Origin of the sequence: Micromonospora sp. NPDC005806 (genome assembly GCF_042871425.1) — a bacterium.
Taxonomy (GTDB): Bacteria; Actinomycetota; Actinomycetes; order Mycobacteriales; family Micromonosporaceae; genus Micromonospora.
On record NZ_JBIAIL010000026.1, the window covers coordinates 1 to 56,298 of the forward strand.

The following is a 56,298-nucleotide window of genomic DNA, read 5'->3' on the forward strand; positions in this document are numbered from 1 at the left end:
CGCCGATGGTACTGCACTCGGGAGGGTGTGGGAGAGTAGGACACCGCCGGACAAACTTTCCAGTCAGGGTCACCCTTCGGGGTGACCCTGACTGCATTTGTGGCCCCGAGTTCCGGCGCCGTATCCCGGACCGCGGAAACGCCGCCGGCGAGCGAACGGCGTCCCGCGGAATCGGAAACGGGTCAGCGGCTCTGCATGCCGTCGCGCATCTGGCGGAGCAGGGCGGCGGACTCGTCGACCGTACGGCCGGGGAACATCGCCATCACCACGCTGCCGTGGTCGGCCCAACCGCAGACCGCGAAGTCGCCGCCGTCACCGCTGGTCGTACCGCACTTCATCACGCCGCCCAGGCGCCCAGCCCGCACCTCGCGCAGGGCGGTCACCTTGCCGGTCTCGTCGGCCATCAGCCCGAACAGGCTGTCCAGGTCCCGCTCGGGTTGCCAGAGCAGGGTCGTCCCACCGAACACGAGCACGGCCCGCTTCGCGTCCCGCGGGTCGCTGTAGACCGTGCCGAAGCTCCGGTCCAGGTCGATGTCCGCGGCGAAGCCGTCGCGAAGGTAGTCGGCGGTGCTCCGGGCCCGCTCCGAGTCGTCCCGGGTGAGACCGGCGACCTCCTGCGGCGTGGTCAGCTTGGTGTCCTTCTGCTCCAGCACCCGCCAACCGCCCACGCCGAGCGCACCCAGGCCGGCCAGGCCGACGACCAGCGCGGCGGTGAGCGCGATCCGCCGCCGGCGGGAGGCGGGACGCCGCTCGTCGGGCTCCTGCGCCGGGTCACGGCGGCTCAGCTGGATCGGCTCGTCGGTCAGATCGACGGGCTCGGGCCCGTCGTCGACCGGACGCTCGGTGAGATGCGCGTCGGACATGTCCGCCACCGTACGCGAACAGGAGGTGGCGCACGTCAGGTCTCCGAAAGCGCTCCGTAGACTTTCAGGGTGACCGAGAGACTGGATGCCCCGCGCCCCGACGCCCCGACCCTTGCCGGCCAGTACCAGCCCGGCGAGGTAGAGCAGCGACGGTACGAGCAGTGGGTAGCCGCCGGCCACTTCCGGGCGTCGGCGGAGAGCGACAAGCCCCCCTTCACCATCGTCATCCCGCCGCCGAACGTCACCGGCTCGCTGCACATGGGCCACGCGTTCGAGCACACCCTGATGGACGCGCTGAGCCGGCGTAAGCGGATGCAGGGCTACGAGGCGCTCTGGCTGCCCGGCATGGACCACGCCGGCATCGCCACCCAGAACCTGGTGGAGCGGCAGCTCGCCACCGAGGGCCTGTCCCGGCACGACCTGGGCCGGGAGAAGTTCGTCGAGCGGGTCTGGCAGTGGAAGGCCGAGTCCGGTGGCGCGATCCTGGGCCAGATGCGGCGCCTCGGCGACGCGGTCGACTGGGACCGGGAGCGCTTCACCATGGACGAGGGCCTGTCCCGGGCCGTCCAGACCATGTTCAAGAAGCTCTTCGACGACGGGCTCATCTACCGGGCGAACCGGATCATCAACTGGTGCCCGCGCTGCCTCACCGCCCTGTCGGACATCGAGGTGGAGCACACCGACGACGACGGTGAGCTGATCTCGATCCGCTACAGCGACGAGGTCGTGGTGGCCACCACCCGGGCCGAGACCATGCTCGGTGACACCGCGGTCGCGGTGCACCCGGACGACGAGCGGTACCAGCACCTCATCGGCACCGAGGTGGCGTTGCCGCTCACCGACCGGCGGATCCCGATCGTCGCCGACGCCCACGTCGACCCGAGCTTCGGCACCGGCATGGTCAAGGTGACCCCGGCGCACGACCCGAACGACTTCGAGATCGGCCAGCGGCACGACCTGCCGGCGCTGACGATCATGGACGAGCGGGGCATCATCACCGCACCCGGCCCGTTCGAGGGCCTGGACCGGTACGAAGCCCGCCCGGCGATCGTCGCGGCGCTGCGCGAGCAGGGCCTGATCGTCGCCGAGAAGCGGCCGTACGTGCACGCGGTCGGGCACTGCTCGCGGTGCAAGACGACCGTCGAGCCGCGGCTGTCGCTGCAGTGGTTCGTCAACACCGCCCCGCTGGCCCAGGCCGCCGGTGACGCGGTCCGCGACGGCCGGGTGAAGATCGAGCCGGCCGAGCTGGCCAAGCGCTACTTCGCCTGGGTCGACAACATGCACGACTGGTGCATCTCCCGGCAGCTCTGGTGGGGTCACCGGATCCCGGTCTGGTACGGCCCGGCCGGCGAGATCGTCTGCGTCGGCCCGGACGAGCAGCCGCCGACCGGCGAGGGCTGGCGGCAGGACGAGGACGTCCTGGACACCTGGTTCTCCAGCGGCCTGTGGCCGTTCTCCACCCTGGGCTGGCCCGAGCAGACCCCGGACCTGGCGAAGTTCTACCCGACCAGCGTGCTGGTCACCGGGTACGACATCCTCTTCTTCTGGGTCGCCCGGATGATGATGTTCGGCCTGTACGCGATGGACGGCGTGCAGCCGTTCGACGTGGTGGCCCTGCACGGTATGGTCCGGGACGAGCACGGCAAGAAGATGTCGAAGTCGTTCGGCAACGTGGTCGACCCGCTGGACTGGATCGACCGGTTCGGTGCCGACGCCACCCGGTTCACCCTGGCCCGCGGCGCCAACCCCGGCCAGGACGTGCCGGTCAGCGAGGAGTGGTGCCAGGGCTCGCGGAACTTCTGCAACAAGCTCTGGAACGCGACCCGGTTCGCGCTGATGAACGGCGCGCACACCGAGGGGCCGCTGCCCGAGGCCGGCGCGCTGTCGACGGTCGACCGGTGGATCCTCTCCCGCCTCGCGCACGTCACCGCCGAGGTGGACGAGCAGTTCGAGGCGTACGAGTTCGCCAAGGTCTGCGACCTGCTCTACCACTTCGCCTGGGATGACGTCTGCGACTGGTACGTCGAGCTGAGCAAGCCGGTGCTCGCCGAGGGCGGCGCGGCGGCCGACGCCACCCGCCGGGTGCTCGGGCACGTGCTGGACGAGCTGCTGCGGCTGCTGCACCCGGTCATCCCGTTCGTCACTGAGGAGCTGTGGACCGCGCTGACCGGCGGGGAGACGGTGCTGAAGGCCGCCTGGCCGGCGGCCGACCGTACCCTCGTCGATGACGCCGCGGAGGGCGAGGTCGGCATGCTGCAGCGGGTGGTGACCGAGATCCGCCGGTTCCGCTCGGACCAGGGGCTGCGCCCGACGCAGCGGGTGTCGGCCCGGCTCGACGGTCTGGCGGGTGCGGGCATCGCCACGCACGAGCCGCTGATCAGGTCGCTGGTCCGCCTCGACGCGCCCGGTGCCGACTTCCAGGCCAGCGCCACCCTCGCCATGCCGGGCGAGGTGAGCGTCGCGCTGGACACCCGGGGTTCGATCGACGTGGCCGCCGAACGGGCCAGGCTCACCAAGGACCGGGCGGCCGCCGAGAAGGAGGCCGCGCAGGCGCGGGCAAAGCTGGACAACCCGGCGTTCGTCGGCAAGGCGCCCGAGCCGGTGGTCGCCAAGATCCGGGAGCGGCTCGCGGTGGCCGAGGCGGATCTGGTCCGGATCGACGCCGCGCTGGAGGCGCTTCCCTCGTGACCGACCGTACCGAATTCGCCGAGGTGGAAGCCGCGCTCGCCGCGCGCGGCTTCACCCGCATGCGCTTCGAGCTGGAGAAGATCGAGAGTCTGCTCGACCTGCTCGGCAGCCCGCAGCGGGCGTACCCGTCGATCCATCTGACCGGCACGAACGGGAAGACCTCGACGGCCCGGATGATCGACTCGCTGCTGCGGGCGTTCGGGCTGCACACCGGCCGCTACACCAGCCCGCACCTGGAGACCGTCCGGGAGCGGATTAGCCTGGACGGGGAAGCGGTCAGCGAGGAGCGCTTCGTCGCCACGTACCGGGAGGTGGCGCCGCTGGCCGAGCTGGTGGACCACCGCTTCGACGAGCCGCTGACGTACTTCGACATGACCACGGCGCTGGCGTTCGCCACGTTCGCCGACGCGCCGGTCGACGTCGCGGTGGTGGAGGTGGGCCTCGGCGGTGCCGAGGACGCCACCAACGTGATCCAGGCCGGGGTGGCGGTGCTGACCCCGATCGGCCTGGACCACACCGAGTGGCTCGGCGACACCATCGAGGACATCGCCCTGCACAAGGCGGGCATCATCCACAAGGGCGCCACCGTGATCGCGGCGGCGCAGGAGGAGGAGGCGGCCCGGCCGATCCTGGCGCGGTGCGCCGAGGTCGGCGCGACCATCGCCCGGGAGGGCTCCGAGTTCGGCGTGCTGCGCCGGGCGGTCGCGGTCGGCGGCCAGGTGCTCACCATCCAGGGCCTCGGCGGGGTGTACGAGGAGATCTTCATCCCGCTGCACGGTGCCCACCAGGCGCAGAACGCGGCCGTGGCGCTCGCCGCGGTGGAGGCGTTCCTCGGGGCGGGGGCGCGCCGGCAGCTCGACATCGAGGCGGTCCGGGAGGGCTTCGCCTCGGCCAGCTCGCCGGGGCGGCTGGAGAAGGTGCGTACCGCGCCGACGATCCTGCTGGACGGCGCGCACAACCCGCACGGGATGGCCGCCACGGTCACCGCGCTCCAGGAGGAGTTCGCGTTCAGCAAGCTGGTCGGCGTGCTCGCCGTGCTCGGCGACAAGGACGCGGCCAGCCTGCTGGAGCTGCTCGAGCCGGTGCTCGACTCGATCGTGGTCACCGAGAACAGCTCGCCCCGGGCCATGCCGGCCGACGAGCTGGCCGCGCTGGCCCGCGAGGTCTTCGGGCCGGAGCGGGTGCAGGTCGCCGCGGAGATGCCGGACGCCATCGAGGCGGCGGTCGCCGAGGCGGAGTCCGACGTACCGGGCGAGCTGGCCGGGGTCGGCGTGCTGATCACCGGGTCGGTGGTGACCGTGGCCGACGCCCGCCGGCTGCTCAAGCGATGACCGGGCCGGTGGAGGAGCGGCCGGGCGAGGACCGGCCGGCGGGGGAGCCGTCGGCCGGGGAGCGGCGTTCCGGGCTGCGCAACCCGGACAAGGCCGTCCGCGGGCTGGGCGCGGGGACGCTGGCGCTGGAGGCGCTCGTGCTGCTGCTGGCCATCCAGCCGATCCGGGTGGTCGGCGGACAGCTCAGCGGGGCCGCCATCGCGGCGATCGTGACGCTGGCGGTCGCCTGCGTGCTGCTCGCCGGCCAGATGAAGCGGTCGTGGGCCTGGCCCGCGGGCACCGTCCTGCAGGGCCTGCTGCTGCTCTCCGGGCTGCTGCACTGGTCGCTGCTCGTGCTGGGCGTCATGTTCGCCCTGGTGTGGGCGTACGCGCTGCACGTGCGGCGGGTCATCCTCGGCTGAGCGGTCCCCGCCGCCGGCCGGCGGCGGGGATCAGGCGTCGGCCAGGGTGCGCCACTGGGTGAGGGCCACGCCGTGCCCGTCCGGGTCACGGAAGGCCGCCGCCCACACCTCCAGCTTCGTGCCCCGGTTCACCACCCGCGGGGCGTACGTGAACCGCACGCCGGAGTCACGCAGCCGCTCGTACGCGGCCTGGATGTCGTCGACCTCCAGGTTGACGTGGACCAGCCGGCGGCTGATCGGGGCGGCCCCGGTGACCTGGCGCAGCACCAGTCGGGTCGGCCCGGAGGCGAGGACCGCGTTGCCGGCGCCCCGGTCGAACTCGTCGAAGCCGAGGTCCCGGTAGAAGTCGAGGGACCGGTCCAGATCGGTGACGAGCAGGGTGATCCCGACGCCGCTGATCGGGGGTGCCACCTCGGCCGGCTCGTCGCCGGCCGGCCCGAAGATGGCCTCGTCCAGCTCCTCGGCGGTGGGCGGCTGCTCGGGGGCCGGCTCGTCCAGCGCCACGTCGATCGGGTCGACCGGCACGGTGTCGAACCGTTCGTCGGCGGGCGGGCGCGGCGCCGGGGTGGCCCGGCGGGGCAGCGGCCCGCCGGTCATCGGCTCGACCACCTCGCCCTCGAGGACCTTCGGGCCGCCGGGGCGCTGGTGCACCACGACCGGCTCGCGCTCCTCGGTGAGCACGACGTCGTCGAGGAGCGGGTCCGGCGCGGGCGGGAAGTCGTCGCGGAAGTCGTCCTCCGGGGCGCGGTCGGCCCACGGCGGGGCCTCCTGCACGATCAGCACCTCCTCGACCGGGTCGGGGCCGCCGTACTCGGGTGGGAGGTCGGCGATGGTGGCGGCGGTCTCCCCGTGGGTGGGCACCTCGTCCCAGAGGACGCGGACGTGCCGCTGGTCGTCGAGGGCGACCCGGACGGGCAGGGCCTGGCCCAGCGACGGCCACTTGGCGACCGGGACCCGGGGCTCGATGATCTTCTTGGACCGGGGGGGCAGCCCGGGCGCGTCGATCACCAGTTGCAGCTCGCAGCGGCCGAACGCGTACTGCGTGGGCGGCTCGGAGGCGCTGTGCACATGACCCAGGCCGATCACCCAGGTGCGCCCGCCGCCGCGTACGGTGGCCAGGGCGATCGCCAGGACCAGCAGCGCGACGCCGAGCGCCACGATCGCCCAGCTCGTCATGCCCAGCCCGAACAGCGTGATGAACGTCGCCACGGTGCCCAGCACCGCGCCGATCAGCTTGCGGATCGGCGCGATGGGTCGGTTCCCGCCATTCGCCACAGTGGACCTCCCAGGGTTCCAGGGCCAGGCTAGGCCGGGGCGGCGACCGAGGGAAAGAGCAGCCGCCGTCCCGGCGCCGGGACCGGGTCGCTAGGCTGACCGTACCCAGCCCGAGCCGCATCCGCGCACAGGAGGAACCCAGCGTGTCCAGCAGCAGCCCGGACGAGCGCACGCTCGTACTGATCAAGCCCGACGCGGTCCGCCGCGGTCTGGTGGGCGAGATCCTCGCCCGTTTCGAGCGCAAGGGCCTGCGGATCGACGCGATGGTGTCCCGGACCATGGACGGCGACTTCGCCGACCAGCACTACGCCGAGCACGTGGACAAGCCGTTCTACCCGCCGCTGAAGGCGTTCATGACCGGCGGTCCGCTGGTGGCGCTGGTGCTCTCCGGTGACGAGGTGATCGAGGTGGTGCGCGGGATGCTCGGCAGCACCGACGGCCGCAAGGCCACCGCCGGCACCATCCGGGGCGACTTCTCCCTCTCCAACCGGGAGAACCTCGTGCACGCTTCCGACTCGGTGGACAGCGCCAAGCGCGAGATCGCGCTCTGGTTTCCCGAGCTGAGCTGACCTCGCCGTTGACGGCCCCGGTCCCCGGCCTGGGACCGGGGCCGTCGCGCGTGCTCAGCCGCTGACGCGGATCAGCTTGTCGGGATTGCCGACGAGGTAGACGCCGGTGATCCGGCCGTCGGCGGCGGCGACGGCGAGGGTGTAGTGGACTCCGGTCGGCAAGCGCAGCAGCAGCGCCGGCGCGCCGTTCAGCTCGACCGGGGTCGCCGTGACGCCGGGCCGACGCGGGCCGTAGACGCCGGCGAAGAACCGGGCGATCCGGTCCGCGCCGTGCACCGGGTTGCGGGCCGCGCTGACCCGACCGCCGCCGTCGGCCCAGGCCGTGGCGTCGGCCGCGACCAGGTCGGTCAGCCGGGCCAGGTCGCCGTCGCGGGCGGCGGCCAGGAAGGCGTCGAGCAGGCGGCGCTGCTCGGCCGGCCCGGCGGTGAAGCGCCGCCGGTCGTCGGCGAGCCGGGCCGCCGCCCGGTGGTGCAGCTGCCGGCAGTCCGCCGCCGACCGGTCCAGCAGGTCGCCGATCTCGGCGTACGGCAGGGCGAAGGCGGTGTGCAGCACGTACACCGCGCGCTCCGGCGGGGTGAGCCGTTCCAGCAGTTGCAGCAGCGCGGTGGAGAGCGTCTCGCGTTGCTCGACGGTGTCCAGCGGCCCGAACGGCGACGGGTCGGTCGGCACCGGTTCGGGCAGCCACGGCCCGACGTACTTCTCCCGGGTGGCCTGCCGGGCGCGCAGCCGGTCCAGCGACAGCCGGGTCACCACCCGGGACAGGTACCGGCGGGGCTCGGAGACCGCCGCCCGGTCGACGTTCAGCCACCGCAGGTACGCCTCCTGGAGCACGTCCTCGGCGTCGTGCAGGCTGCCCAGCAGCCGGTACGCCAGCCCAAGCAGCATCGGCCGGTGCGCGATGAGCGCACCGGCCGCCTGCGTCGCCCCAGCAGAGGTCACACCTCGGCCGGCGGCTGCGCCTGACTGGTCACCGCGATCCGGTTCCACACGTTGATTGTGGCGATCGCGACGACCAGATCGGCCAGTTCCTTCTCCGACCAGACCTTCGCCGCGGCGTCCCAGACCTCGTCCGGCACGCCGTGCTCGCCGAGCCGGGTGACCGCGTCGGTCAGCGCCAGCGCGGTCCGCTCCCGCTCGTCGAAGAACGGCGCCTCCCGCCACGCGGCGACGGCGAAGAGCCGTCGGCTGGACTCGCCCGCGGCGAGTGCGTCGCGGCTGTGCATGTCCACGCAGTACGCGCAGCCGTTGAGCATCGACGCCCGCAGCTTCACCAGCTCCAGCACGGTGTGGTCGACGTTCGCCTGGACATACTTCTCCAGCCCGAACACCGCCTGGTACGCCTCCGGTGCCACCGCCGCCATGTTGACCCGACTCATCCCGGCCTCCCTCGTGTCGTCCGTACGCCCATACGACGGGCCGGCCCGCCCCGGGTGTGACGGACGGCGGCTGTGACGGTCGTCATGCCCGGTGACGGGCGGGGCGGGTCACATGGTGTCGAGGGAGGCCTTGCGGCGGGACTCCGCTTCGAAGATCTTCAGCAGGGCGCCCGCCAGCAGCGCGTACCCGAGTCCGACGGCGGCCTCGGCGGCGAGTGCCGGCGCGGCCGCCGCGAAGCCCTCGCCGGCCACCAGTTGCCGGGCGGCCCCGGCCGCGTGGGTGATGGGCAGCGCCTCGCCCACCGCGCGCATCCAGCCGGGCAGCCCGGCGGCGGGCACGTTCACCCCGGTGAGCAGGAGCAGCAGCGCCACCGAGACGTTGGAGACCACCCAGACGTCCCGGAACCGCAGCCCCAGCGCGCCGAGGGTGAGACCGAAGAAGCCGCAGGCCAGCGACGCCACCGCTAGGGTCAGCAGCAGCGCGGGCAGGGCCCGCGCGGGCATCCGCAGACCGAGCAGGAGCGAGCCCACGGTCAGCGTGCTCGCCGCGATGAGCAGGCCGTTCCCGGCGTACGGGAGGACCCGGCCGAGGAAGACCGCGGTGCGGCTGCGCGGGGAGAGCAGCACGTGCCCGAGGGTGCCAAAGCGTCGCTCGTTGGCGACCGCCATGGTGCCGCCGAAGACGCAGGAGAGCGAGGCGGCGAGCACCGCGTTGCCGACGATGTAGAAGCGGTCGTCGGCGACCCCGAGCTGCCGCCCCAGGTACGCGAAGAAGAGCAACTGGAAGATCGGCCCGACCAGCAGCGAGCCGATGAACATCGCCGGGGTGGTCCAGTTGAACAGGGCCCGGTAGGCGATCACGCCGCCGGTGCCGATCAGCCGGAAGAGTGCCATTCGTCGTCCCCCTTAGGCCAGCGCGAGGGTCGCCGCGGCGCGGGCCCGTCGCTCGACGTACGTCATCATCAGGGCGCCGGCGACCAGGCAGCCGAGGCTGATCGCCAAGCAGATGCCGAGGGACGGCCACACCGGGCCGCCGCTGGCCGCCTCGTGCACCGCCCGGGCGCCCCAGGTGGTGGGCAGCACGGCGGCGATCGGGCCGGTCCAGCCGGGCAGCACGGTGAGCGGCACCAGCATCCCGGAGACCAGCCAGATCGGGTACTCCAGCGTGTTGGTCAGCGCGTTGGCGTTGCGCATCAGCACGAACGTGGCGGCGAGCAGCAGGCCGAACATGCCCAGGCCGAGCACGCAGCCGGGGACCGCGACCAGGAAGAGCAGCGGGTGCGCGAAGTCCAGCGGCACGCCGTAGAGCAGCCGGCCCCAGAGCAGGGTGGCGAGCATGGCGTACGTGCCGGTGACCGCGGTGGCCAGGGTGATCGGCAGGATCATCAGCGCCGGCGGGCGGGGCGCCAACATGATCATCTCCAGGGTGCCCTGCCAGCGCTGGTTCTGGATGGCGCCGCCGGAGCCGAAGAGCACCGATGACCACACGCCCATCAGGCCGGCGCCGACCGCGGCCTCCAGCAGCCGGCCCGGCTCGCCACCGGCCCGGAACAGGTAGACCGCCAGGGTGGCCTGCACCACGGGCACGATCAGCGCGGTGGCGATCTCGAACGGGGAGCGGGTGAGCTGCTTGGTGTGCAGCAACAGGCCCACCCCGATCATGCGCAGCAGCCTCATCCGGCCACCGCCTCGAGCGGGCGGGATGGCGCGGTGACCCGGTTGACGATCGTCACGTACGCGTCCTCCAGGGTGGGCTGCCGGGCGCTGACCCGGCCCAGCCGGACCCCGTCCAGCTCGCGCAGCACGTCCGCCTGCACGTCCACCCCCGCGTCGGACTGCACGGTCAGCACCTGCGCCGCGCCGGTGACGGTCACGCTCGCCTCGCGCACTCCGGGCAGGGTGTGGATCCGGGCGAGCTGGGCGTCCGTCACCCCGTACGCCTCGACCTCCAGCACCTGCCGCCCGTCGGCGTGGTGCCGCAGCTCGGCCGGGGTGCCGAGGGCCTGGATGCTGCCGTTGGCGATCACCGCGATCCGGTCGCAGAGCTCGTCCGCCTCGGCCATGTAGTGGGTGGTGAGCAGCACGGTGGTGCCGGTGGCGGCCAGGTCGGCGACGGTCTGCCGCAGCTCCCGGGCGGCCACCGGGTCCACCCCGATGGACGGCTCGTCGAGGAAGAGCACCCGCGGCCGGTGCAGCAGGCCCCGGGCGATGTGCAGCCGCTGCCGCATGCCCCGGGAGTAGCCCTCCACCCGCTCGTGTTCCCGGCCGTCGAGCCGGACCAGCTCCAGCAGTTCGGCGATGCGCCGCTTCTGCTCCCGCCCGGGCACGCCGTACAGCTCGGCGAAGTAGCGCAGGTTGTCCAGGGCGGAGAGCCGGTCGTACAGGCCCCGGTCACCGCCGAAGACGTACCCGATCCGCCGGCGCACCTCCCGGGTCTCGGCGACCACGTCGTGGCCGCACACCCGGGCGGTGCCGGCGGTCGGGATCAGCAGGGTGTTCAGCAGCTTGATGGTGGTGGTCTTGCCGGCGCCGTTCGGTCCGAGCAGGCCGAACAGCTCCCCGTTGCCGACCGTCAGGTCGACGCTGCGGACTGCCTCCACCTCCCGGCGCTGGGGTCTCAACCATCCCGTCCGGCTGCGGTAGGTGCGGCGCAGCCCGGCCGCCTCGATCGCGTACTCGCTCATGGCGGCGAATCTAGGGACGGCGGACGGGCCGGGGAAACGAATTCGGCCCCGGCCGAATCCTCAGGCGGAGGCGGTCGCCTGATCCGTTCCGATCAGGGTGACCAGGGCCAGGCCGGCCGGTTCCAGGCCGTACAGGACCCGCCGGCCCACCCGGCGGCGGTGCACCACCCCGGCGGCGAGCAGCGCGGCGAGGTGCTCGGAGACGGTGCTCGGGGCGAGCCCCAGGGTGGCGGCCAGCCCGGCGGTGGTGGCCGGCCGGGCCAACGCCCGCAACACCTGCGCCCGGCGCCGGCCCACCAGGACCGCCAACCGGTCGGTCCCGGGCGCGCCCGCCGTCGGGGTGGGCTCGCCCTCGGCCAGCACGACCGCCCCGCGGGCCTGGTAGGAAACCGCGACGATCTCCGGATGGTCGCTGGAACAGGCCAGCGCGCCCCGGGAGAAGATCAGCGGGATCAGCAGCAGTCGCTTGTCCACCGCCCGGAAGCTCTGCTCCAAGGGCTTCACCAGGGTGAGCACCGGCTCTTCCCAGCGCACCCGCTCGTGCAGGTCGGCCAGGAGCGCGTCCGGGCCGTCGGCGGCGAGTGCCCGGGCCCGGTGCAGCACCTCCTCGTCCAGCGCCGCCCGCATGACCGGCCACCAGGGCGCGATGGCCGCGTCCCAGTACGCCTGGATGCCGTCGGCGAGCCGGTCCAGCGCGGCCGGCCGTTCGGTGACGAACGGGCGCAGCCAGTCCGGCAGGTCGTCGGGGTCGTGGTAGCGGGGAATCTGCTCGGCGATCACCTCGGCCGGGGTCGCGCGCAGCACGGCCAGCTCCTCGGCCAGGGTGGGGGCCGGCGACGGCGGGACCGGGGTGAGGAAATCCGGTGTCCGGTCGTCGGCGGTGAGCAGCCGGGCCGGCGCCGTCTCCGGCACCTCGGCCAGCACCCGGCGGGCGTGCCGAGCCCAGCCGGTGTACGGCCAGGGCGCCTCCCCAGGGTGGCGCTTCAGCACGTAGAGGCTGGTCATCACCTCCCAGAGCGGGCTGGTGGCGATCCGGGTACGGGCCAGCGTCGGCTCGTCCAACTCGATCCGGATCACCCGGGCAGCCTAGCCGTGGTCACCGGGTCGACCCGGGCCGATACTCGGCGGCGGGGCACCGGGCCGGTCGAGTACCCTGGATCGCACACAGGCGACGACCCGGCCATCACCGGCGAGCCTCCGGAAGAACAGCCGGGTGACCGGCCCAGTAGAACCGGACGGGACCGGCCCGTCACAGCCGGCCAACGAGCGGGCGGTCGCACCTTGACCGCCAAGCGGGGTGGTACCGCGGGCCTGGTCCCGGCGCGCCGGTCACGGCGTACCGGAAAAGGGCTCGTCCTCGCAGACCCACACGGACACGTGAGCTGCTGAGGAGAGCGACCCCCGATGGCCTATCCGTTGCACGACCCGACCGCCGCCGGCGTCCCGGCGAGCCCGGACCTGCCCGCGGTCGAGCGCCGGGTGCTGGAGCACTGGACGGCCGACAAGACCTTCGAGGCCTCCGTCGAAGCCCGTCCGGCCGGGGAGGACGGGAAGAACGAGTACGTCTTCTACGACGGCCCGCCGTTCGCCAACGGCCTGCCGCACTACGGCCACCTCTTCACCGGGTACGTCAAGGACGTGGTGCCGCGCTACCAGACCATGCGCGGCAAGCACGTCGAGCGACGGTTCGGCTGGGACTGCCACGGCCTGCCGGCCGAGGTGGTGGCCGAGAAGCAGCTCGGCATCACCAGCAAGGCGGAGATCCTCGACCTCGGCGTGGCCCGGTTCAACGAGGCCTGCCGCACCTCGGTGCTGGAGTTCACCCAGGACTGGGAGCGGTACGTCACCCGGCAGGCCCGCTGGGTCGACTTCGCCAACGACTACAAGACCCTCGACCTGGACTACATGGAAAGCGTCATGTGGGCCTTCAAGACCCTGCACGACAAGGGTCTGGTCTACGAGGGCTTCCGGGTGCTGGCGTACTGCTGGCGCTGCGAGACCCCGCTGTCCAACACCGAGACCCGGATGGACGACGTCTACAAGGACCGGCACGACCCGACCCTGTCGGTCTGGTTCGAGCTGACCCCGGACGAGAGCGCGTCGGAGCTGGTCCGCGGCCCGGTCAAGCTCGGCGTCTGGACCACCACGCCGTGGACCCTGCCGTCGAACCTGGCGCTCGCGGTCGGCCCGGACATCGAGTACGCGGTGCTGGAGCGCGAGGGCGCCCGCTACCTGGTGGGCGCCGCGCGGCTCGGCGCCTACGCCAAAGAGCTGGAGGGGTACGAGCAGGTCGGCACGGTGCACGGCCGGGACCTGGTCGGTCGCCGCTACACGCCGCTCTACGACTTCCTGGTCGAGCAGGCCGGACCGAACGCGTACCAGGTGCTCGGCGCGGACTTCGTCACCACCGAGGACGGCACCGGGATCGTCCACCTGGCCCCAGCCTTCGGTGAGGACGACCAGAACACCTGCAACGCGGCCGGCATCCCGACCGTGGTGACCGTGGACGACCACACCCGGTTCACCGCGCTCGTCCCGCCGTACCAGGGCGAGCAGGTCTTCGACGTGAACAAGCCGGTGATCCGGGAGCTGAAGGAGCGGGGGGTGGTGCTCAAGCAGGACACCTACACCCACTCCTACCCGCACTGCTGGCGCTGCGACACCCCGCTGGTCTACAAGGCGGTGTCGTCCTGGTTCGTGGCGGTGACCCGGTTCAAGGACCGGATGGTCGAGCTCAACCAGCAGATCAACTGGACACCGGGGCACATCAAGGACGGCTCGTTCGGCAAGTGGCTGGCCAACGCCCGCGACTGGTCGATCAGCCGGAACCGGTTCTGGGGTTCGCCGATCCCGGCGTGGAAGTCCGACGACCCGAACTACCCGCGCGTGGACGTGTACGGCTCGCTGGCCGACCTCGAGCGGGACTTCGGCGTGCGCCTGACCGACCTGCACCGGCCGGCGGTGGACGAGCTGGTGCGCCCCAACCCGGACGACCCGACCGGCAAGTCGATGATGCGCCGGGTGCCGGAGGTGCTGGACTGCTGGTTCGAGTCCGGCTCGATGCCGTTCGCCCAGGTGCACTACCCGTTCGAGAACCGCGAGTGGTTCGAGCACCACTACCCGGGCGACTTCATCGTCGAGTACATCGGACAGACCCGCGGCTGGTTCTACACCATGCACGTGCTGGCCACCGCGCTGTTCGACCGGCCGGCGTTCCGCAACTGCCTCAGCCACGGCATCCTGCTCGGCTCCGACGGACGCAAGATGTCCAAGAGCCTGCGCAACTACCCGGACGTCTATCACGTCTTCGACTCGTACGGGTCGGATGCGATGCGCTGGATGCTGATGTCCTCGCCGGTGCTACGCGGCGGCGACATGGCGGTCACCGAGACGCTCATCCGGGACGCGGTGCGTCAGGTGCTGCTGCCGCTCTGGAACGTCTGGTACTTCTTCTCGCTCTACGCCAACGCGGACGGCTACACCGCGAAGCGGCGGGTGGACTCCACCCACCTGCTCGACCGGTACGTGCTGGCGAAGACGAACGAGCTGGTCTCGACGGTCCAGGCGCAGCTGGACGCGTACGACATCTCCGGCGCCTGCGCCACCGTCCGGTCCTACCTGGACGCGCTGACCAACTGGTACGTGCGCCGCTCGCGGGACCGGTTCTGGTCCGGGGACGCCGACGCGTTCGACACGCTCTGGACGGTGCTGGAGACGCTCTGCCGGGTGGTGGCGCCGCTGGCGCCGCTGACCGCGGAGGAGCTCTGGCGCGGCCTCACCGGCGAGCGGTCGGTGCACCTGACCGACTGGCCGTCGGCGGACGAGTTCCCGGCCGACCACGAGCTGGTCTCCGCGATGGACAACGTGCGGGCGGTCGCCTCGGCGGCGCTGTCGCTGCGCAAGGCCAAGGGGCTGCGGGTCCGGCTGCCGCTGGCGAAGCTGACCGTGGCCTCGCCGGTCGCCGCCCAGCTGCGGCCCTTCGCCGACCTGGTCGCCGACGAGGTCAACGTGAAGGAGGTCGGCTTCACCGACGAGGTGTCCGCGTACTGCCAGCAGGTGCTGACCGTGGTGCCCAGGGCGCTCGGTCCGCGGGTCGGCAAGGCGGTCCAGCAGGTGATCAAGGCGGTGAAGGCGGGGGACTGGCAGCTGGTCGACGGCGCCCCGGTCGCCGCCGGGGTCACCCTCGCCGAGGGCGAGTACGAGCTGCGCCTGGTCGCCGCCGACGCCGAGCACTCCGCGCCGCTGCCCGGCGGCGAGGGGGTGGTCGTGCTGGACACCGAGGTCACCCCGGAGCTGGCCGCCGAGGGGCTGGCCCGGGACGTGGTCCGGGTGGTGCAGCAGGCCCGCCGGGACGCCGACCTGGACGTCTCGGACCGGATCGTGGTGGCGCTCTCGGCCTCGGAGGAGGTGCGCGCGGCGGTGGCCGGGTACACCGACTTCGTGGCCCGGGAGGTGCTGGCCGACACGATCGACTTCGCCGAGGGGGTCGAGGGCTTCGCCGGCGAGGTCGGCGAGGGCGAGCGGGTGACGGTGGCCGTCCGGCGGGTATGAGGTCCTGATACCGGTGGTCCGGCGGCGGGTGTCGCCGCCGGGCCACCAGGCGGGCGGCCGACCACCCCGTCGGGTCGGTGTGGGCCCGTCCGCTACCGTGACAGCGCCTGTTCACGTACGACCGCCGGAGGACCCGTGCCGCTGCTCTACACCATCGGCAAGCTCGCCGTGGCACCCACGATGCGGTTGGCCTTCCGTCCGACCGTGGAGGGGTTGGAGCACATCCCGGCGACGGGCGGGGCGATCTTCGCGGGCAACCACCTCTCCGTCGCCGACGAGCTGCTCCTCGGCACGGTGGTCCCGCGGCACCTGGCGTTCTGGGCCAAGTCGGAGTACTTCACGGGCACCGGGGTGAAGGGCGCGTTCTCCAAGTTCGTGCTCACCGGGCTGGGCGCGATCCCGGTCGCGCGGGCCGGCGGACGGGCGGCGCTGTCCGCGTTCGACGCCGCCATTCCGGTGCTCAAGGCCGGTGACCTGGTTGCCGTCTACCCCGAGGGGACCCGCTCGCCGGACGGGCGGCTCTACCGGGGGCGGACCGGGGCGGCCCGGCTCGCGGTGGCCGCCGGCGTGCCGATCATCCCGGTCGGCGTGACCGGCACCGACAAGGCGCAGCCCATCGGGACGCGGGTGCCCCGGCCCGGCAAGGCCAAGATCAGCATCCGGTTCGGCAAGCCGCTGGACGTCACCGGCCGGTCCGACGACCGCACCTCGCTGCGCGAGATCACCGACGAGCTGATGGCTGAGATCCAGAAGCTCACCGGCCAGGAATATGTCCCCCGGTACGCCCCCAAGCGCGCCGAGCCCACCGCCGACCCCACCGCCTGATCCGCGTCCTTGATCAACAGGATCAGGGCGGGTCGCTGCCGCGCCGCTTCTCCTGGGCCACCACCGCGTCCAGGTCGCTGAGGCGTTCCAGCTGTTTCATGGTCCGAGCCATCCGGGCGTTGGCCGGGATCCGGGGGCGGTTGGCGGACAGGAACGCCCAGTAGCCGGCCGTGAACGGGCACGCCTTCTCGCCGAGCCGCTTCCTCGGGTCGTACCGGCAGCCGCCGCAGTAGTCGCTCATCCGGTTGAGGTACGCACCCCCGGACACGTACGGCTTGGTGGTCATCCGGCCCAGGTCGGCGTACTGGCTCATGCTGACCACGTTGCCGGTCATCACCCACTCGTAGCCGTCCACGAACCGGGTGTGGAACCACTCCACCAGCTCCGCCGGGCGCCAGCCGCGTTGCAGGGCGTAGTTGCCGAGCACCATCAGCCGGGGGATGTGGTGCACCCAGGCCCGGTCCCGGACGCCGGCGAGCACGTCCGACAAGCAGTGCGCGTCGACCGCGTCCGCGTCCAGGTCGTTCCACCAGTCCGGCAGGGACCGCCGGGCGGCCAGCTCGTTGCTGCCGCGCCAGCTCGGTTCGAAGTACCAGTAGGTGTGCCAGATGTAGTCCCGCCAGCCCAGCACCTGCCGGACGAAGCCTTCCACGCTGGCCAGCGGCGCACCCTCCTGCCGGTACGCCTGCTCGGCGCCCCGGATCGCCTCCGCCGGGTCGAGCAGGCCCAGGTTGAACGCGGCGGAGAGCATGCTGTGTGCCAGCCACGGGTCGCCGGTGAGCATCGCGTCCTCGTACGGGCCGAACGCGGCGAGCCGGTGCCGGAGGAAGTGCCGCAGTCGGGCCTTCGCCTCCTTGGCGGTGGCGGGGAAGCGGCGCGGGCCGTCCCGGCCGGCGAACCGGATCCCCTCCCGCTCCCAGCGGTCCAGGTCGGCCCGGACCTCCGCGTCGATGTCGTCCTCCTTCGGCATCGGCGGGGCGGGCACGTCGAGCTTCCCGGTCTTCGGCGGCGGCTCGCGGTTCTCGGTGTCGAAGCTCCACCGGCCGCCCACCGGGTCGCGGCCCTGCATGAGCACCCCGTGGTGCTCCCGGGCGAACCGGTAGAACGCCTCCATCCGCAGGGCGCCCCGGCGTCCGTCGGCCCAGTCGGCGAAGTCCTCCAGGCTGGTCACGAATCCCCGCGCCGGCAGCACGGTGACCCGGTCCAGGTCGCGGAGGAACGCCCGGGCCCGGCGCGACGTCGGGTGGCAGACCTCCAGCGGCTCGCGGACCTTCTTCAGCGCCTGCCGGTACGTCTCGGCGCGCAGGAAGATCGCCTGGTCGCCCAGCTCGGCGGCGCGGTGCCGCAGTGCGGAGAGGACCAGGTGGGCCTTCTGCCGGTGGTAGACGCGGCGTCGGAAGACCGCCTTCGACTCGATCAGCAGGACCGGTTGTCTCCGGTCGTCGAGGAAGTGCGGCCCCAGTTGGTCGGCGAAAAGCCAACGCCGCGACATGTCCCGATTGTGGCCCGACCGTCCGATGTGTGCCGGTAGGAACTGCCGCCTTTATGTGTTCGATACATTGCGAAGCGTTACGGCTCAGGATTGCTTCGGGGTCACCACCTGCTGGCGCAGGGTGTCCAGCAGGCGGCCGCTGTCGTCCAGGGAGAGCCGGGTGAAGATGCCGGTGGTCAGGCTGCCGTGGTCGACCGAGGTGCAGACCACCACGCCGTCGCCGTCCGCCCGGCCCACCGCGCAGCGCTCGTACCGGCCCCGGACCCGGGTCTCCACCGGTACGGCGGCGTCCAGCGCGTACTGCTCCGTGAGGCGGGCGATCTCGGCGTCGGCGTCCGCCTCCGGGGTCAGCCGGAACCCGGTGCCGCCGAAGAGGGTCACCCGCTTGCCGTCGTCCGTGCTGTAGATCCCGGCGAAGGTGTCCTCGGCGAGCAGGTGCGCCTGGGCCATCTCGGTCTTCAGCTTCTCGGCGGTGGCCTGGCTGCGCTCGTCCTCCCGCAGCCGCAGCCCGTGCATCCGGTCGGGCAGGGCCGCGCTGGCCGGGTACTGGGCGGAGAGCGGCTGGGCCCACCACAGCGGCAGGCCGCAGCAGCAGGCGACGGTGAGCAGCAGCACCCACGGCCAGCGGCGCCGGCGGCGTACCGGGACGGCCACGTACCCCTTGGGCGGCCGCCAGCCGGGCGGCGCGGTGACCGGCGGCGGGGCGCTCTCGCGGCGGCGCTGCCGGGGCGGGCGGGCCGGCGCGGGCGGTGCCGGCGGGGGCGGCGGGACCGGGCCGGGCCGGGTCGGGGACACCGGCGCCGGCGGCGGCGACACCGGGCGGGCAATCGGCGGCGGTGGGCCGACCGGCGGCACCGGGTAGGGCAGCGTGTGCGGCGGCACCGGGTAGTCGAGCGTCGGCGGGAGCGCCGGGAAGTCGGTCGAGTGCAGGTTCCAGCCGGTGGTGTCCACGCCCTCCCAGGGGTCGACCGGGATCTGGTGCTCCGGCACGTCGGGCGGCGGCACGGGGGTGGGCTCGGCGGACTCGCCCCAGGAGCGCTTGCGCGGCGGCGGGGGCGGAACCGGTGCGGACCCGCTCCACCGGGGCGCGGGCGGTTCCGGTCGGGTCTCCACCCGGGTGGGGTCGGGGCGGCCGGGGACCGGGGCGGAGTCGGCGGCGCCGGATGCCGGCACGGCGGCCGTCCCCCGGGCAGGGCTCACCGGCGCGGCCGGGGTGGCGTCGGTGTCCGCGGTGGCGCCGGCCGACGTGGACGGGGGCGCCGGCTCGGTGTCCGGCTGCGTCGGTTCCTCGGCCTCCGGTGCGGGCGCGGTCGGGGTGTCCGCCTCCGGCGGAGCCTCCGCGTCCGGCGTGGTCACGGTCGGGATGTCCGCCTCCGGCGGAGCCTCCGCGTCCGGCGCGGTCACGGTCGGGATGTCCGGCGATGCCGGCTGCGGGTCCGGTGTGGGGGGAATCCCGGCGTCCGATGCGGCGGTGGAGGGTGCCGGGACGTGGCCTGGGGATGGCACGGGCGGGTCATTGACCTCCGGGTCCCGGTCCTGGCCGGTCGCCGGCGTGCCCCCGTCGGCCGGCCGGTCCCCCGCCGGCTGCGGCTGCGACATCGCGGCATTCTCCTCTCGCGCCCGTTGCGAGGTTAGTACCGCCGTGCCACCGCCGACGAATCCGCCGGCTGCACCCGACCGCGGCGCTATCTGCTCAGTGGCGTGCTGGGCTGGGTCGTCAGCCCGGCGTTCGGGCTGATCGGCATCGGCGTCATGATCGTGTACTACGCACTGACCAGCGAGGGCGTACGGCGGGGTTGGCCGCGCCGCCGGCAGCCGGCCTGACCGGGCGCGGCGGCTGGTCAACCGTGCGGTGCGGCGTGGTGACCGGCGGAGCACCGCGTACCCTTGGGCATCATGAGTGCCCCGTCCACGACGCCGCGCCCGGTCGCGGCCAATTCCGTCTGGCCCCAGCTGGAGCCGCTGCTGCCCCAGGTGACCAAGCCCATCCAGTACGTCGGTGGCGAGCTGGGCGCGGTGGTCAAGGACTGGGACGCGGCGACCGTCCGGTGGGCGTTGATGTACCCCGACGCGTACGAGGTCGGCCTGCCCAACCAGGGCGTGCAGATCTTGTACGAGGTGCTCAACGAGCTGCCCGACGTGCTCGCCGAGCGGACGTACGCGGTCTGGCCGGACCTGGAGAAGCTGATGCGCGCCCAGGGCGTGCCGCAGTTCACCGTCGACGCGCACCGCCCGGTGCGCGACTTCGACGTGTTCGGCATCTCGTTCTCGACCGAGCTGGGCTACACCAACCTGCTCAGCGCGATCGACCTGGCCGGCATCCCGCTGCTCGCCGCCGACCGTACCGACGCCGACCCGGTGATCGTGGCCGGCGGGCACGCCGCGTTCAACCCGGAGCCGATCGCCGACTTCGTCGACGCCGCCGTGCTCGGCGACGGCGAGGAGGCGGTGCTGGAGATCACCACGATCGTCCGGGACTGGAAGGCCGAGGGGTGCCCGGGCGGGCGCGACGAGCTGCTGCTGCGGCTGGCCCGCACCGAGAGCGTGTATGTGCCGCGCTTCTACGACGTGGACTACCTGCCGGACGGCCGGATCCAGCGGGTGGTGCCGAACCGCCCCGACGTGCCGTTCCGGGTGCACAAGCGGACGACCATGGACCTCGACGCCTGGCCGTACCCGAAGAAGCCCCTCGTGCCGCTGGCCGAGACGGTCCACGAGCGGTACGCGGTGGAGATCTTCCGCGGCTGCACCCGCGGCTGCCGCTTCTGCCAGGCTGGCATGATCACCCGCCCGGTGCGGGAGCGCTCGATCACCACCGTCGGTCAGATGGTGCAGCAGGGTCTGGAGTTCTCCGGCTTCCACGAGGTGGGCCTGCTGTCGCTGTCGTCGGCCGACCACTCGGAGATCGGCGACATGTGCTCCGGCCTCGCCGAGCAGTACGAGGGCACCAACGTGTCGCTCTCGCTGCCGTCGACCCGGGTGGACGCGTTCAACATCGACCTCGCCCAGGAGCTGTCCCGCAACGGCCGGCGGACCGGTCTGACCTTCGCCCCCGAGGGCGGGTCGGAGCGGATCCGCAAGGTGATCAACAAGATGGTGTCGAAGGAAGACCTCATCCGCACCGTGGTCACCGCGTACACCAACGGCTGGCGGCAGGTGAAGCTGTACTTCATGTGCGGCCTGCCCACCGAGACCGACGAGGACGTCCTCGAGATCGCGGACATGGCGCACGAGGTCATCAAGGCCGGCCGGGCGGCGACCGGCTCCAAGGACATCCGCTGCACGGTCTCCATCGGCGGGTTCGTGCCGAAGCCGCACACTCCGTTCCAGTGGGCCTCCATGGCCCGGCCGGAGGTCATCGACGCGCGACTCAAGCTGCTCAAGCAAGCGATCAACGCGGACCGTTCGCTCGGCCGGGCGATCGGCTTCCGGTACCACGACGGTGAGCCGTCGCTGATCGAGGGCCTGCTCTCCCGGGGCGACCGCCGGGTCGGCGCGGTGATCCGCAAGGTGTGGGAGAACGGCGGCCGGTTCGACGGCTGGAGCGAGCACTTCTCGTACCAGCGCTGGGTGGACGCCGCCGCCGAGGTGCTGCCGACCTTCGGCGTGGACCTCGACTGGTACACCACCCGGGAGCGCGAGGAACTGGAGGTCCTGCCCTGGGACCACCTCGACTCGGGCCTGGACAAGGACTGGCTCTGGCAGGACTGGCAGGACTCCCTGTCCGAGTACGAGCAGGACGACTGCCGGTGGACCCCCTGCTTCGACTGCGGTGTCTGCCCGGCCATGGACACCGAGATCCAGATCGGCCCGACCGGAAAGAAGCTGCTGCCGTTGACTCCGGTCAACGGGCTGAAGCTGCCGACCGGCGCCCAGCGGTAACGCCGTCGACGCGTCCGGAGCGCGGGAACCCCACTGGGTTCCCGCGCTCCGTCGTTTCCGGGACCGGTCGTCCCGGCGGCATCCCATGACGCGGGGTGGGGGTGCCTCGACTGGCCGTCACTCGATACGCTGCGTCCGTATTGGACCGACCGGCGGGTCGGCCAGCGGGGAGGCAGCAGCATGGGTGACATCAAGCCGCCGGACACCGGCGATCTGCACGTCAGCGTCGAGGACCTGGACGCCGCAGCGGACTACGTCGAGCGCCTGAAGCAGTACGTCGACGACACCATCAGCTACGAGATGGAGCGCATCAAGGAGCGGATGAAGGGCGACAGCAACAACGCGCAGACCGTCCCGAACGGCACCCCCTTCGGTGCGTACGAGGACGCGCGCATGCAGTGGCAGGCGCTGACCAGGTCGACGGCCAACATGGAGGCGCACCTCAAGTCCCTCTCCCAGAAGCTCGCCGGGCTCAAGCAGGGCACCGAGGACATCGCCAAGGCGTTCCGCGACACGGAGGCGCGCAACGCCGCCAACGGCAAGCAGATCGAGCGGATGCTGGAGTCCGCCGCGCCGCCGCCGGCGGCGGGCGACCAGCCGCCCACCTACCCGTACTCGGCCTGAGGGGGAGAGGGTCATGGCAGGAGGAACGTGGGAGCGGTGTGTCCGTGAGGTGACGCTCTCGGCGGACCCGGAGACGGTCGGCTCGGTCGGCGTCGGCTGGAACAACCTCTCCACCGGCCTGGGGCACCTGCGGGATTCGCTGGTCGGGCGGTCGTTCGTCGGCCCGATCGCGCCCGGCAAGGAGCGCCCGCACGTCGGCGGGCTCACCGACATGCTCGCCGGCTGGAAGGGCAGCGGGGGCGACGCCTACCGGGAGCACCTGGGCGACATCGGCAAGGACGTCGAGGAGCTGATTACCCACGCGACCAACGTCAGCGGCGCGCTGTCGCGGATCGAGGGCGACATCCGCAAGTCGGTCGCCAGCATCCCGATCCCGCTGATGGACGACTTCGGGTGGAACGAGTGGAGCCTGCCCAACGGCACCGAGCTCGACGACGCCCGCGACGGCGAGAGCGCGTCCGGCTTCCTGGCCGCGCTGCGCAAGGACTACCAGAGCAACCCCGCGTCGTACGCCGACGGGGCGTTCCGCGACAAGGCCGACGACCTCGAAGCGACCATGAAGGTCGACGGCAACGCCGACGACCACAAGCGGGGTGGCTGGTGGGACACCAAGTCCCATCTGGACAACTGGTACCGGGACAACCAGGCGGCGGCCAACTCCGCCATGTCGCCGCTGCCCACCGCGGTGGAGACCGAGCGGCCCAAGCTGGTCGTGCCAGGCCCGGACGGCAAGGATCTGCGGGACGGCTACCGGCCGGACGACCGGACTCCGCCGTCCGGGTTCCCGGGTGGCGGCGGCGGTGGTGGCGGCGGTCCCTCCCTCGGCAGCACGGGCATCGGCGGTGGCGGCGGTTCGTTCGGCGGCGGCCACTCGTCCATCGCGCCGCCCTCCACCGGCGGCAACTTCGGCAGCGGTGGCGCCGGTTCCTACCCGCCGCCGGCAGCCGGCGCCCCCGGCAGCGGTGGGCACGACTACGGCACCGGCCTGGCCGGCGCCGGCACCCCCACCATCGGCAGCGGCTACAGCGGCGGCCCTGGCCTCGGCGGCTCGCCCGGCCTCGGCGGCGGTGGCGGCCTCAGTGGCGGAATCGGCGGTGGCGTCGGGTCGGCCGGCGGCATCGGCGGTGGCGGTCTCGGCGCGGCCGGCGGCATCGGCGTGGGCGGCATCCCCGGCATGGTCGGTGGTGGCAACGGCAAGGTGCCCCCGATGACCAGCGCGGCCAGCGCGCTGCGTAACGCGACCGGCGCCGGGCAGGGTGGTCTGCGCGGGGCCGGGATGATGGGCGGCGGCATGATGGGCGGTCACGGCGGCGCCGGGCACGGCGGCACCGGCACCGAGCACTCGTCGTGGTTGACTGAGGATGACGATCCGTGGGGCACCGGTGACGCCGCGTCTCCGGGCATCCTGCGATGAGGACGGACGGATGAGGTTGAACGTCGGCATGCTCCGACCGGTCGCGGCCGGTCTGGTGGCCGGGCTCATGGTGCTGGGGGCCGCCCAACCGGCGGCCGCCGCGCCTCGGCGGACCGAGCAGTGGTACCTGGGCGAACTCCGGATCGACCAGGTGCACAAGCTCTCCACCGGGCGGGGCGTGATCGTCGGGGTGGTGGACAGCGGCGTCGACGCCACCCATCCGGACATCCGGGGGCAGGTGCTTCCTGGCGGCCGCAGCTACGGCGGCGCCGGTGACGGGCGCGCCGACGGGGACGGCCACGGCACCCACATGGCCGGGATCATCGCGGCGACGAACGCCAGCCGCGACGGCGTGGACGGCATCGCCCCGGACGTGAAGATCCTGCCGATCAAGATCAAACGGGCCACGGAGGAGGTCAGCGACGCCGCGTCGGCCCTGGGCATCCGGATGGCCGTCGACGGCGGCGCCAAGGTGATCAACCTGTCCTACGGCACGCCCGGCGCGGCCAGCGCCGAGGAGGAGGCCGCGATCAAGTACGCCCTCGACCGGGACGTCGTGGTGGTGGCCTCCGCCGGCAACACCGCCAAGGGCGACGTCGACGTCATCAGCCCCGCCAACGTCCCCGGCGTGATCGCCGTGACCGGCACCACCAAGGGCGGGGCCTTCTGGTCGGGCTCGGTGCAGGGACCGGAGGCGGTCGTGTCCGCCCCCGGCGACAGCATCTACAACATCGGCCCGGAGCACGGCTACGGCTGGGGTGACGGCACCTCCGACTCCAGCGCGATCGTCTCGGGCATCGCGGCGTTGATCCGGTCGAAGTACCCGGACCTCGACGCGCCGAACGTGATCAACCGGATCATCAAGACCGCTCGCGACGCCGGCCCGCCCGGCCGCGACCCGCAGTACGGCTTCGGCCGGATCGACCCGGTCGCCGCGCTGACCGCGAACGTGCCCACGGTCTCCGCGAACCCGCTGCTCGCCCCGGCCGCGGCCAGCCAGGCCCCGGGCCAGGCGGCCGAGGACGACAACTTCGACGTCACGAAGTACGGCGACCGGGGCGGCCCGAGCGACCAGCAGGTCATGGTCATCGGCATCGGCATCGCCGTGGTGCTGGTGATCCTGCTGGGGCTGGCGTTCTTCCTGATCTGGAACCGCCGCCGGTACCGCCGCGAGGCGGCCCTGTCGGCCGACGTCCCGGACGAGCTGCTCGACCAGGTGGGTGCCGGTGTTCCGCCGGTCCCGGCCGGCTACGGCCCGCCCGGCACGTCGCCCGGCCAGGGGAGTGGCTACCCGCCGCCGGGTGGTCAGTCGCCGTACGCCCCGCCCCCGGGTTACGGCCCGCCCGGCCCGCCGCCGGGCGGGAACCGGTCCTGACCGTCGTGGCCGGCCGGGTGACCTGCGCGTCACCGGCCGGCCACCGGCGGGTCCGGGGACGGTGCGAACGGCCCGGCTGACCGGTTTCGACCGGCTTGCCGGGCCGCTCCGGCCGCCCCGGCTGCGTGCCGTCCCGGGCGCTGCGCCAGGATGGGGCGGACACGCAGGTAGCACCCGAGGAGCTCACGATCGCCAGAAAGCCTCAACCCGAGGGCGGCCAGGCACCGGTCGTCCAGCGGGTCCGGATCCGGTACGCCAAGCGTGGACCGCTGCGGTTCACCTCGCACCGGGACTTCGCCCGGGCCTTCGAGCGTGCGCTGCGCCGGGCCGGCGCACCGATCGCCTTCTCCCAGGGCTTCACCCCGCACCCGAAGATCTCGTACGCCTCGGCTGCGCCGACCGGCGTCGCCAGCGAGGCCGAGTACCTGGAGATCGGCCTGCGCGAGCCGGTCGACCCGGAGCAGCTGCGGCTGGCCCTGGACGCCGCCCTCTCGCCCGGGCTCGACGTGCTCGACGCCGTGGAGGCCACCGGCGGCAGCCTCGCCGACCGGATCGAGGCGTCGCGCTGGCGGATTGAACTGCCCGAGGTCGACCCGGCCCTGGCGGAGCAGGCGGTGGCCGCATTCCGCGCCGCCGAGGAGATCCAGGTCGAGCGGATGACCAAGCAGGGCCGGCGTACCTTCGACGCCCGCGCCGCCGTCATCGCCATCGATGTGGCGCCTCCGTCGGAGACGCCTTCCGGGGCTGTGGCCGTACCGTGTGCGATACTCGAACTGGTCGTGCGGCAGGTCACCCCGTCCGTACGGCCCGATGACGTCCTTTCCGGCCTCCGCGTGGTGGCCGCCCTGGAGCCGCCGGTCGCCCCGAAGGTGATCCGGCTGGCGCAGGGCACGTTGACCGCGCAGGGCGAGATCGTCGATCCGTTGGATGCGGATCGCGACGGGGCAGCCATCGGAGAGCACTGACCGACGGTCAGCGCTCTGGCAGGCAGACTTCGGCGGTCGCGCGCCTGCGCGCCCGGCGGAAACACCTTTTGCGGCGACCCTGCGTGGCAGCGCTCACCCGCGCCCGGGGCAGCCAGAACTGGAGAACGTCCATGCTCGAGAACGAGCCCGAGGGCGGCGAACGGACCGGTTCAGAGCCGGCCGAGGCAACCGCCAGCAGCACCGACAGCACTCCCGAGGCCAAGTCGGCCCGTAAGCGGACGAGCCGGCGCAAGGCCGCCCCGCTGAACCAGCCGGAGCAGACCGACGCGCCGGTCGAGGCGCCCACCGCCACCGGCGCCGTCACTGGCGAGGCGCCGCAGGCCGAGGTGTTCGCCCCGGTCGCCGGTGAGCTGGAGGCCGCGCCGAAGACCACCCGGCGGCGCCGCAAGGCGACCCCCGCGAAGGCGGTCGAGGAGCCGGTGGTCGCCGACGGCGCGGAGGCCGCCTCCGACGAGGTCGTCCCGCCGGTCAAGGTGACCCGTACCCGCCGGCGCAAGGCCACCCCGCCGCCCGCCGAGACCCCGATCGACGAGTCCGCGACGGAGGCGCCGGCCGAGGCCGCGGCCCAGCCGCACGCCGAGCCGCAGGCGGACACCGAGGGCGGCGCGACCGCCGAGCCGTCGGCCGCCGCCGAGGAGGCCGAGGAGACCGAGGGCGGACCGACGCCGGCCGGGGAGCAGGCCGGCAGGCCCACGCCGGCCGCCGAGGGCGTGGCCAAGCTGCCGCCGGCCACCCTGGCCCGCGCCGGTGGGCCGGAGGACCGGACCGGCGAGATCGCGCCGGGCGCCGCCGTCCCGGGGGTGAGCGAGCCGGCCGAGGAGCCGGAGCGGACCACCCGCCGTCGACGGGCCGCGCTCTCCGCGCCGACCGTCCTGTTCATGGCGCCGCAGCCCGAGGAGGCGCCGGCCGTCCGGGTCACCTACCCGACCCCCACCGAGGAGCCGGCCGAGGAGCCGGTGGAGACCGGCCGGCGCCGTCGGCGGGCCCGCCGCGAGGCGGAGCCGGTGGACGTCGAGGTCGAGGTCGACGAGGAGCCGGCCGTCGAGGCCGAGGAGATCGCCGAGGCGGAGGAGGAGGAGGACGAGGAGGAGACGCTCGCCGGCCGTCGCCGCCGTCGTCGTGGCCGTCGCGGCCGGGGCCGGGGCAAGGGTGGCGCGGAGGAGCTCGAGGACGAGGAGGCCGAGGAGGCCGTCGAGGCCGAGGCCGCCGAGGCCGAGGCGGAGGAGGCTGCCGAGGAGGAGGAGACCGAGGGCGACGGGATGACCCGCCGTCGGCGTCGGCGCCGCCGCCGGGGCGCCGGCGAAGTGGAGACCGCGGCCGAGGACGGGGTGCCCACGGTCGTCAAGATCCGGGAGCCCCGCAGGCCCGCCGACGAGGTGCAGGGTGTCTCCGGCTCGACCCGGCTCGAGGCCAAGCGGCAGCGCCGCCGGGACGGTCGCGAACAGCGGCGTACCCGGCCGCCGATCCTGAGCGAGTCGGAGTTCCTGGCCCGCCGCGAGGCGGTCGACCGGGTGATGGCCGTCCGCCAGCGCGGCGACCGGACGCAGATCGCGGTCCTCGAGGACGGCGTGCTGGTCGAGCACTACGTCACCCGCAACTCGTCCGGCACCATGGCCGGCAACGTCTACCTGGGCAAGGTGCAGAACGTCCTGCCCAGCATGGAGGCGGCCTTCGTCGACATCGGGCGCGGGCGCAATGCCGTGCTCTACGCCGGCGAGGTCAACTGGGACACCACCGGTCTGGAGGGCCGGGCCCGCTCGATCGAGCAGGCACTCAAGTCCGGCGACTCGGTGCTGGTGCAGGTCACCAAGGACCCGATCGGGCACAAGGGCGCCCGGCTGACCAGCCATATCGCGCTCTCCGGCCGGCACCTCGTGTACGTGCCGCACGGCAACGCCTCCGGCATCAGCCGGAAGCTGCCGGACACCGAGCGCAAGCGGCTGCGGGACATCCTCAAGAAGCTGGTGCCGGACGGCGCCGGGGTGATCGTCCGGACCGCCGCCGAGGGCGCCAGCGAGGATGAACTGGCCCGGGACGTCAAGCGGCTCCAGGCGCAGTGGGAGGACATCCAGGCCAAGGCGGCCGAGGGTGGTGCCCCGGTGCTGCTCTACGAGGAGCCGGACCTGGTCATCCGGGTGGTCCGCGACCTGTTCAACGAGGACTTCCGCGAGCTGGTGATCGAGGGTGAGCAGTCGTACGACATGGTGGAGTCGTACCTGTCGCACGTTTCGCCCGACCTGGTCGCCCGGCTGCGCCGGCACGCCGGCACCACGGACGTCTTCGCCGAGTACCGGATCGACGAGCAGATCCTCAAGGGGCTGGACCGGAAGGTCTTCCTCCCCTCCGGCGGGTCGCTGGTGATCGACCGGACCGAGGCGATGACCGTCATCGACGTCAACACCGGCAAGTACACCGGCTCCGGGGGCAACCTGGAGGAGACGGTCACCCGCAACAACCTGGAGGCGGCCGAGGAGATCGTGCGCCAGCTCCGGCTGCGCGACCTCGGCGGCATCGTGGTGATCGACTTCATCGACATGGTGCTGGAGTCGAACCGGGAGCTGGTGCTGCGCCGGCTCACCGAGTGCCTCGGCCGGGACCGCACCAAGCACCAGGTCACCGAGATCACCTCGCTCGGCCTGGTGCAGATGACCCGCAAGCGGATCGGCGCGGGCCTGCTGGAGGCGTTCAGCGAGACCTGCGAGTGCTGCAAGGGCCGCGGCGTGATCATCCACACCGAGCCGGTGCCGGAGAAGCCGCGGGCCGGCGGCGCGGGGGAGAAGGTCAAGGCGGTCGCCTCGGCCGTCACCACCCCGGCCACCGAGGAGAAGGGCCGGCGCCGGGGCCGCAAGGCCGCCTCGGAGAAGCCCGCCGCGGAGGCCGCGCCGGAGCAGCCGGCCACCGGGACCGCGCCGGAGAAGTCCGTCGCCGAGGTAGTCGACAGGGACGACTACTACGACACCCAGGGCTACGACCTGTCCCGGTACGAGACCGAGACGCCGGCCGCCCCGGCAGTCGCCGACGCCCAGGTGGGCGACTCGGCCCGGCTGGCCGCGGAGGACGACCCGGACGCGCTCGGCGAGGGCGGGACCGAGGAGGAGGGCGCCGAGGCCGGCACCAGCCGGCGGCGGTCCCGGCGGGGCGGCGCCCGGCGGCGTACCCGCCCGTGAGCCGCTGACCTGCACGGCGTTTGACAGGGCCCCTTCCTCGGCAACAGAGTCCGCAGGGAGGGGCCCTGCCGTATCCGTCGATCCCGGTCGGGACGGCGCGGCCCGGACGGGAGGAGACATGCGCCGGGTGTCCGCGGTCACCGTGCTGACCGGGGTCGTGCTGGCCGGTTCGGGCTGCGCGGACCGGGACGGCACCCGACCCCTTCGCGGTCGGCTTCGCCTCACCGGCCCCGCCGGCCCCACCGGTCACGGCGGCGCCGACGGCCACCGGGGACGCGGGTGTCTGCGCCGGCGCCAAGCAGGTGGGCTCCGCGGCGGTGCAGACGTACGTCCAGAAGCTGGCCGAGATGCTGCGCGCGACCGGCGGCGGTGACCGGACGGCGGCCGACGCCGCCCGGCGGGACGCGGAGGCGGCCCTCGCCGGCTGGCGGGACGCGCGGCGGCAGCAGTCCGCGCGGGCGGACGACCCGCGGCTGCGTACGCTGCTGGCGGACCTGGCCACCGAGGTCGGCGGGCTCGGCACCGACGTGCAGGCGGTCGACGGGACGGAGTTCGACCGGCTCCAGCAGCGCCTCGACGAGCTCTGTCCGGCCTGACCGGCGGCCCGGTTTGGGCGGCGGGCCTGGTATGGCGTACGCTGGCCTGCGGCGCACTTTGGTGTGCCGAGTTCCCGCGTGCCCGCGCCGCCGGTGTCACGGCTCCCGGCGAGACGCCGTGGGAATGACCGCCAGCAGCCTCAACGACAGGGAGTCCGCCTCCGATGTACGCGATCGTCAAGACCGGCGGCAAGCAGTACAAGGTCGCCGAGGGCGACGTGATCGAGGTCGAGAAGCTCGTCGGTGCCCCCGGCGACGCGGTGAAGCTCACCGCGGTGCTCCTCGTCGACGGTGACGACCTGGTGACCGACGCGGCGAAGCTTGCCAAGGTCTCGGTGTCCGGCGAGATCGCCGCGCACACCAAGGGCCCGAAGATCCGGATCCACAAGTTCAAGAACAAGACCGGCTACCACAAGCGCCAGGGTCACCGCCAGCCGCTGACCCAGGTCAAGGTGACCGGCATCTCCAGCGGGAAGTAGGTCGTCCTCCAATGGCTCACAAAAAGGGTGCGTCCAGCTCGCGTAACGGTCGCGACTCCGCGGCCCAGCGGCTCGGCGTGAAGCGCTTCGGTGGTCAGGTCGTCAGCGCGGGTGAGATCCTCATCCGTCAGCGTGGCACCAAGTTCCACCCCGGTGACCTGGTCGGCCGTGGCGGCGACGACACGCTGTTCGCGCTGGCCGCCGGCTCGGTCCAGTTCGGCATCAAGCGCGGTCGCAAGACCGTGAGCATCGTGCCGCAGCAGTAGTTCGAAGGCGAAGCGGGCCGCGGACCTCGTGTCCCGGCCCGCTTCGTCGTTTCTCGTGCGGGGGCGGTCCCCGCTGGAAGGATTGGCGTCGTGACGACGTTCGTTGACCGGGTCGTCCTGCACATGCTGGCCGGCGACGGCGGGCACGGCTGTGTCTCCATCCACCGGGAGAAGTTCAAGCCGTTCGGCGGTCCGGACGGCGGTAACGGTGGGCACGGCGGCAGCGTCTCGCTGGTCGTCGACCCGCAGGTGACCACGCTGCTCGACTTCCACTTCCGCCCGCACCTGAAGGCCGAGAACGGCAAGGGCGGCGCGGGCTCGAACCGGGACGGGGCCAACGGCCACGACCTGGTGATCAAGGTGCCGAACGGCACCGTGGTGCAGAGCCTCGACGGCGAGGTGCTGGCCGACCTGGTCGGCGCGGGCACCACCTTCGAGGCGGCCCGCGGCGGTCGGGGCGGTCGGGGCAACGCCTCGTTGGCCAATGCCCGGCGCAAGGCCCCCGGCTTCGCGGAGCTGGGCGAGCCCGGTGACCAGCTGGACGTGGTGCTGGAGCTGAAGAGCGTCGCCGACGTCGGCCTGGTCGGCTTCCCGTCGGCCGGCAAGTCTTCGCTGATCTCGGTGATCTCCGCCGCGAAGCCGAAGATCGCCGACTACCCGTTCACCACCCTGGTGCCGAACCTGGGGGTGGTCCGGGTGGACAACCACACCTTCACCGTCGCCGACGTGCCGGGGCTGATCCCCGGCGCGGCCACCGGCAAGGGGCTGGGCCTGGAGTTCCTCCGCCACGTCGAGCGCTGCGCCGTGCTGGTGCACGTGGTCGACACCGCGACGCTGGAGCCGGGCCGGGACCCGCTCGCGGACATCGACACCATCGAGGCCGAGCTGACCGAGTACGGCGGCCTGGCCGACCGGCCCCGCCTCGTCGCGCTCAACAAGGTCGACGTGCCGGACGGGCGGGACCTCGCCGAGATCGTCCGGCCCGACCTGGAGGCGCGCGGCTTCCGGGTGTTCGAGATCTCCACGGCTACCCGCGAGGGGCTCAAGGAGCTCATGTACGCGATGGCCGAGCTGGTCGAGCAGGCCCGCAGCGCGGCGCCGCCGGCCGAGCCGACCCGGATCGTGATCCGCCCGAAGGCGGTCGACGACGCCGGCTTCACCATCGAGGCGGAGGAGGACGGCTCGTTCACCGTCCGGGGCAACCGGCCGGAGCGCTGGGTCAAGCAGACCAACTTCGACAACGACGAGGCGGTGGGCTACCTGGCCGACCGGCTGGCCCGGCTGGGCGTCGAGGAGAAGCTGGCCAAGGCCGGTGCCCAGGCCGGCGACCTGGTCCGGATCGGCGACCGGGAGTTCGACTGGCAGCCCACCCTCTACGCGGGCGTGGACTTCGTTCCCGGCAACCGGGGCACGGATGTCCGGCTGGAGGAGAAGGCGACCCGCGCCACGGCGGCCGAGCGGCTGGCCGCCCGCAAGGAGCGCCGGCGGCGTCCGGAGGACGAGATCGAGGCCGCCCCGCAGGACGACGCCGACGACGAGGACTGGGAGTAGTCCTGGTCCGTCCGTGTTCGGGTCGTTGGCCGGAAACCTCCGCGAAATCCGGCCGACCTACCGTGACGGCATGCTGATCGAATCCCGTCCGGCCACCGATCCCGAGATGGCTGCCCTGGTCACCGCCCAGCAGCGGGAGCTGCGCGAGGCCGACGGGGGCCTGGACGGACAGGTGACGGTCACCCACGACGACATCAAGTACCTGGTCGTGGTGGCCGGCGGACGGGCGATCGCCTGCGGCGGGCTCCAGGCCCTCGACGCGGAGACCAGCGAGCTCAAGCGGATGTACGTCCGGCCGGCGTTCCGGGGGCGGGGCGTGGCCCGGCAGTTGCTGGCCGCGCTGGAGGAGTTGGCCTTCCGGCAGGGGCACACCACGGTGTGCCTGGAGACCGGCACCTACCTGCCGGCCGCCATCGGCCTCTACCGGTCCTGCGGCTACCAGCCGATCCCGGTGTACGGCGAGTACGTCGACAACCCGTACAGCGTCTGCTTCGCCAAGCGCCTGCCGGTCGCCGCCTGACAACGGCTGAGCTGGGCGGCGGCGCTCAGGCGCCCGTCTGGGCGTGCGTGGCGGTGACCGGCTTCGACTCGGGGCTGGCGTGCTGCCGCAGGACGATGCTCAGCAGGATCAGCACGCCCACGGCCAGGAACTCGCTCTGCCAGTTCTGCATCGACTGGAACCAGAAGTCGCTGGTGCCGAGGAGCTGCCAGGCGCTGATCGGCGGGGCCCCGCTCTGCAGCGCCTGCTCCTGGTTGTACTCGACCACGCCGCCGAACAGGTGGCCGAGGAACGCGCCCGCGAAGATCATCAGCAGCGCGATCGACAGGCTGTTGCGGTAGACCACCAGCGGCAGGCCGCCGACCCGGGCCGGCCAGGGGGACCGCGGGGTGGCGCGGCGTGGGTCGTCCTCGGGGCGGTCGGTCTGGTCCGCGGGCTTCGACTCGGCCGAGCCCTTCTGCACCAGATAGGCGGTGAGCAGCACGTAGCCGCCCATCTGCAGGAACTCCGACTCCCAGTTCTCGAAGACCGCCTCGGCGAAGTGCCCGCTGCCCGGGTACGCCCACCAGCTCAGCGGGGCCGCGCCGTACTGGGTCAGCTCCTCGTTGTGGACCTGCCAGCCGAAGACGCTCTGCAACACCAGGAAGACCAGGAACGCGCCGAGCATGGCGACCGTGAGCGCGTTGTCCCGCAACCACCGCGGCATCGTCGGACCTCCTCGTCCATCCGGGGTCACAGTCACTCCCGGTGGTGGTCCTCCGTTGCCCTGAGCAATGTTCGCGCAAACCCCCGGCCGGAGTGTCGGGGCGGCCCCCCGGCCGGGTGACGGGCCAGGTCAGGACCGGTCGCCCGGGGTGTCCGGCCGGCCGCCGGTGCCCACCTCGTTGGAGAGCAGCAGACCCAGGACGAGCATGCCGAAGCCGAGGAACAGGTGCAGCCAGTTGTCGGCGTCATTGAACGGCACGAAGTTCGCCGCGCTCTCCCGGTACACGGCGAAGCCGTACAGCCAGATGCCCAGGTAGAGCGCGCCGCCGCCGGCCAGGAAGAGTCGGGCCCCGGCGATCCGGCGAGCCAGCACCAGCCCGGCCAGTCCGAAGAGCAGGTGTATCAGGTTGTGCAGGACGGACACCTGGAACAGGCCGATCAGCTTCGCCTTCGAGTGGTGCCCGGCGAACGCCAGGTCACCGTAGTGCGTGGTGAAGCCGGGGACGAACCCGAGCACGCCGATCAGCACGAAGACGACGGCCACCGCGAGCGCGACCTTCTGGATCGCCGGACGGGACCGGGCCGGAGCGCGTCCGCGCACGTCACGTGCCATCGCTGTCACCTCCGTGGATCAGCCGCCACCCGGACCGGGCAGACCCTCCATTCTGTGATCAGGAAGGGGCGTTCCCGCAGAGAAATGCCGAATCAGGCATGGACGCGACGACCTGGGGTAGTCAGTTGTCACGCCGAAAGTAATTCGGCGTGATCCCCCGAGCACCACCGCTACGACCAGCCGAGCGGAAGGGACACCATGACTTACGATCACTCACCCACGCCTGCGACGTACGAGTCGAGCAACGGCGGCGGGGTTCGCGACCAGGCCCGCCAGGTCGGCTCGGAGGCCGCGAACGCGGGCGGCGCGGTCGCCCAGACCGCCAAGGAGCAGGGCCAGGAGGTCGTGGGCGAGGCCAAGCGTCAGGCCCGCAACCTCTACCGCGACGCCCGCGACCAGCTCACCACGCAGACCAGCCAGCAGCAGCAGCGCGCGGCGAGCGGGCTCCGCTCGCTGGCCGACGAGATGCGCGCGATGGCACAGCACGGCGGCGCCGGCCCGGTCACCGAACTGACCCATCAGGCCGCCGACCGGGTGCACGGCGTGGCCGGCTGGCTGGAACAGCGCGAGCCGGGCGACATCCTCAACGAGGTGAAGAGCTACGCCCGCCGCAACCCCGGCACCTTCCTGATCGGCGCCGCCCTGCTGGGCGTGGTCGCCGGCCGGCTGACCCGGAACGTCGCCGCCGTCGGCGACGGCTCCGGCCGGCGGGCGTACGACCCGGACCAGACCGCGGTCATCCCGACCGCGCGGGCCGTGCCGGACCAGATCCCCCCGGGCGGCTATCTCGACCCGACCCCGGGCAGCTACGCCGAGCCGGACCCCGGCTACGCCGCGCCGGGCGTGCCGTCGAGCGGCCGTACCCGTCCGTGAGCGTCCGATCCGGCAGCAGGGAGGCGACGGTATGAGCATGCCGACGCAGGGGTCCGGGCCGGACTCCGGCTACCACGCGGCGGGCGCGCCGCACACCGCGGACGAGGTCCGCGGCAGCTCCCTCGGTGAGCTGATGCGCCAGGTCACCGCCGACCTATCCACCCTGATGCGGCAGGAGGTGGAGTTGGCCAAGGCGGAGATCCGCCAGGAGGGGAAGAAGGCGGGCAAGGCCGCGGGATTCTTCGGCGGCGCCGGCTTCGGCGGCTACATGGTGGCGCTCTTCCTCTCGATCGCGCTGTGGGCCGGGCTGTCCAACGTGATGGACGCCGGCTGGGCCGCGCTGATCGTGGCCGTCCTGTGGGCCGCGATCGCCGGGGTCCTCTACGCGATGGGCAGGAAGAACGCCGAGCGCATCCGCGGCCTCAAGCAGACCAACGACAGCGTCCAGCGCATCCCGGACGCGCTCAAGCCGCACCCGGAGGGAGTCACCCGATGAGCACCGATCCCGACCAGATCCGCCGGGAGATCGAAGCGACCCGCAGCAACCTGAGCTCGGACGTGGACGCCCTGGCGTACAAGGTCAGCCCGAGCCGCATCGTCGACGACCGCAAGCAGCGCGCGCGCAACGCGCTCCTGAACGTGAGGGACAAGGTGATGGGAACCGCATCCGACCTGGGCCACAGCACCGGCCACGCCGCCCACTCGGTGGGCGACCACACCTCCTCGGCGGCGTCCGCGGTCGGCGACCGCGCGCACGCCGCAGCCGCCAGCGTCGGCGACGCCCCCCACCGGGCCCCGCACGTGCTGCGGGAGAAGTCCGAGGGCAACCCCATCGCCGCCGGCCTGATCGCCTTCGGCGTCGGCATGCTGGTCTCCTCGCTGATCCCGGCCACCCGCCGCGAGCAGCAGGTCGCCGCGCAGGTCAAGGAGAAGGCCGTCGAGCACGGCGGGGTGGTCAAGGAGAAGCTGGGCGAGGTCGCCGGGGAGCTCAAGGAGGAGCTGCGCGAGCCGGCCCGGCATGCCACCGAGTCGGTGAAGTCGACCACGCAGGACGCGGCGCAGACGGTCAAGGACGACACCCGCGCCGCCGCACAGGATGTGCGGGAGACCGCGCAGCACCCGGGCGAACAGGTCCGGTAGTGATTCGTCCTCGTACGCCGCAGCTCGCGGCCCCTCCTGGCAGGACGTCGGGGAGTGGCCGCGAGCTGTCGCGTGCGCGGGTGTCGGGCGGGGTCGACGGTGCTGATGATGCCGGGGACGGCTCAGCTCGACAGCGGGTCCGTGGTGTGGCCCGGGCGCAGCGGGTCCCGGAGGCTGCCGGCCTCCACCCAGAGCCGAAGCTCGTCGAGGCCCGACCCGGCCCGGTCGGGTGAGCGGGTCGGGTCGGCCGGATCGCCGGCCTGGCCGCCCGGGCCGGGGAGCGCGTCGGTGAGCCGTCGGCCCAGCCCGGCCACGACCACCGTCGCCGCGGCGACCCGCAGCAACCGCCCCGGCCGGCGGGCGGCCAGCGCGGCCGTCACCGCCGCCAGCGCCGTCAGCGCGGCCAGCAGCCGCGCCGGTCGGGCCGGATCGCGGTCCGCGTACCGGTTGCGGGCGTGCCCCTGGTCCGGTGGGAGCCGCCGGGCGGGGGTCGACCGGTCGCCGCCGTACCCGGGGGTGGCCCGGGCACCGGGGTCGCGGGCCGGGGCAGTCACGCCGGCACCCGCGACGGTGGGTGCGGTGGAAGGGCCACCTCGCCTCGCCTCCTCGGGGTTGGATCGGGGGGACCGTCTGCCCGAAATTCCCGTGATCAAACCATTTTGCCGTTTCGACCGTCCTGTGTCGGGTAGCGCTGCGGGATGCGGGCGGTCCAACCCCGGACGCCCGGGTGGAGGAGACATGATGCGCAGCAACGGAGCGAGATGGGCCCTGGCCGGCGCCGCCACGGTCGCCGCGATCGGGGTTGGCCGGGCGGTGGCTCGCTGGCGGCGTCGACACCGACCCGAGTGGGAGGACGGCTGGTACGTGGTCCACCGGGGGATCACGGTGGACCGGCCGATGGACGCCGTGATCGGCTACTGGACCGATCGGGAACGGCTGGACCGGGGCCTCGCCGAGTGGGCGACCCTGAAGCAGCTCGACGACAACCGGTGGCGGTGCGTGGCCCGTGACCCGGCCGGCGGCGGCACCGAATGGCGCGCCGAGCTCACCGTCGACGGTCCCCGCCGGCTGAGCTGGCGCGTGATCGAGGGGCCGGTGGCCCAGCGGGGGCAGGTCGAGCTGGTGCCCACGCCGCAGGGGCGGGGGACCGAGATCCGCGCCGAGCTGCGCTGGCGGTCCGACCCGGTCCACCGGGCGCTGGGGCTGGCCAGCGGGCACGACCCGGACCTGGCGCTCCGCAGCGCGCTGCGCCGGATCAAGTCGCTGATCGAGACCGGACAGGTGCGGGAGCCCCGACACCACCCGTCGGGGCGCTCGACCCGGCCGTGAACGAGGACGGCGACCTGCCGACCGTCCCGCAGGCGGCCTGGCCGGACCGGGGATCCGGGACGAGCGTCGATTCGATTTGGCACCGCGGGGTACCGGATCGGACATGCCTGCCGAGATCGATGAGGCGCGGTCCCGGTCCGCGATGCGGGCCTTCGGCGGCGGCGCGACGGGCTGCCCCGCGGGCCCTCGTGGTGGCGCAGTGATGCGCTGTGATCATTCCGTCCGACGCACGCCGTCGATCAGGAGGCTCCCGGGCGGCGGGGTGGGCAACCGGCTGAGGTCGAGCGCGAGGTCCTGCGGCGGGACGCGGTAGCTCATCGCGGTGGTCAGGTTGGCGACCGCCCGCTTCATCAGCTCGATGGTGATCCACTCACCGGCGCAGCGGTGGCCGGTGAAGTGGTCGCCCCCGCCCTGCGGGATCAGGCTGAACGGATCCCCCGGCCAGCTGGCGAACCGTTCCGGCCGGAACCGGTCCGGTTGGGGCCACAGCTCCGGGTGGTGGTGGGTGGCGTACAGGTCGAGCAGCACCCGCCGGCCCTGCGGGAACGCGTACCCCCGCCACTCGAAGGAGCGCCGGACCCGGGCCGCCACGACCGGGAAGAACGGGTAGTAGCGGCGTACCTCCTGCACGAAGTGCTCGGTGGCGGTGTCGTCGCCGCGGACCCGCTCCCGCCAACCCGGGTGGTCGTGCAGGGCCAGTGCGGCGAACACCACGTAGCGGTCGACCGCGACCGTCGGCCGGAGCACGTTCAGCAGCTCGACCGCCGCGATCCGGCGCGGCAGCAGCTGCCCCCGCTCGTCGCGGTGCTCGGCGATCACCCGCAGCGCGCAGCCCTCCGGTGCCGGCAGCGCGCCCGTTCGGGTCCGTCCGATCAGGTCGCCGATCCAGTGTTCGGCGTGGCGGCGGGCGAGCCGGCCGTGCCAGTGCCGAGAGCCGACCGCCGCCGGCGCCTCGATCATCGCGTGCAGCTCGGCGGTGCGCCGCGCCACGTCCTCGGCGGCCAGCGGCACCCCCGCCCAGGCGCAGACCGCCCAGGTCAGGATCCGGGCGACCTCGTCGTAGAGCGCGACCGGACCGGACTCCGCCCAGACCGGGATCCGGGCCCGCCACTCGTCGTCGAAGAGCTGGCCGAGGTGGCGGATCGCGGCCGGCGTCATGATCGACATCAGCATCGCCTTGCGGGTCCGGTGCGCCGCGTCGTCGAGCCCCTGCACCCCGCCGGTCCCGGTCAGGGTGTGCTGCCCCCGCATCGGCATGCCGCCTCGCCGGACGAACCGGTCGTTGTCGTAGAAGAGCTCGGCGGCCGGACGACCGCGCAGGCAGATGGTCCGCTCCAGCAGCAGCCGGGTCTGGAAGATGTCGCTGCCGTGGCGGTCGCAGCGATCGGTGATGAACCGGTAGCCCGCCTGGAGGAACGCCAGCGTGCTCTCTGGGCTGCGGTCGGTGGGGATGGCGCTCATCGGCTGCTCCTGACGGCGACGCGGCACGGTCGCTGCGCTTCTACCCTGGCCAGGTCGGGTGAATCCCGCCGCCCCTTTGGGTGTCGTAGCACGTTCGTGACGCCCTGGGAGGGGCCAGCCGGAGCACCCGAGCTGGCCCCTCCCAGGGCGGCGAACAACTGGTTCGCTCAGCTCGGGGCCGGCGGCGGGCCGGTCCCGGGTCACCGCCGGACGGCTGCTCGTGGGTCGGCCGGCGTGGCGGGCACCGGAGACGGGGTGGATGGATGCGGGACAACAGGGCGTCGCACCGGCGGCAGCGGCGGGTGGTGAGCGGCCTCGGCGCGGGTCGCGGCGACCGCGAGGACGCCCTGATCGCGCCGCCCCGCCGGACGATCGCCCGGCCGCCCCGGTTCTTCACCATGCACCTCGGCTTCGAGGCGGCCGACCAGACCGCCGCGCGCGAGCTGGCGGTCGCGTACGCCGAGGCGCTGGGCGTGCTCCGCCCGGAGCTGGCGCTCGGCGCGGCGGCACTCTCCCCGGCCGACGCCTGGCACCGCGCGGAGCGGCTGTTCTGCGGCGCGCTCGGCCCCGACGGCGAGCGCTGCGTGGACGTGGCCGGACACCCGGGCTTCCACCACGCGCCCGGCCCGGGCGGCCTCGGTTGGGGCGACGGTGACTGAGCCCCGCTCAGTCCAGGTCGAACTCGCCGTCCTGGGCGCCCGCCACGAAGGCGTCCCACTCGGCCTGGGTGAAGACCAGCACCGGACCGTCCGGCTCGGCCGAGTTGCGCATGCCGATCAGGTCGTCGACGAAGGCCACCTCGACCGCTTTCTCGGAGGTGTCCCCATCGGCTCGCTGCCAGACGGCCCGGGAGAGGTCGAAGTCGCCCTTGGGGTGCTGACTCATCGCTGTTCCTCCATCGCCATGCGACACGGGGAAGTCCGTGCGGACCCTCATCGGGCAGGATAAGCGGATGCCCAGCCTGACCCGTGTAGAGGCGAGCGCGCGTGGCGCGTTGATTACCGTCGAGTCCTACCAGGTGGACCTCGACCTGACCGGTGACGGCGAGCGGTTCCGCTCCACCGTCACCATCCGGTTCCGGGCGACCCCCGGCGCCGAGACCTTCGCCGAGGTCAAACCCGCGAAACTCCTCGCGGTACGCCTCAACGACCGGGACGTCGACCCGGCCCTGCTCGACGACAACCGGCTGCCGCTGACCGGGCTGGCCGCGACGAACACGCTGACCGTCAGCGCCGAGATGGCCTACTCCAACACCGGCGAGGGCGTGCACCGGTTCGTCGACCCGGCCGACGGTGCGACCTACCTGTACGCGATGTCCTTCCTCGACGACGTGCAGCGGATCTTCGCCGCCTTCGACCAGCCCGACCTGAAGGCCTCGGTGACGCTCTCGGTGACCGCCCCGCCCGAGTGGACCGTGGCGGCCAACGGCCAGCTCGCCGACCGGCCGAGCCCGGGGCGCTGGGAGTTCGCCCCCACCGCGCCCCTGGCCACGTACTTCTTCACCCTGATCGCCGGCCCGTGGCACGTCCGGTACGACGAGCACGACGGGATCCCGCTCGGCATCTACTGCCGGCGCTCGCTCGCCGCGCACCTGGACGCCGACGCCGACGAGATCTTCACCGTCACCAAGGAGTGCTTCGACCGGTTCCACCAGCTCTTCGCCGAGCGCTACCCGTTCGGCAAGTACGACCAGGCGTTCGTGCCCGAGTTCAACGCCGGCGCCATGGAGAACCCGGGCCTGGTCACCCTCCGGGACGACTACGTGTTCCGTTCCGCCGTCACGGACACCCAGCGGGAGCTGCGGGCCACCACCATCGCACACGAGATGGCGCACATGTGGTTCGGCGACCTGGTGACCATGCGCTGGTGGGACGACCTGTGGCTGAACGAGTCCTTCGCCGAGTACCTGGGCACCCGGGTCACCGCCGAGGCGACCCGCTTCGACCAGGCGTGGACCACTTTCGCGATGCGCCGCAAGGCCTGGGGGTATGCGGCCGACCAGCGGCCGTCCACCCACCCGGTGGCCCCGGAGGAGGTGGCCGACGCCGCCCAGGGCCTGCTCAACTTCGACGGCATCTCGTACGCCAAGGGCGCCAGCGTGCTGCGCCAGCTCGTCGCCTGGCTGGGCGACGACGCCTTCCTCGCCGGCCTGAACGCGCACTTCGCCAAGCACCGGTTCGGTAACGCCACCCTCGCCGACCTCCTGGAGAGCCTCGGCGCCGCGAGCGGGCGGGACCTGACCGACTGGGCGGAGCGCTGGCTGCGCCGCGCGCAGGTCAACACGCTGCGCATGGTGACCGCGGTGGACGCCGACGGCCGGTGGACCGAGGCGGCGATGGTGCAGACCGCGCCGGAGGCGTACCCGGTGCTGCGCCCCCATCGCATCGGCGTCGCCCGGTACGCCCCGGACGCCCCGGTGCACCGCTTCGAGGTGGACCTCGACCCCGACACCGACCACGGCCGCACCGGGCTGACCGAGCTGGTCGGGCAGCCGGCCACCGGCCTGCTCCTGCCCAATGCCGGGGACCTGACCTTCGCCAAGATCCGGCTCGATCCCGCCTCCGCCGGGGCGGTGCCGATGGTGCTCCCCGCGCTGGACGACCCGCTGGCCCGGGCGCTGCTCTGGGGCGAGACCCTGGACGCCGCCACCGACGGCGAGCGGCCGGTGACCTCGGTGGTCGCGCTCATCGCGGCGGCGCTGCCGGCCGAGACCGAGGTGATCATCGCGGAGGACGTGCTCACCCTCAGCCGCAGCCTGGTAGACCGATACCTGGAGCCGCTGGCCCGGGACGCGGCCCTGCTCCGGATCGCCGGGGCCTGCGCCACGTTGCTGGCCAGCGCCCCGGCCGGCGGTTCGCTGCAGCTCGCCGCAGCCCGCGGCCTGATCGGCGCCACCACCGACATCGGGCTGCTCGCCGGCTGGCTGGCGGGCAAGGGCGTGCCGGACGGCCTCGCCGTGGACGCCGACCTGCGCTGGGCGGTGCTGCACCGGCTGGTGGTGCTCGGCGGGGCCGGCGAGCCGGAGATCGCCGCCGAGGCGGCCGCCGACCGCAGCGCCATCGGCGCCGAGCGGGCCGCGAGCTGCCGGGCCGCCCTGCCCGACGCCGACGCCAAGCGGGTCGCCTGGGAGATCGTCACCAGCAATACCGAGCTGTCCAACCGGCTGGTGGAGGCCACCGCGGAGGGCTTCTGGCAGCCGGAGCAGACCGAGTTGACCGCCGGGTACGTCGAGCGGTACTTCGCCGACATGCCGGCGGCCGCGCGGCTGCGTACCGCCTGGACGGCCGACCGGGTCGCCACCCTGGCGTTCCCGCGCTACGCCGTGGCGCAGCCCACCCGGGAGCTGGCCGCGGCGCTGCTGGCCCGCGACGACCTCACGCCGGGGCTGCGGCGGCGGGTCGTCGATCTCGACGACGATCTGCGCCGCGCGCTGGTGGCCCGGACGGCGGTGGCCGCCACCAGCGCGTGACCAGGGCCGGGGTGGCGCACCCCACCAGGTTCGCCACCCCGGCGCACGGCTCAGCCCACCGCCGCGCCCGCGGTCACCGGAGCTTCCCAGTCGATGACGTACCGCTGCTCGTGCCCGATCATCTTCTCCGGGTTCATGGCCGCCTTGATGAACAGCGGCATGAGCACCGGCATGATCGCCCGGGCCACCGGTCCCGGGGCCTTCGCGTGGTTGATCCGGGCCGCCCGCGCGGCAACCTTCTCCACCCGATCCCGTCGCAGCCGCTCGTACGCGGCGAACGCGGCGGGGACGTCGGGCAGGTCCCGCAGGCACCGGGCCAGCTGCACCCCGCTCTCGATGGAGAGCGAGGCGCCCTGCCCGGAACTGTTGGAGGGGGCGTGGGCCGCATCGCCGACCAGCACCATCCGCCCGCGGTGCCAGTGCGGGACCGGCGGCATGATGTGCATCGAGCCCACCACCTGCAACTCCTCCGCGCTGCTGGTCCGCGTCAGATCCCGCCCCGGGTCGTCGTCGCGGTACGCGTCCCGCAGGATGCGCAGCCACTCGGCGGCCGGTACGGCCTGGGCCTCGGTGAGGCTCATCGGCCGCTTCTGGGGCAGGTTGACGCCCCACCGGGTGCCGCCAGCCGGCTCCGGCCAGTAGAGGTAGTAGCCGCCCTGGCCGAAGGCGAAGGTCATCGTGCCGGACGCCGCGTCCACCTCGTGCCGGGCCACCGCCTCGAAACCCAGCACTCCGGTGAACCGGGGGCCGGGGGCGTGCGGGTCGATCAGCGTCCGCACGGTCGAGTGGACGCCGTCCGCGCCGATCAGCACGTCCGCGGTGGCCGTGTCGCCGTCGGCGAAGGTGGCGGTCACCCCGTCGGCCGTCTCCCGTACGCCGACCAGTCGCTTGCCGTGCGCGATGGTCACGCCCTCGGCGACGGCCCGGTCGTGCAGCACCCGGTGCAGTTCGTTGCGGTGCACCACCCGCAGCGGGGGCATCCCGGCCAGGCCGGGCAGGGGGATGCGCTTGCGGCCCACCGCCAGCGCCTGCGTGTGGATCGGGGTGGCGATCGCGGTGACCGCCTCGTCAGCACCGACCAGGCGCAGCGCCGCGACGCCGTTGGGCGCGAGCCCGAGGGTGCCGCCTCTGCCGTCGGTGGTGCTCGGGTACGCCTCGTACACCGTGGCGGCGATGCCGGCGCGGTGCAGGGCCGACGCGGTCACCGGACCGGCGATGCCGCCGCCGATGACGATCGCTGTTCTCACTCTGGACACGGTCCCTCCCAGGGGTCGTCGGTGGTCATGCGTGCCGAACCCACCTGGCGGGAGCGCCGGTATCCTCGTGGTTGCCGCTTCGGGCCGGGCGCCGTCAGGTGTCGGTTCGAGGTAAGGGCCCCGGCGCGGTGTTGGCGCACCGAGCCGGGGCCGTCCATCACGTGGTGGTGCCGCCCCCTCCCGTCGGGCCCGATCCGGGTGCGCCGGCCTCGTGGTAGGCCCGCCACTCGGCCAGCCCCGGGTAGCTGCCCGAGGTGATCTCGGCCAGCAGGGAGCGGATCCAGGCGGCTTCCGCCTCCCGGATCGTCAGGTCGTACTCGTTCTCGACCAGGAAAAGGCGCGGTACCACCTGGGCGTGCGCCGCGAGCGTCTCGCGCTCGCTGCTGATCCCGTCCTCCAGCTGCGCCAGCCGTCGGTGCAGGAGCGCGGTGGCCTCGTCCGGGTGGAGTGCGGCGAGCACCGACAGCCCGGCGCGGAAGCGGGGCTGCTCCGCAGCCGGCGTGGCGACCAGCTCCCGGGCCCAGTCGACCAGCTCGGCCCGGCCGTCGTCGGTGATCCGGTAGACGGTGCGCTCCGGGCGTCGGCCCTCGCGGACGCTCTCCACGGCCGCGATCAGCCCGTGCCGTTCCATGTTGCGGACCACGGTGTAGAAGGACCCCCACTTGATGCCCATGTCCTGGTCCTTGCCTCGGCCGCGGAGGGTGGTGGCCATCTCGTACGGGTGCATTGGGCGCTCGACCAGGACGGCGAGCACGGCCAACGCCGTGAGGTTGCCGACCTTCCGCCGCCCGGGCATGCCACCCCTCCTCATTACTCGCTTCCGATTACTCGCATCCGAGTATATGGCCAACCGTCGAGTTTGGGGAAGCCCCTTCCGCAGCGCGCGAGCCGCGGACGGGGCCCACCGGACGGTGTCCGCGGTTCCGCCTACGATCGCGGGGTGGAGGAAGACATCCGGCGGATCGGGATCATGGGTGGTACCTTCGATCCGATCCACCACGGGCACCTGGTGGCGGCCAGCGAGGTGGCGGACCGGTTCGGCCTGGACGAGGTGGTCTTCGTCCCCACCGGCCAGCCCTGGCAGAAGACGGACGAGCCGGTCAGTTCGGCCGAGGATCGCTATCTCATGACGGTGATCGCCACCGCCTCCAACCCCCGGTTCCAGGTCAGCCGGGTCGACATCGACCGGGGCGGCCCGACCTACACCGTCGACACCCTCCAGGACCTGCACGACGAGTACGGCCCGAAGGTCCAGCTCTTCTTCATCACCGGGGCGGACGCGCTGGATCGCATCCTGTCCTGGAAGGAGGTGGACCGGATGTTCGAGCTGGCCCACTTCATCGGGGTGACCCGTCCCGGCTTCGAACTCTCCGACAAGCACCTGCCGGCCGACACGGTCAGTCTGGTGCAGGTCCCGGCCATGGCGATCTCCTCGACCGACTGCCGGGCGCGGGTGGCCCGGGGCGAGCCGGTCTGGTACCTGGTGCCGGACGGTGTGGTGCAGTACATCGCCAAGCGGCGTCTCTACCAGCGGTGATTCCGCCGAGAATGCGAGCGGTTGTCCGGGTAATCGACCAGAACTGACAAGTCGCCGGTCCACCGGGTGTGAGAGGCTTGGAGGGTCGCACGGTTGATCGAAGGAGAACGGTGACAGTTTCCGAACGCGCTCACGAGCTGGCCATGGCCGCGGCCCAGGCGGCGGCCGACAAGAAGGCGCAGGACATCGTCATCATCGACGTGGGCGACCAGCTGGCCATCACCGACGCGTTCGTGCTGGCCGCCGCCCCGAACGAGCGCCAGGTGCTGGCCATCGTCGACGCCATCGAGGAGCGGCTGCTGGAGCTGCCGGAGAAGGCCAAGCCGGTCCGGCGCGAGGGCGAGCGGGGCGGGCGCTGGGTGCTCCTCGACTACGTCGACATCGTGGTGCACGTGCAGCACACCGAGGAGCGCGAGTTCTACGCCCTCGACCGGCTGTGGAAGGACTGCCCGCAGATCCCGTTCGTGGACCGGGACCTGGCCGACTCGACCGCCGGCACCGCCAGCGCCGAATGACCCGCCTGATCGTCTGGCGACACGGCAACACCGACTGGAACGCCACCAGCCGGGTCCAGGGGCAGACCGACGTATCCCTCAACGACCTCGGTCGGGAGCAGGCTCGCGCCGCCGCGCCGGTGCTGGCCGCACTGCGTCCGGACGCCATCGTGGCCAGCGACCTGCGCCGGGCCGCCGACACCGCCGCGGCGCTCGCCGCGCTCACCGGGCTGCCGGTACGCACCGACGCCCGGCTGCGCGAGCGGCACTTCGGCGAGTGGCAGGGGCTCACTCTCACCGAGGTCGCCGAGCGTTTCCCCGCGGCGTACGCCCGCTGGCGCGCCGGTGACCCCGACCCGGGCGCCGGCATCGAATCCCTCGACGACCTGGGCAAGCGGCTCGGCGCCGCCTTCCAGGACGCGGCCGACCTGGCCGTCGGTGGCACCGTCGTGGTGACCACGCACGGCGGCGGCGCCCGGCAGGGCGTCGGCCACCTGCTCGGCTGGGACCACGCCGTGCTGCGGACCATCGGTTCGCTGGCCAACTGCCACTGGACTGAGCTGCGCCACGACGACGTGCGGGGCTGGCACCTGCGCGCGCACAATGTCGGGCTCATCACGCAGCCGGCGCTGACCGACGCGGTCTGAGCCGTCCGGCCCAGGCGTGTCGGGGCGACATCGGCTAGCGTGCCGGGCATGCCCGTCGCGGTCGTCACCGACTCCACCGCCTACCTCCCGCCCGAACTGGTGCGCGCGCACCGGCTCACCGTCGTCCCGTTGACCGTCGTGCTCAACGGCGCGGAGGGCCTGGAAGGGGTGGAGACGTATCCGGACGACGCCACCCGTGTGCTCAGCGGCCGACGGGTCTCGGTGAGCACCTCCCGGCCGGCCCCGGAGCAGTTCGCGCAGGTCTACCGCACGCTGCTCGCCGGTGGCGCCGACGGCGTCGTCTCGGTGCACCTGTCGGCCGAGCTGTCCGGCACCGTCGAGGCGGCCCGGCTCGCCGCCGCCGAGGACGGCGACCGGATCGCGGTGGTCGACAGCCGCTCCACCGGCATGGGCCTGGGCTTCCCGGTGCTCGCCGCTGCGGCCGCCGCCGAGCGGGGCGCGGACCTCGACGGGGTACGCGTGGCGGCGGTTGACGCGATCGACCGCACCACCATCTTCTTCTACGTCGACACCCTGGAGTTCCTGCGCCGGGGCGGCCGGATCAACGCGGCCGAGGCGCTGCTCGGCACCGCTCTCTCGGTGAAGCCGATCATGCACATGCCGGACGGCACGATCGTGGTCCGGGACAAGGTCCGGACCGCCGGCCGGGGCGTGGCGCGCCTGGTCGACCTGGCGGTCGAGGCGGCCGGCGACGCCGAGGTGGACCTGGCCGTGCACCACCTCGCCGCGCCGCAACGCGCCGAGCAGTTGGTGGCGGCGCTGACCGAACGGCTCGGCGACCGCCTGCACGACACCTACGTCACCGAGGCCGGGGCGGTGGTCGCGGCGCACGCCGGACCGGGCCTGGCCTGCGTCGTCGTCCATCGCCGAGCCGCCGGGTGACCTGGTGTCCCATGTGGTGACCGGCGGGGGCCGGGGCGTCGGACGGGCGATCGTGGAACGCCTCGCGGCCGACGGCGGCACCGTGGTCGTCGTCGAGCGGGACCGGGCGGCGCTCGCGTGGCTCGCCGACCACCCGGCCGCCGACCGGCTGCACCCGATCGTTGGCGACGCGTCCGACGACGAGGTCGCCGGACGGGCCGCCGACCTGGCCGAGGCGGCCGCGCCGCTGGCCGGCTGGGTCAACAACGCCGCCGTGTTCCGGGACGCCTCCCTGCACACCGCGCCCGCCGCCGAGGTGTGCGCGCTGATCGACCGGAACCTGCGCCCCGCCGTGGTCGGCGCCGCGACGGCGGTACGCCGCTTCCTCGCCGCCGGCACCGGCGGTGCGATCGTCAACGTCTCCTCCCACCAGGCCCGTCGGGCGGTGCCGGGCGCCCTGCCGTACGCCACCGCGAAGGCGGCCGTGGAGGGGCTGACCCGGGCGCTCGCCGTGGAGTACGGCGGCTGGGGGATCCGCACCAACGCCGTCGCGCTCGGCTCGATCCACACCGAGCGGCACGCCGCCTTCCTGGCCGGGCTCGCCCCCGCCGAGGCGGACCGAATCGGGTCGGAGCTGGCCCGGCTGCACCCGGTCGGCCGGATCGGGCGTACCGGGGAGGTGGCCGACGTGGTCGCGTTCCTGCTGTCCGAGCGGGCCACGTTCGTCAACGGGGTGACCCTGCTGGTGGACGGAGGCCGCGCGGCGCTCGGCCTCGACCCGGAGGCACACTGAACACTGTGGAGCGCCCGCCGATCGTCCTCGTGCACGGCACCCGCTTCGCCCGGGGTCAGTGGCAGCCGCAACTGGCCGCCCTCGCCGCCGAGTTCCCGGTGGCGGCCGTCGACCTGCCCGGGCACGGTAGCCGCTCGACCGAGCCGTGGGACCTGGAGCGGGCCGCCGACGTCGTGGCCGAGGCGGTCCGCGACCTCGACGCGGGGCCGGCCGTGATGGTGGGGCACTCGCTCGGCGGGTACGTCTCGCTGCACTTCGCGCGGCGGCATCCGGACCTGCTGGCCGGGCTGGTGCTGATGGGCGCGAGCGTGGCCACCACCGGGCCGCGCACCGTCCCGTACCGGCTGGTGGCGGCGCTGGTCGGCCGGCTGCCGGCGGCCCGGCTGACCTGGTGGAACGACCGGCTGCTGCGCCGCCTCTACCCGCCGGACGTCGTCGACGCCACCATCGCCGATGGGTACGCCTTCCACACCCTACCGGTCGCCTGGCGGGACATGCTGGGTCGGTTCGACGCGTCCAGCCTCGCCGCGGTGCGCGCCCCCGTGCTCATCCTCAACGGGGAGCGGGACCGGGTGTTCCGCTCCGGTGAGCGGGAGTTCGCCCGCGCCCATCCCGGTGCCCGCGTCGAGGTGGTCCCGGGTGCCGGGCACCTCGCCAACTTCGACGCCCCGGCGGCCGTCACTGACGCCGTACGCCGGTTCGCCCGGGAGCTGTCGCCGGCCGCATAGCACGGCCTGCCTGTCGTCGGGTCGTTCACAGCTGGGCCTACCGTGCCCGCGCCTGGTAGCACATCCTCGGCGTGATCAGGCGGTTGTCCACAAGGGAACCCCCCGTCCACAGGATCGCCGCTCCTACCTGAGCAGCGCCCGTCCTCGGGCCTAGCCTCTCGCCGTGTCAGACGACGAGGAGAGCGTGGTGCGACGGCGGCTGTCCCGGCTGTTCGACCCGGGTGCCCACGGGGAGCAGGACTGGCCGACGTTCGATCTGCTCCCTGGCGGACCCGCCACACAGCGGCGCGGCAGGCGATCGGGAGGTTCCGGCCCGCGGTCTGACGCGATCGTGCGAACGGCCACCGGGCCTACTGAGGCCGCCCCGACTGGCGAGCCGGAGCAGGAGTCACCCGGCAGTCCGTCCGCCCGGCTCTCCCGGTTGCCTGGGCCGGGTGCCTTCGATCCTGGCCGGCGGGGTGTCCGGGCCCTGGCCGTCGTCGCCGCGATCGTGGTGCTGGCCGCCGGCCTCTGGGCCTGGCGGTCCCGCCCACACGCCGAGCCGGTCCAGCCGCTGTCGACGGTCGCCGCGCCGGACTCGCCGCAGCCCTCCGCGGTCGCCTCGCCCGGGGCGACAGCCCAGCTCGTGGTCGCGGTCGCCGGCAAGGTGCGCCGTCCCGGCCTGGTCCGGCTGCCCGCCGATGCCCGGGTCGCCGACGCCGTCGAGGCGGCCGGCGGTGCGCTGCCCGGCGTCGATGTCGCCCTGCTCAACCCGGCCCGCAAGGTCACCGACGGCGAGCTGATCCTGGTTGGCGTGACGGCCCCGCCCGGCCAGGCCGCCCCGCCCGGCCAAGCCGGGCAGCCGGCGGCCGGTGCGGCACCAGGTGGCCCGGTCAACCTGAACACGGCCACTCTGGCCCAGCTCGACGCGCTGCCCGGCGTCGGCCCGGTGCTCGCCCAGCGGATCCTCGACCACCGCGAGCAGCACGGCGGCTTCCGGTCCGTCTCCGACCTGCGCCAGGTCGACGGCATCGGCGACGCCCGGTACGAGCAGCTCAAGGACTTGGTGACGGTGTGATGTCCCGACTCTCGACACCTGCCCACCACGACCAGACGAACGCGGAAAGGTTCGCCGGGGCGGCGGAGGGCATTCCCGACCTGCGGCTGGCTGGGCTCGCCGTGGCCGCGTGGCTCGCCGCCCTGGCCGGGCTGCGCCTCACCGCGGGCGAATCGGCCACCCTCGCCGGGGTGGCCGCCGGTCTGGCCGGCGGCCTCGGCGTCCACCTGTGCGGCCTGTTGGGCCGCCCGGCCGCCCCCGTCCGCCGGTACGGCTGGATCGCCGTCGCCGTGCTGCTCGGCGTGGTCTGCGGCGCGACCGCCACCGCCGCGCGGGTGGCGGTCCGCGACGCCGCCCCGGTGCGGGCGCTCGCTGCTGAGCGAGCGCGGGTCACCGCGGAACTGGTGGTGCGGGACGACCCGCGTCCGGTCCGGGGTGCGCCGGGCCGGCCGGCCACCCTGCTGCTCCAGGCCGACCTGGTGAGCCTCACCCCCGCCGACGCCGACGCCGACGCCGACGCCGGCACCGGCACCGGGGTCCGACGGGTCACCGGGTCGGTGCGGGGCCTGGTGTTGGCGACCGATCCGGCGTGGCGGACGCTGCTACCCGGGCAGCGGGCGACCGCCCGGGGCCGGCTGGCCGACCCACGCGGCGGCGACCTGACGGCAGTCGTGCTCACCGCGAACGGAGCGCCCACGTTGCACGGTGCGCCGCCGTGGCCGCAGCGCGCCGCCGGCGCCCTCCGTGCCGGGCTGCACCGCGCGTGCGAGCCGCTTCCCGACGAGCCGGGCGGGCTGCTGCCCGGGCTGGTCGTCGGGGACACCAGTCGGCTGCCACCGGCCGTCGAGGAGGACTTCCGGACCACCGGCATGACCCACCTGAACGCGGTGTCGGGCTCGAACGTCGCGATCGTCGTCGGGGCGGTGCTGCTGCTCGCCCGCTGGGCCCGGGCCGGTCCCCGGAGCGCCGTGGTGCTCTGCGTACTGGCCCTGATCGGGTTCGTCATCCTGGTCCAGCCGTCCGCCAGCGTGGTGCGGGCCGCGGCGATGGGCGCGATCGGGCTGGCCGCGCTCGCCGCCGGCCGGCCCCGGGCCGCGCTGCCCGCGCTCGCCGCCGCGGTCACCGTGCTGCTGCTGGTCGACCCCGAGCTGGCCGGGGACCCGGGCTTCGCGCTCTCCGTGTGCGCCACCGGCGGGCTGCTGCTGTTCGCCCCCGGCTGGCGGGACGCCCTGCGTCGCCGGGGCGTACCGACGGGGCTGGCCGAGGCCCTCGCCGTGCCGGCCGCCGCGCAGGTCGCCTGCGGGCCGGTGATCGCCGGCCTGTCGGGGACGGTGAGCCTGGTCGCGGTGCCGGCGAACCTGCTGGCGGTGCCGGCCGTCGCACCCGCCACCGTGCTCGGCGTGCTCGCCGCCGCGGTGTCGCCGGTCTGGCCCGCGGGTGCCGAGTTCGCCGCCTGGCTGGCGAGCTGGCCGGCCCGGTGGCTGCTGCTCATCGCCGGACAGGGAGCGCGGCTGCCCGCCGGGACGTTGCCCTGGCCGGGCGGGGTGACCGGGGCCCTGCTGCTGACTACGCTCACCGTGGCGCTGCTGCTCGCCACCCGGCGACCGCTGGTCCGCCGGCTCGTCGCGGTCTGCGCGGTCGCGGTGGTGCTCGGCACGCTGCCGGTCCGGCTGCTCGCCTCCGGCTGGCCGCCGGCGGGCTGGGTGGTCGTCGCCTGTGCCGTCGGGCAGGGGGACGCGATCGTGCTGCCGGTCGCCACCGGTCGGGCGGTGGTGGTCGACGCCGGACCGGATCCCTCCGGGGTGGACGGCTGCCTGCGCCGACTCGGCGTACGCGAGGTGCCGTTGTTCGTGGTCAGCCACTTCCACGCCGACCACGTGGGCGGCGTCGCCGGGGTGTTCCGCGGACGCCGGGTGGCGGACGTGGTGACCCCGGAGTGGGCGGAGCCGCCCTACGGCGTGTCCCAGGTACGCGAGGCGGCTCGCAGCGGCGCTGCCGAGCTGCGTACGGTGCCGGTGGGTTGGCGCTGGCGGGCCGGGGGAGTGGAGCTGGTCGTCCTCGGGCCGCCGTACCCGCTGCGGGGCAGCCGGTCGGATCCGAACAACAACTCCCTGGTGGTCGCGGCGACCGTGGCCGGGGTGCGGATCCTGCTGGCTGGGGATGCCGAGACCGAGGAGCAGCGCGCGCTGCTGGAGACCGGCCCGCCCGGCGCGTTCCGCGCCGACGTGCTGAAGGTCGCCCATCACGGCTCGGCCTACCAGGACCCGGAGTTCATTGACGCGGTCCGGCCCGCCGTGGCGCTGGTGTCGGTCGGCGCCGACAACGACTACGGGCACCCGAACCTGGGCCTGCTGGGCCGGCTGACCCGGGGTGGCGCCCGGGTGCTGCGTACCGACACCGATGGGGACGCGGCGGCGGTGTGGGACGGGCGCCGGTTCGCGGTGGCGGCGCGCGGCATCAGTCCTGGGCGGCAGCCCTGACGCCTCGATCTGGCGCGGAGTTTCCCCCGCCGCGCAGTGGCAACCGCCAGTACGCCTTCACCCCTCACGCTGACGGCGAGAGGTCCCCGTGCCACTCCTCCTCCGTCTCGGTGACGCGCTCCAGCGCAGGACCCCGCGCCGCTGTCCGTTCGTACAGGTCGTCGATCCGGGCGGCCACGCTCTCGATGCCGTACCGCTCACACAGTGCGGGTACGAGCGTGCGCGGGTGCAGCGGTGCGTGCAGTTCGGCGGCCAGTTCCCGACGCAGCCCGACCTCGTCGCCGGGCACCTGCCGCGCCCGCTCGACGACGATGCCGTCCAACGTGGGGCAGTTGGTGTAGAGCAGGGGGAGCCCGTTGCCCAGCGCCTCCAGCATGGTCAACCCGAACGTCTCCTGCGCCGGCGCGGCGACAAGCATGTCGAACGACGACAGCACCGCGCCCAGGTCCCGGCGCGCTCCGGCGAAGAGCACGTGCTCCGTCACCCCGACCTCCCGGACGATCTGCTCGAGACGCTCGCGTTCCTCGCCGTCACCGGCCACCACGAGGCGCCGCTTTTCACCGAGCAGCGGCGCGGCCGCCCGGATCACCAGGTCAACCCGCTTGTCGAGGCCGAGCTGGCCGACCACTCCGATGACCTGGACGTTCGGTCCGATGCCCCAGTCCATCCGCACGTTCACCCGGCCGACCGGGTCGAACGCGACGGCGGCGAAGTCGACCGCCTTCGGAACCACTGTGATCTTCCGGCTCGGCACGCCCCAGGCCACCAGCCGGTTCCGGACCACGTCCGACACCGCGATCGTGGCGTGCGAGCAGCGTTCGGCAGTGCGGTACACGGCCCGTACCGGCATGGTCATCCGCCGGCGTCCGACGTGCGTCTCGCCGACGGAATGCTCGGTGGTCACGATCGCCCGGGTGCCGGCGAGGCGTGCGGCGAGGTGCCCGTAGATCTGGGCGCGGTAGAGGTGGGTGTGGACGACGTCGTAGCGTCCCTCCCGGATGATCCGGTGCAACCGGCCCAGTGCGGACACCTCGGTGCTGCGGGTCATGGCGAGGTCACGGACCCGCACACCGCCTTGCGCGATGGTGTCGGCGACCTGGCCGCGGTCGGAGAGCGTGACCACCTCGGGCTCATGCCGGGTGTGTCTGAGCAGCAGTTCGAGCTGCGTTTCCGCTCCACCGATGCCGAGGCCGGTGATCACGTGCAGGACCTTCACTGTGAACCTCCCTGAACGGGCCAACCGTCCCGGCGAAAGGCCGGGGAGGTGGTCGAGGTCCCCCCGAAAGGGATACTGCCGCAGCAAGACTGGCGGTCGTGAGAAATTATCAGAATTGGGGCAGAGCTCGGGGCGGACCTGAGTGGCGGGCAGCCCGGGCGCCGACGGGATTCGAGATGGTTTGCTGGGCCGAGGTAAATGTCTGGATTTGCGCTGGCTGCGGGCTGCGTCGTCACAGTCCTCGATGACCAGGCACGATCCGATCGAGGGCCGTGCGAATATGGGCGACGTGACCCCCGCCAGCCTGCCCCCTATTCTGCTCGTTCTCGGCGATGAGGAGCTGCTCGCCACGCGAGCGGTCACCGAAGCCGTCGCCCGGGCCCGCAGCGTCGACCCCGACGTCGACGTCCGGGAGTACCAGGCCGGTTCGCTGACGGTGGGCGAGATCGCCGAGATGCTCAGCCCCTCCCTCTTCGGCGGGCGCCGGGTGCTCGTGCTCCGCTCCGCCCAGGATGCCCGCAAGGACCTGGTCACCGCGCTCCTGGCGTACGCGAAGAACCCGGACCCCGACGTGCAGCTGGTGGCGCTGCACCTCGGCGGCGCGAAGGGGAAGGCGTTCGCCGACGGGCTGCGCGCGGCGGGCGCGACCGTGGTACCGGCGGCGAAGCTCAAGGGCCACCGCGATCGGGTCGCCTTCGTGCGGGACGAGATCCGCCGCAGCGGGGGCAAGTGCACCGAGGACGCGGCCGAGGCGTTGATCGTCGCCGTCGGCACCGACCTGCGCGAGCTGGCCGCCGCCTGCTCGCAGCTCGTCGCGGACACCGACGGGCGGATCGGGGCGGACACCGTCGCCCGGTACTACAAGGGTCGGGTCGAGGTGAGCGGCTTCACCGTCGCCGACGCGACGATGGTCGGTGACGTGCCCGCCGCCCTGGAGGCGCTGCGCTGGGCGCTGCACGTCGGCGTCGACCCGGTGCCGATCGCCGACGCGCTCGCCGACGGGGTCCGTACGGTGGCCCGGGTCGCCTCCGCCGGGCGGGGCAGCCCCTACCAGCTCGCCAGCAGCCTGGGCATGCCGGCGTGGAAGATCGAGCGGGCCCAGCGGCAGGGGCGGGGCTGGACGCCGGAGGGCCTGGTCGAGGCCATGCGGGCGGCCGCCGAGTGCAACGCGGCCGTCAAGGGCGGCGCCGACGACCGGGCGTACGCGCTGGAGCGGGCGGTGTTCTCCGTAGCCGCGGCGCGGCAGGGCGGCGCCCGGTGACCCGACCCCGGCGCTGGGCGACCGTCCCCACAGACGGGGATCGGTACCGCCCGCTCTACGCCCGGGTGCTCGGGTTGCGCTTCGTCAACCCGGGCGGGGTGCTCTGCTTCCTCTTCTTCGAGGGGGCGCTGGTGCTCGCCGTGCTGCTCGCCCTCGCCGAGCTGGTCACCTGGTGGGCGGTCCTGGTCCTGCCGGCGGTGGTGGCGACCATGGTCAAGCTCAACGACCTGGTCGCCGAGGTGGTGATCCGCACCGCGGCGCAGGTGCCGGAGCAGGAGCGGGACCGCTTCCGCCGGCAGATGGCGCCGGTCGTCGGGCGGGCCTCGGTGCCGTCGGCGGCCCGGCCGCTGCCCGGAGTGGTGCGCGGCGGTGACCCGGCGCTGCGGGCGGCCCGCCCCGGCGACCCGGAGCTCCAATCCGACGCGGGAGACCGCCGACCCGACCCCGCCCGCCACCACCCGTTCCCCTGACCGTCGACCGGCCGGACCCACCGAGCGCGGAGAGCAGCAACGTCAGGGAAGTTGCTGCCTCCGTCACCAGCGAGGCAGCAACTTGCCTGAAGTTGTGCGGTCGTGAAGGCCTCGGGGAACGCCGACAGCCGGAAGCCCCGGGGCGGGTACCCCGGGGCTTCCGGTCAGAATCTGAGGGCGCTCGTCAGGCCGAGAACGTGGCGACGCGCTTGGCGATCGCCGACTTCCGGTTGGCCGCCTGGTTGGCGTGAATGACGCCCTTGCTGGCAGCCTTGTCCAGCTTGCGGGCGGCGTCCCGCATGAGGGCGGTGGCCTTCTCGGTGTCGCCGGCCTCGGCAGCCTCGTTGAACTTCCGGATGGCGGTCTTCAGCGACGACTTGACCGACTTGTTACGCAGCCGGCGCTTCTCGTTCTGCCGGTTGCGCTTGATCTGGGACTTGATGTTCGCCACGCGACAGCCTCGTCTTGATAGCTCGGGTTGGTCTGCTTCCGCGCACGACGAGCATGCGTCATCGCCGCGCGAAGTGTCAGGTTACCAGGTCGGCCTGGACGAGCCAAAACGGCTCAGCCCGCCTCAGGTCCAGCCCTGCCGGTCGGCCAGCCAGCCGAGCGCCTGCTCGCCGCTCCACCGCTGGTGTGCCCGGATGTGCGGGGAGGCGTTCGACGGGCCGGCCGCCGCGCCGGTGAGAAAGTATCCGGCCAGTGCCGCGAGGGTCACGTCGAGCGCGTCGGCCGGGGCGTCGGCCGACGCCGGGTGGGCGGCGAAGGCGGCGTCCGCGTCCAGGCCGCTGGCGTAGCCGGTGATCAGCAGGCTGACCAGGTCGAACCAGGCCGGCCCGTGGCAGAGCCAGGTCCAGTCGCAGATCCAGGCCCGGCCCGCCGGGTCCAGCAGCAGGTTGTCCACCCGCAGGTCGCCGTGGGCCAGCCCGGCGCCGGCGGCGGCGTAGCCGGGCAGCCGGGACTCCAGCGCCACCAACTCGGGCAGCGGCGTCCACGCCGGCAGGTCGGGTGCCG

General features: G+C 73.4%; 54 protein-coding genes (1 of these 54 only partly in view). 34 read left to right on the plus strand and 20 right to left on the minus strand.

Annotation, left to right across the window (positions count from 1 at the left end; all coding sequences use genetic code 11):
• Positions 1-182: 182 nt before the first annotated feature.
• A complete protein-coding gene (locus ACFYOS_RS24035) occupies positions 183-863 on the minus strand; it encodes a hypothetical protein (RefSeq protein ID WP_387145683.1) in 681 nt (226 codons plus the stop codon).
• A gap of 69 nt (positions 864-932) precedes the next feature.
• Here ACFYOS_RS24035 and ACFYOS_RS24040 point away from each other — a divergent pair, with 69 nt between their 5' ends.
• The 3 genes from ACFYOS_RS24040 to ACFYOS_RS24050 are packed head-to-tail and all read left to right on the plus strand — an operon-like array spanning position 933 to position 5,283.
• Complete coding sequence (locus ACFYOS_RS24040; RefSeq protein ID WP_387145687.1) at positions 933-3,551, plus strand: valine--tRNA ligase; 2,619 nt, start codon at positions 933-935, stop codon at positions 3,549-3,551.
• Positions 3,548-4,882: a bifunctional folylpolyglutamate synthase/dihydrofolate synthase gene (locus ACFYOS_RS24045; RefSeq protein WP_387145690.1), complete on the plus strand. Its 1,335-nt coding sequence runs from the start codon at positions 3,548-3,550 to the stop codon at positions 4,880-4,882. Before ACFYOS_RS24040 ends, ACFYOS_RS24045 begins: the two co-directional genes overlap by 4 nt.
• Entirely contained in the window at positions 4,879-5,283 is a 405-nt protein-coding gene (locus ACFYOS_RS24050) for a DUF4233 domain-containing protein (RefSeq protein WP_387145693.1), read from the plus strand. Before ACFYOS_RS24045 ends, ACFYOS_RS24050 begins: the two co-directional genes overlap by 4 nt.
• A 30-nt stretch (positions 5,284-5,313) precedes the next feature.
• On the opposite strand, the gene ACFYOS_RS24055 is transcribed toward ACFYOS_RS24050, so the two are convergent.
• Positions 5,314-6,558: a VOC family protein gene (locus ACFYOS_RS24055; protein ID WP_387145695.1), complete on the minus strand. Its 1,245-nt coding sequence runs from the start codon at positions 6,556-6,558 to the stop codon at positions 5,314-5,316.
• A gap of 143 nt (positions 6,559-6,701) precedes the next feature.
• Here ACFYOS_RS24055 and ndk point away from each other — a divergent pair, with 143 nt between their 5' ends.
• On the plus strand, positions 6,702-7,127 hold the full coding sequence (ndk, locus tag ACFYOS_RS24060; protein WP_387145697.1) for a nucleoside-diphosphate kinase: 426 nt from the start codon (positions 6,702-6,704) through the stop codon (positions 7,125-7,127).
• A gap of 54 nt (positions 7,128-7,181) precedes the next feature.
• On the opposite strand, the gene sigJ is transcribed toward ndk, so the two are convergent.
• The 6 genes from sigJ to ACFYOS_RS24090 all read right to left on the minus strand — a co-directional run bounded on the left by sigJ (position 7,182) and on the right by ACFYOS_RS24090 (position 12,264).
• A complete protein-coding gene (sigJ, locus tag ACFYOS_RS24065; RefSeq protein WP_387145699.1) occupies positions 7,182-8,066 on the minus strand; it encodes an RNA polymerase sigma factor SigJ in 885 nt (294 codons plus the stop codon).
• Complete coding sequence (locus ACFYOS_RS24070; RefSeq protein WP_387145702.1) at positions 8,063-8,503, minus strand: carboxymuconolactone decarboxylase family protein; 441 nt, start codon at positions 8,501-8,503, stop codon at positions 8,063-8,065. The genes sigJ and ACFYOS_RS24070 overlap by 4 nt, the downstream gene beginning before the upstream one ends.
• A gap of 108 nt (positions 8,504-8,611) precedes the next feature.
• Positions 8,612-9,397, minus strand: coding sequence for an ABC transporter permease (locus ACFYOS_RS24075; protein ID WP_387145705.1), 786 nt, complete (start codon positions 9,395-9,397; stop codon positions 8,612-8,614).
• Between the two features lie 12 nt (positions 9,398-9,409).
• Entirely contained in the window at positions 9,410-10,180 is a 771-nt protein-coding gene (locus tag ACFYOS_RS24080) for an ABC transporter permease (RefSeq protein WP_387145708.1), read from the minus strand.
• Positions 10,177-11,187: an ABC transporter ATP-binding protein gene (locus ACFYOS_RS24085; protein ID WP_387145711.1), complete on the minus strand. Its 1,011-nt coding sequence runs from the start codon at positions 11,185-11,187 to the stop codon at positions 10,177-10,179. The genes ACFYOS_RS24080 and ACFYOS_RS24085 overlap by 4 nt, the downstream gene beginning before the upstream one ends.
• A gap of 60 nt (positions 11,188-11,247) precedes the next feature.
• Entirely contained in the window at positions 11,248-12,264 is a 1,017-nt protein-coding gene (locus ACFYOS_RS24090; protein WP_387145713.1) for an ArsR family transcriptional regulator, read from the minus strand.
• Between the two features lie 327 nt (positions 12,265-12,591).
• Here ACFYOS_RS24090 and ileS point away from each other — a divergent pair, with 327 nt between their 5' ends.
• Positions 12,592-15,738 carry an isoleucine--tRNA ligase gene (gene ileS / locus ACFYOS_RS24095; RefSeq protein WP_387145716.1) on the plus strand — a complete coding sequence of 1,049 codons (3,147 nt, stop codon included), beginning with the start codon at positions 12,592-12,594 and terminating at the stop codon, positions 15,736-15,738.
• A gap of 135 nt (positions 15,739-15,873) precedes the next feature.
• Positions 15,874-16,563 carry a lysophospholipid acyltransferase family protein gene (locus ACFYOS_RS24100; RefSeq protein ID WP_387145719.1) on the plus strand — a complete coding sequence of 230 codons (690 nt, stop codon included), beginning with the start codon at positions 15,874-15,876 and terminating at the stop codon, positions 16,561-16,563.
• Between the two features lie 22 nt (positions 16,564-16,585).
• Here ACFYOS_RS24100 and ACFYOS_RS24105 read toward each other — a convergent pair whose 3' ends face one another.
• Together ACFYOS_RS24105 and ACFYOS_RS24110 are read right to left on the minus strand one after the other, a co-directional pair.
• Positions 16,586-18,055 carry a cryptochrome/photolyase family protein gene (locus tag ACFYOS_RS24105; RefSeq protein ID WP_387145721.1) on the minus strand — a complete coding sequence of 490 codons (1,470 nt, stop codon included), beginning with the start codon at positions 18,053-18,055 and terminating at the stop codon, positions 16,586-16,588.
• Between the two features lie 84 nt (positions 18,056-18,139).
• The gene (locus ACFYOS_RS24110; protein ID WP_387145724.1) at positions 18,140-19,654 is read right to left on the minus strand and encodes a hypothetical protein; all 1,515 of its coding nucleotides are present in this window, start codon (positions 19,652-19,654) and stop codon (positions 18,140-18,142) included.
• Positions 19,655-19,756: 102 nt separating this feature from the next.
• On the opposite strand from ACFYOS_RS24110, the gene ACFYOS_RS24115 reads away from it, so the two are divergent.
• From ACFYOS_RS24115 to ACFYOS_RS24170, 12 genes are all read left to right on the plus strand, one after another.
• Complete coding sequence (locus tag ACFYOS_RS24115; RefSeq protein ID WP_387145727.1) at positions 19,757-19,879, plus strand: hypothetical protein; 123 nt, start codon at positions 19,757-19,759, stop codon at positions 19,877-19,879.
• 72 nt (positions 19,880-19,951) lie between these two features.
• Positions 19,952-21,937 carry a TIGR03960 family B12-binding radical SAM protein gene (locus ACFYOS_RS24120; RefSeq protein ID WP_387145729.1) on the plus strand — a complete coding sequence of 662 codons (1,986 nt, stop codon included), beginning with the start codon at positions 19,952-19,954 and terminating at the stop codon, positions 21,935-21,937.
• A 180-nt stretch (positions 21,938-22,117) separates the two neighbouring features.
• Positions 22,118-22,561 carry a hypothetical protein gene (locus tag ACFYOS_RS24125; RefSeq protein WP_387145732.1) on the plus strand — a complete coding sequence of 148 codons (444 nt, stop codon included), beginning with the start codon at positions 22,118-22,120 and terminating at the stop codon, positions 22,559-22,561.
• A gap of 13 nt (positions 22,562-22,574) precedes the next feature.
• Positions 22,575-23,975 carry a hypothetical protein gene (locus ACFYOS_RS24130; RefSeq protein ID WP_387145734.1) on the plus strand — a complete coding sequence of 467 codons (1,401 nt, stop codon included), beginning with the start codon at positions 22,575-22,577 and terminating at the stop codon, positions 23,973-23,975.
• Between the two features lie 10 nt (positions 23,976-23,985).
• A complete protein-coding gene (gene mycP, locus ACFYOS_RS24135; protein WP_387145737.1) occupies positions 23,986-25,350 on the plus strand; it encodes a type VII secretion-associated serine protease mycosin in 1,365 nt (454 codons plus the stop codon).
• 245 nt (positions 25,351-25,595) lie between these two features.
• Positions 25,596-26,315 (plus strand): TIGR03936 family radical SAM-associated protein, encoded by a 720-nt coding sequence (locus tag ACFYOS_RS24140; protein ID WP_387145975.1) that lies wholly within the window; start codon positions 25,596-25,598, stop codon positions 26,313-26,315.
• A gap of 131 nt (positions 26,316-26,446) precedes the next feature.
• Positions 26,447-29,503 (plus strand): Rne/Rng family ribonuclease, encoded by a 3,057-nt coding sequence (locus ACFYOS_RS24145; RefSeq protein WP_387145740.1) that lies wholly within the window; start codon positions 26,447-26,449, stop codon positions 29,501-29,503.
• 317 nt (positions 29,504-29,820) lie between these two features.
• Complete coding sequence (locus ACFYOS_RS24150; protein ID WP_387145743.1) at positions 29,821-30,099, plus strand: hypothetical protein; 279 nt, start codon at positions 29,821-29,823, stop codon at positions 30,097-30,099.
• A 164-nt stretch (positions 30,100-30,263) separates the two neighbouring features.
• Positions 30,264-30,578, plus strand: a complete 315-nt coding sequence (gene rplU, locus ACFYOS_RS24155) for a 50S ribosomal protein L21 (RefSeq protein ID WP_387145746.1) — start codon at positions 30,264-30,266, stop codon at positions 30,576-30,578.
• Positions 30,579-30,589: 11 nt separating this feature from the next.
• Positions 30,590-30,844, plus strand: coding sequence for a 50S ribosomal protein L27 (rpmA, locus tag ACFYOS_RS24160; protein ID WP_387145748.1), 255 nt, complete (start codon positions 30,590-30,592; stop codon positions 30,842-30,844).
• Between the two features lie 90 nt (positions 30,845-30,934).
• Positions 30,935-32,395 (plus strand): GTPase ObgE, encoded by a 1,461-nt coding sequence (gene obgE / locus ACFYOS_RS24165; protein WP_387145751.1) that lies wholly within the window; start codon positions 30,935-30,937, stop codon positions 32,393-32,395.
• Between the two features lie 70 nt (positions 32,396-32,465).
• A complete protein-coding gene (locus ACFYOS_RS24170) occupies positions 32,466-32,915 on the plus strand; it encodes a GNAT family N-acetyltransferase (RefSeq protein ID WP_387145754.1) in 450 nt (149 codons plus the stop codon).
• Between the two features lie 25 nt (positions 32,916-32,940).
• Here ACFYOS_RS24170 and ACFYOS_RS24175 read toward each other — a convergent pair whose 3' ends face one another.
• Entirely contained in the window at positions 32,941-33,600 is a 660-nt protein-coding gene (locus ACFYOS_RS24175; RefSeq protein ID WP_387145757.1) for a DUF6766 family protein, read from the minus strand.
• Positions 33,601-33,729: 129 nt separating this feature from the next.
• On the minus strand, positions 33,730-34,212 hold the full coding sequence (locus tag ACFYOS_RS24180) for a DUF4383 domain-containing protein (protein WP_387145760.1): 483 nt from the start codon (positions 34,210-34,212) through the stop codon (positions 33,730-33,732).
• Positions 34,213-34,410: 198 nt separating this feature from the next.
• Between ACFYOS_RS24180 and ACFYOS_RS24185 the strand changes: the two genes are divergently transcribed.
• Genes ACFYOS_RS24185 through ACFYOS_RS24195 form a run of 3 tightly spaced genes read left to right on the plus strand, consistent with a single transcriptional unit; the run spans position 34,411 to position 36,225 of the window.
• On the plus strand, positions 34,411-35,085 hold the full coding sequence (locus ACFYOS_RS24185) for a hypothetical protein (protein WP_387145762.1): 675 nt from the start codon (positions 34,411-34,413) through the stop codon (positions 35,083-35,085).
• Between the two features lie 31 nt (positions 35,086-35,116).
• The gene (locus ACFYOS_RS24190) at positions 35,117-35,581 is read left to right on the plus strand and encodes a phage holin family protein (protein ID WP_387145765.1); all 465 of its coding nucleotides are present in this window, start codon (positions 35,117-35,119) and stop codon (positions 35,579-35,581) included.
• Complete coding sequence (locus ACFYOS_RS24195) at positions 35,578-36,225, plus strand: DUF3618 domain-containing protein (protein ID WP_387145768.1); 648 nt, start codon at positions 35,578-35,580, stop codon at positions 36,223-36,225. Before ACFYOS_RS24190 ends, ACFYOS_RS24195 begins: the two co-directional genes overlap by 4 nt.
• 122 nt (positions 36,226-36,347) lie before the next feature.
• On the opposite strand, the gene ACFYOS_RS24200 is transcribed toward ACFYOS_RS24195, so the two are convergent.
• Positions 36,348-36,779 (minus strand): hypothetical protein, encoded by a 432-nt coding sequence (locus tag ACFYOS_RS24200; protein WP_387145772.1) that lies wholly within the window; start codon positions 36,777-36,779, stop codon positions 36,348-36,350.
• A 187-nt stretch (positions 36,780-36,966) separates the two neighbouring features.
• Between ACFYOS_RS24200 and ACFYOS_RS24205 the strand changes: the two genes are divergently transcribed.
• A complete protein-coding gene (locus ACFYOS_RS24205; protein WP_387145775.1) occupies positions 36,967-37,554 on the plus strand; it encodes a cyclase in 588 nt (195 codons plus the stop codon).
• A gap of 213 nt (positions 37,555-37,767) precedes the next feature.
• On the opposite strand, the gene ACFYOS_RS24210 is transcribed toward ACFYOS_RS24205, so the two are convergent.
• Positions 37,768-39,015, minus strand: a complete 1,248-nt coding sequence (locus ACFYOS_RS24210; protein ID WP_387145778.1) for a cytochrome P450 — start codon at positions 39,013-39,015, stop codon at positions 37,768-37,770.
• A gap of 263 nt (positions 39,016-39,278) precedes the next feature.
• On the opposite strand from ACFYOS_RS24210, the gene ACFYOS_RS24215 reads away from it, so the two are divergent.
• A complete protein-coding gene (locus tag ACFYOS_RS24215; protein ID WP_387145781.1) occupies positions 39,279-39,674 on the plus strand; it encodes a hypothetical protein in 396 nt (131 codons plus the stop codon).
• A gap of 7 nt (positions 39,675-39,681) precedes the next feature.
• Here ACFYOS_RS24215 and ACFYOS_RS24220 read toward each other — a convergent pair whose 3' ends face one another.
• Positions 39,682-39,900 carry a DUF397 domain-containing protein gene (locus tag ACFYOS_RS24220; RefSeq protein WP_387145783.1) on the minus strand — a complete coding sequence of 73 codons (219 nt, stop codon included), beginning with the start codon at positions 39,898-39,900 and terminating at the stop codon, positions 39,682-39,684.
• Between the two features lie 67 nt (positions 39,901-39,967).
• Here ACFYOS_RS24220 and pepN point away from each other — a divergent pair, with 67 nt between their 5' ends.
• Complete coding sequence (pepN, locus tag ACFYOS_RS24225) at positions 39,968-42,484, plus strand: aminopeptidase N (protein ID WP_387145786.1); 2,517 nt, start codon at positions 39,968-39,970, stop codon at positions 42,482-42,484.
• A gap of 50 nt (positions 42,485-42,534) precedes the next feature.
• On the opposite strand, the gene ACFYOS_RS24230 is transcribed toward pepN, so the two are convergent.
• Positions 42,535-43,731, minus strand: coding sequence for an FAD-dependent oxidoreductase (locus ACFYOS_RS24230; RefSeq protein ID WP_387145789.1), 1,197 nt, complete (start codon positions 43,729-43,731; stop codon positions 42,535-42,537).
• 166 nt (positions 43,732-43,897) lie between these two features.
• A complete protein-coding gene (locus ACFYOS_RS24235) occupies positions 43,898-44,536 on the minus strand; it encodes a PadR family transcriptional regulator (protein ID WP_387145792.1) in 639 nt (212 codons plus the stop codon).
• Between the two features lie 144 nt (positions 44,537-44,680).
• Between ACFYOS_RS24235 and nadD the strand changes: the two genes are divergently transcribed.
• The 8 genes from nadD (at position 44,681) to ACFYOS_RS24275 (ending at position 52,337) form a co-directional block, all read left to right on the plus strand.
• Positions 44,681-45,277, plus strand: coding sequence for a nicotinate-nucleotide adenylyltransferase (gene nadD / locus ACFYOS_RS24240; RefSeq protein ID WP_387145795.1), 597 nt, complete (start codon positions 44,681-44,683; stop codon positions 45,275-45,277).
• Between the two features lie 110 nt (positions 45,278-45,387).
• The gene (gene rsfS / locus ACFYOS_RS24245) at positions 45,388-45,792 is read left to right on the plus strand and encodes a ribosome silencing factor (protein WP_123240508.1); all 405 of its coding nucleotides are present in this window, start codon (positions 45,388-45,390) and stop codon (positions 45,790-45,792) included.
• Positions 45,789-46,418 carry a histidine phosphatase family protein gene (locus tag ACFYOS_RS24250; protein WP_387145799.1) on the plus strand — a complete coding sequence of 210 codons (630 nt, stop codon included), beginning with the start codon at positions 45,789-45,791 and terminating at the stop codon, positions 46,416-46,418. Before rsfS ends, ACFYOS_RS24250 begins: the two co-directional genes overlap by 4 nt.
• Before the next feature lie 48 nt (positions 46,419-46,466).
• Positions 46,467-47,321 carry a DegV family protein gene (locus ACFYOS_RS24255; protein WP_387145802.1) on the plus strand — a complete coding sequence of 285 codons (855 nt, stop codon included), beginning with the start codon at positions 46,467-46,469 and terminating at the stop codon, positions 47,319-47,321.
• Positions 47,322-47,325: 4 nt separating this feature from the next.
• On the plus strand, positions 47,326-48,093 hold the full coding sequence (locus ACFYOS_RS24260) for an SDR family NAD(P)-dependent oxidoreductase (protein ID WP_387145805.1): 768 nt from the start codon (positions 47,326-47,328) through the stop codon (positions 48,091-48,093).
• Positions 48,094-48,098: 5 nt separating this feature from the next.
• Positions 48,099-48,821: an alpha/beta fold hydrolase gene (locus ACFYOS_RS24265; protein ID WP_387145809.1), complete on the plus strand. Its 723-nt coding sequence runs from the start codon at positions 48,099-48,101 to the stop codon at positions 48,819-48,821.
• Positions 48,822-48,984: 163 nt separating this feature from the next.
• Positions 48,985-49,878 carry a helix-hairpin-helix domain-containing protein gene (locus ACFYOS_RS24270; RefSeq protein ID WP_387145812.1) on the plus strand — a complete coding sequence of 298 codons (894 nt, stop codon included), beginning with the start codon at positions 48,985-48,987 and terminating at the stop codon, positions 49,876-49,878.
• Positions 49,878-52,337 (plus strand): ComEC/Rec2 family competence protein, encoded by a 2,460-nt coding sequence (locus tag ACFYOS_RS24275; RefSeq protein ID WP_387145815.1) that lies wholly within the window; start codon positions 49,878-49,880, stop codon positions 52,335-52,337. Before ACFYOS_RS24270 ends, ACFYOS_RS24275 begins: the two co-directional genes overlap by 1 nt.
• A 64-nt stretch (positions 52,338-52,401) precedes the next feature.
• Here ACFYOS_RS24275 and ACFYOS_RS24280 read toward each other — a convergent pair whose 3' ends face one another.
• Positions 52,402-53,553 (minus strand): glycosyltransferase, encoded by a 1,152-nt coding sequence (locus ACFYOS_RS24280; RefSeq protein WP_387145818.1) that lies wholly within the window; start codon positions 53,551-53,553, stop codon positions 52,402-52,404.
• 280 nt (positions 53,554-53,833) lie between these two features.
• Between ACFYOS_RS24280 and holA the strand changes: the two genes are divergently transcribed.
• Together holA and ACFYOS_RS24290 are read left to right on the plus strand one after the other, a co-directional pair.
• Positions 53,834-54,814, plus strand: coding sequence for a DNA polymerase III subunit delta (gene holA / locus ACFYOS_RS24285; RefSeq protein ID WP_387145820.1), 981 nt, complete (start codon positions 53,834-53,836; stop codon positions 54,812-54,814).
• Positions 54,811-55,284 (plus strand): hypothetical protein, encoded by a 474-nt coding sequence (locus ACFYOS_RS24290; protein WP_387145823.1) that lies wholly within the window; start codon positions 54,811-54,813, stop codon positions 55,282-55,284. The genes holA and ACFYOS_RS24290 overlap by 4 nt, the downstream gene beginning before the upstream one ends.
• 184 nt (positions 55,285-55,468) lie before the next feature.
• On the opposite strand, the gene rpsT is transcribed toward ACFYOS_RS24290, so the two are convergent.
• A complete protein-coding gene (gene rpsT / locus ACFYOS_RS24295; RefSeq protein ID WP_387145826.1) occupies positions 55,469-55,735 on the minus strand; it encodes a 30S ribosomal protein S20 in 267 nt (88 codons plus the stop codon).
• A gap of 123 nt (positions 55,736-55,858) precedes the next feature.
• Positions 55,859-56,298, minus strand: partial view of an aminoglycoside phosphotransferase family protein gene (locus tag ACFYOS_RS24300; RefSeq protein WP_387145829.1) — the 3' portion only. Its footprint extends 541 nt past the window's final position; 440 of the gene's 981 nt are visible here — the last part of the coding sequence; its start codon lies off the right edge, out of view — the gene reads right to left on this strand; its stop codon occupies positions 55,859-55,861.

Bases quoted from the DNA above. Each gene is read 5' to 3' on its own strand.
- ACFYOS_RS24035 (WP_387145683.1), bottom strand. From the start codon at position 863: ATGTCCGACGCGCATCTCACCGAGCGTCCGGTCGACGACGGGCCCGAG.
- ACFYOS_RS24050 (WP_387145693.1), top strand. From the start codon at position 4,879: ATGACCGGGCCGGTGGAGGAGCGGCCGGGCGAGGACCGGCCGGCGGGG.
- ACFYOS_RS24070 (WP_387145702.1), bottom strand. From the start codon at position 8,503: ATGAGTCGGGTCAACATGGCGGCGGTGGCACCGGAGGCGTACCAGGCG.
- ACFYOS_RS24075 (WP_387145705.1), bottom strand. From the start codon at position 9,397: ATGGCACTCTTCCGGCTGATCGGCACCGGCGGCGTGATCGCCTACCGG.
- ACFYOS_RS24080 (WP_387145708.1), bottom strand. From the start codon at position 10,180: ATGAGGCTGCTGCGCATGATCGGGGTGGGCCTGTTGCTGCACACCAAG.
- ACFYOS_RS24085 (WP_387145711.1), bottom strand. From the start codon at position 11,187: ATGAGCGAGTACGCGATCGAGGCGGCCGGGCTGCGCCGCACCTACCGC.
- ileS (WP_387145716.1), top strand. From the start codon at position 12,592: ATGGCCTATCCGTTGCACGACCCGACCGCCGCCGGCGTCCCGGCGAGC.
- ACFYOS_RS24105 (WP_387145721.1), bottom strand. From the start codon at position 18,055: ATGTCGCGGCGTTGGCTTTTCGCCGACCAACTGGGGCCGCACTTCCTC.
- ACFYOS_RS24110 (WP_387145724.1), bottom strand. From the start codon at position 19,654: ATGTCGCAGCCGCAGCCGGCGGGGGACCGGCCGGCCGACGGGGGCACG.
- ACFYOS_RS24120 (WP_387145729.1), top strand. From the start codon at position 19,952: ATGAGTGCCCCGTCCACGACGCCGCGCCCGGTCGCGGCCAATTCCGTC.
- ACFYOS_RS24125 (WP_387145732.1), top strand. From the start codon at position 22,118: ATGGGTGACATCAAGCCGCCGGACACCGGCGATCTGCACGTCAGCGTC.
- ACFYOS_RS24130 (WP_387145734.1), top strand. From the start codon at position 22,575: ATGGCAGGAGGAACGTGGGAGCGGTGTGTCCGTGAGGTGACGCTCTCG.
- mycP (WP_387145737.1), top strand. From the start codon at position 23,986: ATGAGGTTGAACGTCGGCATGCTCCGACCGGTCGCGGCCGGTCTGGTG.
- ACFYOS_RS24145 (WP_387145740.1), top strand. From the start codon at position 26,447: ATGCTCGAGAACGAGCCCGAGGGCGGCGAACGGACCGGTTCAGAGCCG.
- rplU (WP_387145746.1), top strand. From the start codon at position 30,264: ATGTACGCGATCGTCAAGACCGGCGGCAAGCAGTACAAGGTCGCCGAG.
- rpmA (WP_387145748.1), top strand. From the start codon at position 30,590: ATGGCTCACAAAAAGGGTGCGTCCAGCTCGCGTAACGGTCGCGACTCC.
- ACFYOS_RS24170 (WP_387145754.1), top strand. From the start codon at position 32,466: ATGCTGATCGAATCCCGTCCGGCCACCGATCCCGAGATGGCTGCCCTG.
- ACFYOS_RS24175 (WP_387145757.1), bottom strand. From the start codon at position 33,600: ATGCCGCGGTGGTTGCGGGACAACGCGCTCACGGTCGCCATGCTCGGC.
- ACFYOS_RS24180 (WP_387145760.1), bottom strand. From the start codon at position 34,212: ATGGCACGTGACGTGCGCGGACGCGCTCCGGCCCGGTCCCGTCCGGCG.
- ACFYOS_RS24185 (WP_387145762.1), top strand. From the start codon at position 34,411: ATGACTTACGATCACTCACCCACGCCTGCGACGTACGAGTCGAGCAAC.
- ACFYOS_RS24190 (WP_387145765.1), top strand. From the start codon at position 35,117: ATGAGCATGCCGACGCAGGGGTCCGGGCCGGACTCCGGCTACCACGCG.
- ACFYOS_RS24195 (WP_387145768.1), top strand. From the start codon at position 35,578: ATGAGCACCGATCCCGACCAGATCCGCCGGGAGATCGAAGCGACCCGC.
- ACFYOS_RS24205 (WP_387145775.1), top strand. From the start codon at position 36,967: ATGCGCAGCAACGGAGCGAGATGGGCCCTGGCCGGCGCCGCCACGGTC.
- ACFYOS_RS24210 (WP_387145778.1), bottom strand. From the start codon at position 39,015: ATGAGCGCCATCCCCACCGACCGCAGCCCAGAGAGCACGCTGGCGTTC.
- ACFYOS_RS24215 (WP_387145781.1), top strand. From the start codon at position 39,279: ATGCGGGACAACAGGGCGTCGCACCGGCGGCAGCGGCGGGTGGTGAGC.
- ACFYOS_RS24220 (WP_387145783.1), bottom strand. From the start codon at position 39,900: ATGAGTCAGCACCCCAAGGGCGACTTCGACCTCTCCCGGGCCGTCTGG.
- pepN (WP_387145786.1), top strand. From the start codon at position 39,968: ATGCCCAGCCTGACCCGTGTAGAGGCGAGCGCGCGTGGCGCGTTGATT.
- ACFYOS_RS24235 (WP_387145792.1), bottom strand. From the start codon at position 44,536: ATGCCCGGGCGGCGGAAGGTCGGCAACCTCACGGCGTTGGCCGTGCTC.
- ACFYOS_RS24250 (WP_387145799.1), top strand. From the start codon at position 45,789: ATGACCCGCCTGATCGTCTGGCGACACGGCAACACCGACTGGAACGCC.
- ACFYOS_RS24255 (WP_387145802.1), top strand. From the start codon at position 46,467: ATGCCCGTCGCGGTCGTCACCGACTCCACCGCCTACCTCCCGCCCGAA.
- ACFYOS_RS24275 (WP_387145815.1), top strand. From the start codon at position 49,878: ATGTCCCGACTCTCGACACCTGCCCACCACGACCAGACGAACGCGGAA.
- holA (WP_387145820.1), top strand. From the start codon at position 53,834: ATGGGCGACGTGACCCCCGCCAGCCTGCCCCCTATTCTGCTCGTTCTC.